Raw genomic sequence first — 53,755 nt, forward strand, 5'->3', positions numbered from 1 at the left:
CCACGCTCGGGGGCCAGCTCCGACCCCCCGGCCGCGCCACCGGGCGCGGCCGGTGCGACACGGCGTATTCGCGCAGGTCAGCGGTCGAGGACCAGGCCGACCTTCTGGAACTCCTTGAGGTCGCGGTAGCCACACTTGGCCATCGCCCGGCGCAGCCCGCCGAAGAGGTTCAGCTGGCCGTCGGGCTCGTCGGCCGGGCCGAAGAGAACCTGCTCCAGCGAGCCGATCGGCTCACTGGCCACCTCGAACGCGCCGCGCGGCAGCGACGGGTGGCTGGCGGCCGAGTGCCACCAGGCCCCACCGGCCGGCGCCTCCTCGCTGCGGGAGAGCGGCTCGCCGAGCATCACCGCGTCCGCGCCGCAGCCGAGGGCCTTGGCGATGTCGCCGGAGCTCTGCATGTCCCCGTCGGCGATCAGGTGCACGTACCGGCCGCCGGTCTCGTCCAGGTAGTCCCGGCGGGCCGCGGCCGCGTCGGCGATCGCGGTGGCCATCGGCACCCGGATGCCGAGCACCGACTCGGTGGTCGACCAGTCGTCCCCGCCGATGCCGACGATGACACCGGCCGCGCCGGTACGCATCAGGTGCAGCGCGGTCTTGTAGTCGGTGCAGCCGCCCACGATCACCGGCAGGTCGAGGTCCGCGATGAACTCCTTGAGGTTCAGCGGCTCGTCGGTGGTCGAGACGTGCTCGGCGGAGACGATCGTGCCCTGGATGACCAGGATGTCCACGCCGGCGTCCAGGATCACCGGGGCCAGCGCCAGGGTGTGCTGCGGGGACACCCGCACCGCCACCGTGCCGCCCCCGGCACGCAGCTCGCGTACCCGCTCCGCGATGAGGTCGGGTCGGATCGGTTCGGCGTACACCTCCTGCAGCCGCTTGGTCGCCCGTGCGTCCTCGTCCAGCCCGGCCAGTTCCTCGAGCACCTTCGTCGGGTTCTCGTAGCGGGTCCAGAGCCCTTCGACGTTGAGCACACCGAGGCCGCCGAGCTCGCCGAGGCGGACGGCGGAGCTCGGGCTCATCGTGGCGTCGGAGGGGTGCCCGACGCAGGGGATGCCGAACTGGTAGGCGTCGAGCTGCCAGGCGGTGGAGACGTCGTCGACGTCCCGCGTCCGGCGGCTCGGGACGATGGCGATGTCGTCCAGGTGGTAACCGCGTTGCGCGGTCTTGCCCAACCCGATCTCGACCACGTCACGCATGGCTCACTCCAGTTGTTGTCGGGGGTGGTGGTGGGGGTCAGCGGGTGTGGTAGTTGGGCGCCTCGGTGGTCATCTGGATGTCGTGCGGGTGGCTCTCCTTGAGCCCCGCCGCGGTGATCCGGATCAGCTGGCCGCGCGCGTGGAGCTCGGGGATGCTCTCCGCGCCGGCGTAGCCCATCGCCAGCCGCAGCCCGCCGACCAGCTGGTGGGCGACCCGCGAGAGCGGCCCGCGGTACGGCACCTGACCCTCGACGCCCTCCGGGACCAGCTTCTCGTCGTTGGTCACGTCCTGCTGAAAGTAACGGTCCTTGGAGTACGACTTGGCCTGCCCACGGGACTGCATCGCGCCGAGCGAGCCCATCCCCCGGTACGCCTTGAACTGCTTGCCGTTGACGAAGATCAGCTCACCGGGGCTCTCCTCGCAGCCGGCGAGCAGGCTGCCGAGCATCACCGTGTCGGCACCGGCGACCAGCGCCTTGGCGATGTCGCCGGAGTACTGGATACCGCCGTCGCCGATCACCGGGACGCCCGCCGGACGGGCCGCCCGGGTGGCCTCCATGATCGCGGTGATCTGCGGCACGCCGACTCCCGCCACGATCCGGGTGGTGCAGATCGCGCCCGGGCCGACACCGACCTTGACGCCGTCGGCGCCAGCCTCGACCAGGGCCCGGGCGCCGGCGTAGGTGGCGATGTTGCCGCCCACGATGTCGATCGTGACGTCCTTCTTGAGCCGGCGGACCATGTCCAGGACGGCCCGCTGGTGGCCGTGCGCGGTGTCCACGATCAGCACGTCGACGCCCGCGTCGACCAGGGCCCGAGCCCGCTTGTAGGAGTCCTCCCCGACCCCGATGGCGGCGGCCACGCGCAGCCGGCCCGCCTCGTCCTTGGTGGCGTCCGGGTACTGCTCGCTCTTGGTGAAGTCCTTCACGGTGATCAGCCCGCGCAGCCGGCCCGAGCCGTCCACGATCGGTAGCTTCTCCACCTTGTGCTGGCGCAGCAGGGCCAGCGCCTCGTCCTTGCTCACGCCGACCGGCGCGGTGATCAGCGGGGCCCGGGTCATGATCTCGCGGACCGGCGTGTCGGGTTCGGAGACGAAACGCATGTCACGGTTGGTCACGATGCCGACGAGCTGCCCGTCGCCGTCGACGACGGGCACCCCGGAGATCCGGTAGCGGCCGCAGAGCGCGTCGACGTCGCGCAGGGTGTCGTCGGGGCTGGCGGTGACCGGGTTGGTGATCATGCCGGACTCGGAGCGCTTGACCAGGTCCACCTGGAGCGCCTGGTCCTCCACCGAGAGGTTGCGGTGCAGCACGCCGATGCCGCCCTGACGGGCCATGGCGATCGCCATGCGCGCCTCGGTCACGGTGTCCATCGCGCTGGAGAGCAGCGGCACGGAGAGCGTGACGTTGCGGGTCAGCCGGGTGACGGTGTTCACGCGGCTCGGCACCACGTCCGACTCGCCCGGCTGGAGCAGTACGTCGTCGAAGGTCAGGCCGAGAGGTACCACCCGGGCGGAGCCTGCCGGCAGCTCCGGCAGGTGGCCGCCCAGCTCGCCGTGGTCGGCGCCGGCCGGAAGATCGGTGCTGGGCGAAATTTCCACGATTGCTCCCCTGAGCTGGTCGAACGGGCTTCAGCGAGGTGGCGCGGCGGGCACCGGAAGAGCGCCGCACGCGGCGCGTCGCTCCATCGTACCCATGCGGCTGAGCTGGCCGTCCTCGCGCCGGGCCGGTCGGCGCGCGTCCGGGGGCGGGCGTCGCTGCGGCGTTGGGTCTACGGTGAGGGGGTGCACGACGAGCCCATCGACCCGTTCAACGGCGACCCGGCCGATCCGGCCTCCGGCCTGCACGACTCGGGCGACGACGCACCGCTGGACGCGCTGACCGACGTCGAGCGGCAGGACGTGCTGGAGGATCTCGCCGACCTGGAGATCTATCAGGCCCTGCTGGCCCCGGTCGGGGTTCGCGGCCTGGTGATCGAGTGTGAGGACTGCCGCGAGCCGCACTACTTCGACTGGGACCTGCTCCGGGGCAACCTGCGCCATCTGCTCAGCTCGGGCCGGCCCCGCGTGCACGAGCCGGCCTACGACCCCGACCCGGACCACTACGTCACCTGGGAGTACGCCCGGGGCTACGCCGACGGCGTGCACGACACGCTCACCGACGGCAACGACGACGCGCCCGGACACGAGGAGCCCGGCCGCGAGGAGCCTGGCCGCGAGGAGCCCGACCGCCGCTGAACAGGACGGGGCTGGCGCGGCCCCACCGGGCCGCCGGGCCCACCGGGCCCACCGGGCCCACCGGGCCCACCGGGCCCACCGGGCCCACCGGGCCTCACGAGTGTCTTTGGCGCGAACGGGTGCGAGCGCGGAAGGCAGGCGGCACCACCGGGCGAGGCATCCCCTCGGGCACGCTTTGGAGCTGAATCGCCTGCGACATCACCGGCAGTGCTCCCGCCCAATTACCGACGCTCGCGCCGCGATTCATTGGGCGATCACCGACGGTGCCACCAGCAATCCGCAGGCGGGAGCTGCCGGCTCAGCACCGCCGGCCACCGTCTGGCAGAGCATCCAGCGCGGCCGCCGGCGAGTCGTCTACGACATCAGCTCTAAAGCGTCCCCGCAGTGGTCACCCTTGGCCTCCCGGACCTCAGGGCGCCCTCAAGCTTCGAGGTTGCTCGACCGATCCTCAGGCGACCAGCCCGGCGCGGAAGCCCGCGGCCACGGCGTGCGCCCGGTCCCGGGCGCCCAGCTTGCGGAAGAGCCGCCGCGCGTGCGTCTTGACGGTGTCCTCCGAGACGAACAGCTCCCGCCCGATCTCGGCGTTGCTCTTGCCCTCCGCCATTCCGAGCAGCACCTGGAGTTCGCGCTCGGTCAGCCCGACGGAGGCGCGCGCGGCCCGGGCGTTCGGCGCCGGCCGTTTGCCGTCCGGTGGCGTGCCCTCGGGCTCACCACCGTTACCTTCCGGCCCGTCGTCGCCGCGTTGCACCGGCACCACGGTCGGTCCGCCGTTCGGCCCCTCCGCCGGCCCGGCCGACCAGCCGGGGCCCGGGTCACCGCCGGGTCGACCGGCGGGCGTGGAGCGGCTCTTCCCGCCGACCGCCGCGGTGTCCCGTACCGGGTCGGTGACCCGGTGACGGGCGGCCCGGCCGGGCGCGGAGAGCAGCAGCAGCGCTTTGGCCACCGCGCTGGTGAGATCGTGGTCGGCGCCTTGGATCAGCCCACGGGCACCGGCGTTGATGGTCGCCGCGGCGGCCTCGGACTCCTCGGCGCCGAAGAGCAGCACGGCGGCCTGCGGGGCACGGGCCAGCACCCGGCGGACGAAGCCGGCGCTGTCGGGCCGGGTGAGCGCCGTGTCGGCGAGTACCACGTCCGGTTGCCGTTCGGTGAGCCGAAGCATCACCTCAGGGTCGGAGACGGCGGTACGAACGACCGCTGACAGCCCGAGGCGGGCCGCCGCGGAAGTGAGATGTTGCGCCGCAAGTGGTGTCCGGACGCACACAAGAACCGTACGCACTGTGGGGTCTCCTCTCCGCCAACGAGCAGACCACGAGCGGGTCGGTCCGGGAGGGGGTTCCCGGCAATCCTCCGAACTTTTCCGACAGATGGGTCATATGCGACAAAGTGCCGGACGTTTTGGATCACACGCGTGTGAATCGTGGGGCTGTCGGGTAACGGGAGACCCAGGCCGGGATCGGTGCGCCTGTGCGGCCCGCCGCCCGGAGGCCCGGCCATGATGATCTCGCGGTGCCGCGCGGGAGGAGGGGTGCTGATGTCGAACGTACGTAGACTGCCCGGACCCATCGTCGATCTCTGGGACTGGCAGCGGCTCGGCGCCTGCCGGGGACGGGACAGCGCCCAGTTCTTCCACCCGGACGGTGAACGGGGCTCGTCCCGGCTGCGCCGGGAGTCCGGCGCGAAGGCGGTCTGCCGTACCTGCCCGGTGCGGGCCGAATGCGCCGCGCACGCCCTGTCCGTACGCGAGCCGTACGGCGTCTGGGGTGGCTTCAGCGAGTCCGAACGCCTGCGGCTGCTCGCCACCGGTTGGGAGGACCTGGCCGACCGTCGGCGCACCCGAGTCGACCTCGCCCGGCTGGAGGCCCGGCTGGGCCGACCGCACAACTCGACCGAACACGTCGCCGCCAACCCCACCCCCAGCGCCGGCACCCCCACCGAACGCAAGGTCGCCTGATCCCGCCCCCAACCCCTCCCCGCCAACCTCGTGATCGACGCGGGGGGGTGGGGCGGGGTCAGCGGACGGTGACGCGGATGGTGTGCCAGCCGGTGGCGCCGTCGGGGACGACGTCCTGCCTGCGGTCGGTCTGCGTCTCACCGGTGGCATCCGTGGCCCGCACCTGGAGGCGGTGCGTCCCCGGTGTGGCCTCCCAACGCCACGACCACTGCACCCAGGTGTCCACGGAGACCGTGGGGGCCAGCTCCGCCTCCTGCCAGGGCCCGTCGTCGACGCGTACCTCGACGCGGCGGATCCCCCGGTGCTGAGCCCAGGCCACCCCGGCGACCATGACCGGGCCGGCGGTCAGCCGATTGCGCGGCCGAGGCGTGTCGATCCGCGACTGGGTCTTGATCGGACCCTGCGGCGACCAGCCCCGCGGCACCCAGTACGCGTCGAAGTCCGTGAAGCTGGTCAGCTCCAGCTCGGTCACCCACTTGCAGGCCGACACGTAGCCGTACAGGCCCGGCACGACCATCCGGACCGGGAACCCGTGCTCGACGGGCAGCGGCTCACCGTTCATCCCCACCGCCAGCAGCGCGTCCCGCCCGTCGCGCAGTGCCGCCGTCGGGGTGCCGCAGGTCCAGCCGTCGACCGAACGCCCGACCACCTGGTCGGCGCCCTCCTCCGGCTCGACCTCGTCCAGCAGGTCCCGGATCGGTACGCCGAGCCAGCGGGCGTTGCCGATCAGCTCCCCGCCGACCTCGTTCGAGACGCAGGCGAGGGTGACGTACCGCTCCACCATCGGCCGGGCGAGCAGATCCGCGAAGCTGAGCGTGATCGGGTTGCGTACCCGGCCGTGGATACGCAACTGCCAGGACTCCGGGTCGACCTGGGGCACCACCAGCGCGCTGTCGATCCGGTAGAAGCCGAAGTTCGAGCTGACGTACGGGGCGAGCTGGGGTAGCGACAGGTCGGCCCCGGCGGGCACCGCGGGGGCCGGGGAGGCCGGAGCGGGTAGCACCACGGCCTCGCGGGCCGCCGACACCCCGCGCCGGCCGGCCAGCCAGCGCCCGCCGAAGCCGGCCACGGCGGCGGTGCCGAGCAACACCCCGGCGCCGGTCAGGAACCGACGCCGGGACTCCGGGTCGGTCCTCTCAAGGGGCGCCGGCGCGGCTCCGGCCGACGGCTCGCCGGGAGGGGTGCGCGACGCGCCACCGGGACCGCCCGGGGTCGTGGACGGGAGGTGACCGCTGGGCGGGCTCCACGGCCACGGATCGAGTTCCAGCGGACCGGCGATGAAGGCCCAGAGCACCAGCGCGCCGAACCCGGCGCCGACCAGTGACGGCAGTGCGTCGCCGGCGTCCGCGCCGGCCCTGGTCAGGGCGGCGGCCACACCGAGCGCCCCGAAGGCCGCGACGCCCGTGAGGCCGACCGCGAGCCGGCGTACGGAGAGGACGCCGAGCAACGCGGCGATGGCGGCCAGCAGCACCGCCGTCCCGATCAGCAGGGCGATCTTGTCGTACGTGCCGAAGACGTCGATGGCGAACTGTTTGAGCGGTTCCGGCACCGTGTCGACGACCACTCCGCCGACCGCGACCAGCGGCGCCGACCGGGGGCCGGTCAGCACGGCCATCGCTTCGGCCACGCCGATCGCCACGGCGGCGGAGGTGATCCCGGCCAGTGCCCCGAACCGGGGGGTGGTGGTGCTCATCGGCCCAGTGTTTCCGATCAACCGGGCCGGCCGGTAGTGACGTCAGCGTCTCGTAAGAGCCACCACGAACGCGTCGGGGCACACCGCCGGATGACGGTGTGCCCCGACCGGGCGTACGACGTGGGTCAGAAGCCCGGGCCGTGCTGGTGGCCGTGGCCGTGCGAGTGACCGTGCCCACCGGCGGCGGCCGGCTCCGGCTCGGCCGGCTTCTCCACCACGAGGCTCTCCGTGGTGAGCAGCAGGCCGGCGATGGAGGCGGCGTTGGTGACCGCGTTGCGGGTGACCTTGACCGGGTCCAGGATGCCGGACTTGACCAGGTCGACGTACTCGCCGGTGGCGGCGTTCAGGCCGTTGCCCCACTCGGCGGCGGCGACCTTCTGCGCCACCACGTAGCCGTCGTGGCCGGCGTTCTCGGCGATCCAGCGCAGCGGCTCGACGAGCGCCTTGCGGACGATCGAGACACCGACCTTCTCGTCACCGGTGTAGCCGAGGTCGTCGGCGAGCGCCGGCAGGACCTGCGCCAGGGCGGCGCCACCGCCGGGCACCGTACCCTCCTCGACCGCGGCCTTGGTCGCCGCGATGGCGTCCTCGATGCGGTGCTTGCGCTCCTTCATCTCGACCTCGGTCGCGCCGCCGGCCTTGATGACCGCGATGCCGCCCGACAGCTTCGCCAGCCGCTCGGCGAGCTTCTCCCGGTCCCACTCGGAGTCCGAGGCCTCGATCTCCTTGCGGATCTGAGCCACCCGGTCGGCGACGTCGGCAGCCTGGCCGCCACCGTCCACGATCGTGGTGTTGTCCTTGTCGACCACGACGCGCCGGGCGGAACCCAGCACCTCCAGGCCGACCTGGTCGAGCTTGTAGCCCAGCTCCGGGGCGACCAGCTCGGCGCCGGTCAGGATCGCCATGTCCTGGAGCATCGCCTTGCGGCGGTCACCGAAGCCGGGCGCCTTGACCGCGCAGACCTTCAGGGTCTTGCGGATGGAGTTGACGACCAGGGTCGAGAGCGCCTGGCCCTCGACGTCCTCGGCGATGATCAGCAGCGGCTTGCTGTTCTGGAGGACCTTCTCCAGCAACGGCAGCAGCTCCTCGATCGCCGAGATCTTCTGCGTGGTGATCAGGACGTACGCGTCCTCGAGGACCGCCTCCTGCGACTCCGCGTCGGTGACGAAGTGCGGGGAGACGAAACCCTTGTCGAACTGGAGACCCTCGGTCACCTCCAGCTCGGTGGCGAGGGTCGAGCCCTCCTCGACGGTGATGACACCGTCACGGCCGACCCGCTCCATCGCCTCGGCGATCATGTCGCCGATCGTGGAGTCCTGCGCGGAGACCGTCGCGACGTGCGCGATCGCCTCCTTGCCGGACACCTCGACGGCCCGGGCCAGCAGGGCCTCGGAGACCTTGGCGCTGGCCGCGTCGACGCCACGCTTCAGGCCGGTCGGGCTGGCCCCGGCCGCCACGTTGCGCAGGCCCTCGCGCACCATCGCCTGGGCCAGCACGGTCGCGGTGGTGGTCCCGTCGCCGGCGACGTCGTTGGTCTTGGTCGCCACCTCCTTGACCAGCTGCGCGCCGAGGTTCTCGTACGGGTTGGTGAGCTCGATCTCCTTGGCGATGGTCACACCATCGTTGGTGATCGTGGGCGCACCAAACTTCTTGTCCAGGACGACGTTGCGCCCGCGCGGGCCGAGGGTGACCTTGACCGCGTCCGCGAGGGCGTTGACACCGTGCTCCAGCAGGTGTCGGGCGTCGTCCGAGAAGCTCAGGATCTTCGCCATGAATGTCCCTTCAAGCGGCGTTGCCCCGGCCCGGCGAACCGGACCGGGGCAACGACACTGATCGGTTGCTTACTTCTCGATGACCGCGAGGACGTCGCGGGCGGAGAGCACCAGGTACTCCTCGCCGGCGTACTTGACCTCGGTGCCGCCGTACTTCGAGTAGAGGACGGTGTCGCCGACCTTGACGTCGATCGGCACACGGTTGCCCTTGTCGTCGATCCGGCCGGGACCCACAGCGAGGACGGTGCCCTCCTGCGGCTTCTCCTTGGCGGTGTCGGGGATCACGATGCCCGACGCCGTGGTGGTCTCAGCCTCGTTCGCCTGGACCACGATGCGGTCCTCAAGCGGCTTGATCGCAACCTTGGTCGCGGTAGTCACGGGCATACCCTCCTGGGGTACTGGTTTCTGTGCTGGTCAGCAGGGCCGACCAGCGTCAATCTGCCACATGCCACCGGGCGGGGCCGTCGTCGCGGGTGCCGGTCCGCCTGGCGTTCAGCACTCGGGTCGGAGTGACCCGGGAGCTGGCACCCTCAGGTTGAGAGTGCTAATCGCAGGTTATTCCGTGGCTAGCACTCCGTCAAGGAGAGTGCCAACCCGCCGGGCGGCGCGTCGAGGTCGGCCACCACAATGACCGGGTGGATCTCGATCAGCTGGCCGCCCTGCGTACCGCCGAGGGTGCCGCCGCGCTGGACGCGGCGGCCCGGGTGACCGGCGGCGACCCGCTGGCCGCCGCATCCGCCCTCCGCGCGGCCGGGGTGCCGGCCGGGCTCGCGGCGGCCGCGCTGACCCAGGCCGAGTTGCGGCGGCGGGCGACTGCCAAGTTCGGGCCGACCGCCGCCGGGATGTTCCTCACCCGCGCCGGCCTCGAGCAGGCCACCCGGGGCGTGGTCGCGGCGCGCCGCGCCGCGCGGCTGCGGGCCGCCGGGGTACGCACGCTGGCCGACCTCGGTTGCGGACTGGGCGCGGACGCGCTCGCCGCCGCCCGGGCCGGCATCCGGGTGTACGGGGTGGAGGCCGACCCGCTGACCGCCGCGATGGCCGCCGCCAACGCCGAGGCCGCCGGGCTGGCCGACCTCTTCACCGTGGAGTGCGGCGACGCGACGGCGTTCGACGTGAGCCGGGTCGAGGCGGTCTTCTGCGATCCGGCCCGGCGCGCCGGCGGCACCGGCCGGCGGATCTTCGACCCGAACGCGTACTCGCCTCCCTGGGACTTCGTGACGCGGCTCGCCGAGCGGACGCCGCGGACCGTGGTGAAGGTCGCTCCCGGGATCGACCACGGGCTGATCCCGGCCGGCGCCGAGGCGGAATGGGTCAGCGTCGACGGCGACCTGGTCGAGGCGGCGCTCTGGTGCGGCGAACTCGCCGAGGTCCCCCGCCGCGCCACGCTGCTGAGCGAGAAGGAGGCGACCCCGGTCGACGCTTCCGGCCGTGGCCGGGGCGCCGCCGGGCAGCTGACGGGCGCCGGTGACCGGGAGGCGGACGTCGGCCCGGTACGCCGGTTCCTGCACGACCCCGACCCGGCGGTCGTTCGGGCGCACCTGGTCGCCGAGCTGTCCGACGAGCTGGACGCCAGCCTCGCCGACCCGGCCATCGCCTACCTGTACGCGGACACCCCGACGCTGGGCCCGTACGCCCGCTGCCTGGAGATCACCGACGTGCTGCCGTTCTCGTTGAAACGGCTGCGTGCGTTCCTGCGGGAGCGGCGTGTGGGCCGGGTGGAGATCCTCAAGCGCGGCTCGGCGCTGACCCCGGAGCAGCTCCGGCGGGACCTGCGGCTGGCCGGCGACGCGGCGGCGAGCCTCGTGCTCACCCGGATCGCCGGCGCGCCGACCGTGCTGGTCTGCCGGCCGGTGCAGGACTAGATTCCCGATCGTGGCGGGACAGGGCACACCGGCGACGGCGCTGCTGACGAAGCGGAAGGTCGCGCACAGCACCCACCCGTACGACGTGAGCCCGGACGCGCCCAACTACGGCGCGCTGGTCGCGGCGGCGCTGGGCGTACCTCCGGAGCGGGTGTTCAAGACCCTGGTCACCGTGATCGACGGCGCGCTCGCCGTGGCGGTGGTGCCGGTCACCGGGGAGCTGGACCTGAAGGCCCTCGCTGCGGCGGTCGGCGGCAAGCGGGCCACGCTCGCCGACCGGGCGGCCGCCGAGCGGGCCACCGGCTACGTCCGGGGCGGCATCAGTCCGCTCGGCCAACGCAAGCGGCTGCCCACCGTGCTCGACTCCTCCGCGCTGGGCTTCCCCACGATCTACGTCTCGGCGGGCCGTCGCGGGCTTCAGCTCCAGCTCACCCCGGCCGATCTGGTGGCACTGACCGAGGCACGCACCGCGCCGCTCGCCGCCGGTTGACCGATCGCGCGCCGGAACGGGTCCGCCGCGTCCACGGCACCGGTGGACCGGCTCCTCGCACCCCCGAGCGGTTGAAGCGCTCCCAACCCTGGTGACCGCGGGCGGGCCTGCGTTGCCGAATTGTTACTGCCCGCAACAAAATCAGTCCATCGACACCCTTGTGTCGGGCCTCACATGCGCCATACGTTGCCGGGCACAACAAAACAACACCCCCCCACCCCGAAAGGACCCTGCACATGCGTAAAGGGCTCCTCACCTTCGCCACCGTGGGTCTGCTGGCGACGGGTAGCTTGGCCGCCTGCGGCGACAACTCCGGCGGGGACGACCAGGCCGGCTCCGGCCAGACCCCGAAGATCGGCGTGATCCTGCCCGACAGCAAGTCCTCCGCCCGCTGGGAGGGCGCCGACCGCAAGTTCCTGGAGGAGGCCTTCAAGGCCGCCAACGTCGAGTACGACATCCAGAACGCCCAGGGCGACAAGACCCAGTTCCAGACCATCGCCGACCAGATGATCACCAGTGGCGTGACCGTGCTGATGATCGTCAACCTCGACTCCGGCACCGGCAAGGCAGTGCTCGACAAGGCGAAGTCCCAGGGTGTGGCCACCATCGACTACGACCGGCTCACCCTCGGCGGCTCGGCCGAGTACTACGTCAGCTTCGACAATGTCGCAGTGGGCAAGCTCCAGGGCGAGGGCCTGGTCAAGTGCCTCACCGACAAGGGCGTCAAGAACCCCGCGGTCGCCTACCTCAACGGCTCGCCGACCGACAACAACGCGACGCTGTTCAAGAGCGGGTACGACTCGGTGCTCAAGCCGAAGTTCGACTCGAAGGAGTACACGAAGGCCGCCGACGACGCCGTGCCGGACTGGGACAACGCCCAGGCCACCACGATCTTCGAGCAGCAGCTCACCAAGACCGGCGGCAAGATCGACGGAGTGCTCGCCGCGAACGACGGGCTGGGCAACGCGGCCATCTCCATCCTGAAGAAGAACGGGCTCAACGGACGGGTACCGGTCACCGGCCAGGACGCCACCCCGGAGGGTCTGCAGAACATCCTCGCCGGCGACCAGTGCATGACCGTCTACAAGGCGGTGAAGGAGGAGGCGAACGCCGCCTCCGACCTGGCCATCGGGCTCGCCAAGGGTGAGCGCAAGGAGACCGGCCAGACGGTGAAGGACCCGGAGGGTGGCCGGGACGTCCCGTCCGTGCTGCTGAACCCGAAGGCGATCTACAAGGAGAACGTCAAGGACGTCATCGACGACGGCTACGTCACCAAGGACGAGGTCTGCACCGAGGCGTACGCCAAGTTCTGCACCGACGCCGGCATCAGCTGACCTGACGCCGTACCCGCCGAGGCGCAACCGCCGCCCGGCACGGGAGTCGCCTCCCGTGCCGGGCGGCATCCGCCGGACGGGCTGAGGAGATCCTGCTGCCGTCCATCCAAAGGAGACACCCCGTGCCCGCAACTCCCCTGCTGGAGCTACGTGGGATCGACAAGAGTTTCGGTCCCGTCCAGGTTCTGCACGACGTCGCCTTCGCCGCCCACGCCGGCGAGGTGACCGCGCTCGTCGGTGACAACGGCGCCGGCAAGTCGACCCTGGTCAAGTGCATCAGCGGCATCCACCCGACCGACGCCGGCGAGTTCCTCTTCGACGGCCGGCCGGCGGCGATCCACAGCCCCCGGGACGCCGCCGCCCTCGGCATCGAGGTCGTCTACCAGGACCTTGCGCTCTGCGACAACCTCGACATCGTGCAGAACATGTTCCTCGGCCGGGAGAAGCTCAACGGCATCGTCCTCGACGAGCCGACCATGGAGCAGATGGCGGCCGAGACGCTGGCCGGTCTCTCCGTACGCACGGTGAAGTCGTTGCGGCAGCACGTCTCCAGCCTCTCCGGCGGGCAGCGCCAGACGGTGGCGATCGCCAAGGCGGTGCTCTGGAACAGCCGTCTCGTCGTCCTGGACGAGCCGACCGCCGCGCTCGGCGTGGCGCAGACCGCGCAGGTGCTCGAACTGGTCCGCCGGCTCGCCGACAACGGTCTGGCGGTCGTGCTCATCTCGCACAACATGAACGACGTCTTCGCCGTCTCCGACCGGATCGCAGCCCTCTACCTCGGTCAGATGGTCGCCCAGGTGAAGACCACCGACATCACCCACGCCCAGGTGGTCGAGCTGATCACCGCCGGCCGCTCCGGCGGGCTCGGTCTCACCGCCGAGCCGGGCCAGGGCCGCAACGGCACCGACGGACGGCCGGCCGGCAAGACCGCAGGAGGCGACCGATGACCACCACAGCCGTAGAGCAGCAGGGTCCGGCGGCCGTCACGCCGGCGCCGACCGTCGCGGGTCACGCGCGCAACTACTGGAGCCGGGTACGCGGCGGCGACATCGGTGGGCTGCCCGCGGTCCTCGGGCTGATCGTGCTCTGCACGATCTTCTCGATCGCCCGCCCGTCGTTCCTCACCGCCGGCAACTTCGCCAACCTACTCACCCAGGGCGCGGCGACCACGCTGATCGCGATGGGGCTGATCTTCGTCCTGCTGCTGGGCGAGATCGACCTCTCCGCCGGCTTCGCCAGCGGCGTCTGCGCGGCCGTACTGGCCAACGTGGTGACGGTGCTCGGCTACCCGTGGTACGTCGCGGTGCTCGCCGCGGTCGTCACCGGCGTGGTCATCGGTACCGTGCTCGGTTTCCTGGTCGCCAAGATCGGCATTCCGTCCTTCGTGGTCACCCTCGCCGGGTTCCTGGCATTCCAGGGCATCGCGTTGATGCTCATGGAGGAGGGCAAGAACATCGCCGTCCGGGACGAGGTGCTGGTGGCCATCGCCAACCGCAACCTGACCCCGCCGCTCGGCTGGCTGCTCGCGCTCGTGGCGGTCATCGGGTACGGGGTCACGCAGCTGTTGCGGCAGCGCAGCCGGGCCGCCCGCGGGCTGGTCACCGACCCGATCGCGGTGGTCCTCGCCCGGATCGGCGGCCTGGCGCTGATCCTCGGCGTGGCGGTCTTCATCCTCAACCTGGAGCGCAGCCGCAACGTGCTGATCACCTCGCTCAAGGGCGTGCCGATCGTGGTGCCGATCGTCGCGGTGCTACTGGTGCTCTGGACCTTCGTGCTCCAGCGCACCCGCTACGGCCGGCACATCTACGCCGTGGGCGGCAACCGGGAGGCCGCCCGGCGGGCCGGCATCGACGTCGACCGGATCCGCATCTCGGTCTTCGTGATCTGCTCCTCGATGGCGGCCGTCGGCGGCATCGTGGCGGCCAGCCGGGCGAACTCGGTGGATCCGAACACCGGTGGCAGCAGCGTCCTGCTCTACGCGGTGGGGGCGGCGGTGATCGGCGGCACCAGCCTCTTCGGTGGCAAGGGCCGGGTGCTCGACGCGGTGCTCGGCGGCGCGGTGATCGCTGTCATCGACAACGGCATGGGCCTCATGGGGTACAGCTCGGGCGTCAAGTACGCGCTCACCGGCGTGGTGCTGCTGCTCGCCGCGACCGTGGACGCATTCTCCCGCCGCCGCTCCGCCACGACCGGCACCCGCTGACCCCGCACCACCGGAGCGCCACATGCCCCCAGGACCGAGCCAGGACGAGATCCGTCGGCAGAACCTCGGTGCCCTGCTGCGTCACGTCCACGTCCACGGGGCGACCTCGCGTGCCGAGCTGACCACCGCGCTCGGGCTGAACCGCAGCACCATCGGCGCGCTGACCGCCGACCTCGCCGCAGCGGGGCTGGTCAGCGAGGGCGCGCCGAAGGAGACCGGCCGGGCCGGGCGACCGTCGCCGGTCGTCCGGCCCGAGTCGAACCGGATCCACGCGTACGCGTACAGCATCGAGGTGGACCGGCTGCGGGCCGCCCGCGTCGGTCTCGGTGGCGTGGTGCTCGACCGCCGGGAGCTGGACCGGCCCCGTGGCCTGCTCGCCGCGGAGGCCGCGCCGCTGCTCGCCGGCGCGGTCAAGGAGATGCAGCAGCACGTGCGGGCCGATGCGGTCTGCGTCGGTACCGGCCTGGCGGTCTGCGGCATGGTCCGTCGCGACGACGGCCTGGTCCGGCTCGCCCCCACCACGGGCTGGGTGGACGAACCGATCGGCGCGGCGCTCAGCGCCGAACTGGGCATCGACGCGCCGATCACGGTCGGCAACGTGGCCGACGTGGCCGCCTCCGCGGAGCACGCGCGGGGCGTCGCCGCCGGCTGCGACAACGTCGTCTACCTCTACGGTGACGTCGGCGTGGGCGCCGGCATCATCGCCGGCGGCCGGCGGGTGACCGGACACGGCGGGTACGGCGGCGAGGTCGGGCACATGAAGGTGGTCCGCGACGGCGCGCGCTGCGAGTGCGGCTCGCGGGGCTGCTGGGAGACCCTGGTCGGCGAGCACGGGCTGCTGCGCAACGCCGGCCGCTCCGACGCGCAGGGGCGGGAGGCGCTGCTGGCCGTCTTCGACGCGGCCGACCGCGGCGACGCCCGGGCCGGTGCGGCGGTGCGTCAGGCCGGCGACTGGCTCGGCTTCGGCGTGGCGAACCTGGTGAACATCTTCAACCCGGAGATGGTCATCTTCGGCGGGACCCTGCGGGACCTCTACCTCGCGGCGGCCGCCCAGACCCGCAGCCGCCTCAACGCCAACGCGCTGACGGCCTGCCTGGAGCACGTGCGGCTGCGTACCCCGAAACTGGGCGACGACGCCGCCCTCGTCGGCGCCGCCGAGCTGGCCTTCGAACGGCTGCTCGCCGACCCGCTCGACATCGGCTGACGCCTGCGGGAGGGAGGCTAGGGGGTGCCGTGCCAGGAGTGCCAGAGGGCGGCGTACGAGCCGTCGGCGGCGACCAGTTCGTCGTGCGAGCCGAGCTCGGTGATCCGCCCGTTTTCGACCACGGCTACCCGGTCCGCGTCGTGCGCGGAGAAGAGCCGGTGCGCGATGGCGATCACCGTCCGTCCCGCCAGCACGGCGGCCAGAGACCGCTCCAACTCGCGGGCGGCACGCGGATCGATCAACGAGGTCGCCTCGTCCAGCACCAGCGTGTGCGGGTCGGCGAGCACGAGCCGGGCCAGCGCCAGCTGCTGCGCCTGCGCCGGGGAGAGCGGATGCCCGCCCGAGCCGACCGGCGTGTCCAGCCCCTCCGGCAGCGCCTGCGCCCAGTCCAGCGCGGCCACCGCCGACAACGCCGCCCGTACGTCCGCGTCGGTGGCCGCCGGCCGCACCATCGCCACGTTCTCGCGGAGCGTACCGATGAAGACGTGATGCTCCTGGGTGACCAGCGCGACGTGCGAGCGCAGCTCACTGAGCGGCAGCGTGTCCAGCGGGCGGCCGGCCACGGTGACCGTGCCGCCGTGCGGGGTGTGCACCCCGGCCAGCAGCCGGCCGAGGGTCGACTTGCCGGCACCGGACGGGCCCACGACGGCCAGCTTCTCCCCCGGTTCGGGCACCAGGGTCACGCCGTGCAGCACGTCCCGCCCCGCGCGGTACGCGTACCGCACGTTCCGGGCGATCAGCCGCCGGTTTCCGCCGACGCTCTCCTCCGGGCCGCCGGCTGTCGCGGCGCCCGACCCGGCGCGAGCCCCGGTCGGGGCGGCAGTGCCGGACCCGTGCCCGGCGGCCGGCTCGGCCACGCCCAGCAGCCGGGCCATCGAGGCGCCACCCACCTGCAACTCGTCGAGCCAGGACAGCAACCGGTCCACCGGATCGACCAACTGTTGCACGTAGAGCGTGGCGGCGGTGACCTGCCCGAGGCTCACCCAGCCCTTCAGGTAGAACCAGCCACCGATGACTAGGGTCGCCACCACCGGCACCACGTAACCGATCTCGGCCACCGGAAAGAAGACGGTCCGCAGGAACAGGGTGTAGCGCTCGGCGGTGTACGACCGGGCGATGTCAGCGTTGGTGCGGGCCCGGCGGCGGGCCTGCTGGCGCAACGCCTCAGTGGTCCGCGAGCCCTCGACCGTCTCGCTGATGCCGTCGGTGATGTCCGAGTAGGCGGCGTTCTCTCGCAGGTAGCCGGCCGGCGCCCGGCGCAGGTACCACCGGGTGCCCGCCCAGAGCACCGGGACCGCGATCAGGCAGGGCAGCGCGAGCAGCGGGCTGACCAGCAGCAACGCGCCGATGATGAAGACGGCCGTGACGACCGCGATGAGCGTCTCGGGCACCGCGAGACGGACCGTCCGGGACAGCGCGGAGACGTCCCGGGAGGTACGGGTCAGCAGGTCACCGGTACCGGCCCGTTCCACGGTGGACAGCGGCAGCGCAAGTACCCGGTCGACGAACTCCTCACGAAGCCGGGCCAGCACCTGCTCGCCGAGCCGCGCCGACGCCAGGTGGGCGAAGCGGACCAGCACCGCCTGCACCACGACGAAACCGGCGATCAACAGGGCGATCCGGTCCACCGTCAGCTGGGACGTGCCACGGGAGATGCCCTCGACGAGGTCGCCGAGCAACCTGGGGGCGACCAGACCGGCCGCGGCGGCGACCGCGTGCAGGCCGAGCGCCGTGGCGAGCGCCCGCGGATGCCGGCGGACCAACGTACGTGCGTAACGGCGTACCTGCGTCGCGTCGGCGACGGGCAGCGCGGCGGACATCAGCTCTCCCCCCGGCTGACCGTGGCCCGGTAGCGCGGCTCGCTGTCGTACAGGTGGGCGTGGCTGCCCTCGGCGACGACCTTGCCGTCCTCGACGAAGATCACGTTGTCGGCGTGCCCGAGCAGCAACGGGCTGGTGGTGCAGACCAGGGTGGTCCGGCCGGCCCGGGCGGCGCCGAGCGCGGCGGCGATCCGCGCCTCGGTGTGCGCGTCGACGGCGCTGGTCGGTTCGACCAGCAGCAGGGTCTCCGGGGCGGCGACCAGCGCGCGGGCGAGCCGCAGCCGCTGCTGCTGCCCGCCGGAGAACTCCCGGCCCCGCTCGGCGACCCGGCTGTCCAGCCCGTCGGGCAGCGCCTCGACGATGTCGGTGGCGCTCGCCGCCCGCAGCGCCGCGTCGAACGCCGCCCGGTCGCCCCGGTCGTGCGGGTCGAGTTCCGCCCGGAGCGGGCCGGTGAACAGCTGCGCGTCGTTGTCGGCCACCAGGATCCGCTCCCGCACGGTCGCCAACGGCAGATCCCGCAGCGGTACCCCGTGCACTGTGGCGTCCGAGTCGACGTACCGGCCGAGCCGGTCGACGATCGCGACCGCGTCCTCGGGCACGGTGGCCGCGATCGCGGTGAACCGGCCCGGCGGCAGGCGCACCCCGGACTCGACGTCGAACAGTTCCCCCGGGCCGTCGGGCACCGTCGCGGGTCGGGCCGGTTCGACCAGTTCCGGCGTGAGCCGGAGCAGCCGGACCACCCGGCGGGCCGCCACGTGCCCGCGGGTCAGCTTGTCCACGGCCTCGGTGAGCTGCCGCAGCGGGCTGACCAGGAACGCCGTGTAGCCGTAGAACGCGACGAGCTGGCCGGGACTGATCCGGCCGTCCAGCGCGAACCGCGCCGCGAGCCAGGTCACCAGCACCAGGAAGGCACCGGGGAGCAGCACCTGCGCCGCCTCCAGCAGCGACTCGACCCGGGCCACCCGTACGCCGTGCGCCCGGAGCGCCTGCGACTGGGCCTGGTAGCGGGCCGAGAGCACGGGTTCGCCGCCGACGCCGCGCAGCACCCGAAGCCCGGAGACGATGTCGCCGGCCCGGGTGGTCAACTTCCCCTCGGCGTCCCGGTACGCGTGCTGCTGCCGGTGCAGCGGCCGGATCAGCAGGCCGACCACCGCCATCAGCACCGGCACGCCGAGCACCACGACCAGCCCGAGCGGCACCGACGCGTCGAGCAGGATCACCGCCACGGTCACGATCGCCACCAGGGCACCGGTCCCCCGCGCCGTGATGTCGACGGCGTGCCCGATCTGGTTGATGTCGGAGGTGCCGATGCTCACCACCTCGCCGGTGGCTACCCGGCGGGGCAGGGCCGCACCGAGCCGGTTCGCAGTCGTCACGGTCAGCTGCACCGTCCGGTAGGCGGCGGCCAGCCAGTTGCGTACCGCGCACTGGTGCCGCAGCACGCCGGCGACGGCCTGGAGCACGCCGAGCCCGAGCAGCACCAGAGCCCAGGTCAGCAGCGCGCCGTCGTCCCGGCGGCTCAACCCGTCGACGGCCCGGCCCACGGCGGCCGGCATCAGGGCCTGGGCGACCATCCAGACCACGCCGAGCAGGATGCCCGCGCCGAACATCAACTTCCGCTGGCCGGCCAACCAGATCAGGTAGCGGGTCGCCGACCGGTCATCGGGTACGCCGGGATCACCGGCCGGTGAGAAACGCATGGCCCGTCGACGCTAGGCGTCCGGCGGTTGCCCACGCGAACCAATTACCAGCAGTCGGACGAGGTCTTCGTCACCTCGCCGATCAGCGATCGACCTGCGTGAAGTCCCAGGAGTGCGGCGGCCGGGCGACCAGCATCGGCGGCGGGTCGGGCAGCGCCCTCGGGTCGCTGCGCCACTTAGAGATCACCACCACCCGGTGATCGGTGGAGGAGAAGACCTCACTGGAGAGGTAGCGCGGGTCGTGCTCGAACTCCGGCAGGGCCGTGTCGCAGACCCAGGTGATCAGGTCGGCGAGGCCGTACGACTCCGCACGTGCCTCCCACATCCGGACGATCACGCCGCGCCCCCGGGAACGCTGACGACGGTCAGCGGCATGGCCGAGTCGGCCGGCAGGTCGAGCCGGCTGGGCGCCACCCCGGAGGCGACCAGGTGTGAGCCGAGCGCGGCGACCATCGCGCCGTTGTCCGTGCAGAGCCGGGGCCGGGGCACCCGGACCCGGATGCCGTACTTCTCGGCCCGGTGCTCGGCCATCGCCCGCAGCCGCGAGTTCGCCGCGACTCCCCCGCCGATCACCAGCGTGTCGATGCCGTTGGCGCGGCAGGCGTCCAGCGCCTTCGTCGTGAGCACGTCGCAGACCGCCTCCTGGAACGAGGCGGCCACGTCGGGCACCGGCACCGGCTCGCCCGCCCGCTGGCGGGCCTCCACCCAGCGCGCCACCGCGGTCTTCAGGCCCGAGAAGGAGAAGTCGTAACGGTGCGCGGCGAGGTCCTTCGCGGCGGTCAGACCGCGTGGGAAACCGATGGACTCCGGGTCGCCGGCCCGGGCCTCCCGGTCGATCGGCGGTCCACCGGGGAACGGCAGCCCGAGCAGCCGCGCCACCTTGTCGAACGCCTCGCCGGCCGCGTCGTCGATGGTCGCGCCGAGCGGAGTGACACCGCGAGCCAGATCATCGACGAGCAGCAGCGAGGAGTGCCCGCCGGAGACCAGCAGCGCGACCGCCGGCTCGGGCAGCGGCCCGTGCTCCAGGGTGTCGACGGCGACGTGTGCGGCGAGGTGGTTCACCCCGTAGACCGGCTTCTCGGCGGCGAGCGCGTACCCCTTGGCGGCGGCCACGCCGACCAGCAGCGCGCCGGCCAGCCCGGGGCCGGAGGTGACGGCGATCGCGTCGATGTCCGCGATGGTCACGCCCGCCTCGGTCAGCGCCCGGTCCATGGTCGGCACGATCGCCTCCAGGTGGGCGCGGCTGGCCACCTCGGGCACCACGCCACCGAAGCGGGCGTGCTCCTCGACGCTGGAGGCGAGCGCGTCCGCGAGCAGGGTGTGCCCGCGAACGATGCCGACCCCGGTCTCGTCGCAGGAGGTCTCGATACCGAGGATGAGGGGTTCGTCAGCCATGGATCAGTCCTCGTTCCGCTGCATGACCAGCGCATCCGTGTTGCTCGGTTGGTAGTAGCCGCGTCGGATGCCGACCGGCTCGAAGCCGTACGTCGCGTAGAGCCGCTGGGCCGGCGCGTTGTCCGCCGCGACCTCGAGCAGGGTGCGTCGGGCGCCGAGCCGGGCCGCCTCGGTGAGCAGGTCCTCGAGGAGAAGCCGGCCGATCCCCCGGCGCTGGGCGTCCCGCCGTACCGCGATGTTCTGCACCCACGCCTCATCGGGTGGCGCCACGGTGAGCCCGGCGTAGCCGAGCAGCTCGCCGCCGTCGTCGGTGGCGATGCGGTAGTAGTGCCCGTTGGCGAGTTCGTTCCAGAACATCGCCGCCGACCATTGCTCGACGCCGAACAGGTCCGCCTCGATGGGGAGTACCTCGTCGATGTGCCACCAGCGGAACCGGCCGAGCCGGACCGCGCTCACGGCGCCACCTCGGATCGCGACCGCGGGGCTCGCAAGACCGGCTCACTCCTAGCGCTCACGGTAGGACCGGCTTGCGGGCGATCGACGCCACGGCGTCCGGGCGGCGCAGGTAGAGCGGGGTGAGCCGTTCGCCGGGCGCGGCGGCACGGATCCGTTCGCCGGCCAGCCGGGCCAGGGCGACCGGATCCGGGTAGCGGGGCTCGGCGCGGACGGGCAGCCCCAGGACGTCGCCGTACCGGTGCGCGCCGTCCCCCACCGCGACGGTGACGGCCAGGTCGCGGGCCCGCTCGGCGGCCACCGCCGGAGCGGCCACCTCCGGCCCGGCGATCCGCTGGCCCGCGCCGTCGTAGATCGCCCAGTAGACCTCCTTGCGGCGCGCGTCGCTCACCGCCAGGACCGGCTCGCCGGCGGCCGCCGGTTGGCCGATGCCGTCCAGCGAGCAGACGCCGTACGTGGGGACGCCGAGCACCTGCCCCATGGTGGCGGCGGTGACCAGACCCACCCGCAGTCCGGTGAACGGCCCCGGGCCGAGCCCGGCGACGATCGCCGTGAGGTCGGCAGGGCGGGCGTCCGCCTCGGCGAGGACGGCGTCCACCTCAGGGGCGAGCAGTTCACCGTGCGCCCGGGCGTCGACCGTGCACCGGTGCGCCCGCAACGCGACGCCGTCCGCCGAGACCTCGACGAGCGCCGCGGTCACCGCAGGGGTCGAGCTGTCCACCACGAGTACGAGCACGGTATGCCAGCCTAGCCGCCCGTCTCGTCACGCCGGGTGACGCCCCGCCCCGCCGGGCGCTGCCGGACGCCCGCCGTCGTCGACGCCTCTCGACCCGATGCCGCCCCCGCCCAGCCCCACACCTGCCCACTGCCACACCCACCCACTGCCACGCCCACCCGGTGCCGCTGCGTTCGGCGCCGCGCCACGCGTGTCGCTTCCCGCTACCGCGCTGACCGTCCCCACCGTCACACCGTCCTGCTGACCGTGCCACCGTCCGCACCCAGCTGTCCTGGCCGCCGTCAGCTCGCCACCGAGTCGCGGACGTCGAGGGGCGCTACTCACGAGCCTGATAGCTCAGAAGCTCTGATACCTCAGGGGCATATTTATGCCTCTGAGGTATCAGGCTCACTACCAACACACATTGCTGAACGGGTGCGGCGGGCACTCGGCTCAGGCTGCGATCGGCTACGGCCGGGAAAGCCGGTCGAGTCGGGAGAGCCAGTCGAGTCGGGTAGCTGCCTGTGCGGTACCGGCTGCGGCAGCGTCATGCTCCACGATTCCCGCCATGTCGAGCCGCCTGGTGAGGAGATCGACCGCCTGAAGCTGGACCGACTGCTCGACCGGCTGGGCGACCTGCCGAACGTCATCACCGGGGCGGCCGCCGCGCTCCTGCAGGGGGCACCGCTACCGATCGACGCCCCGGAGCTGGCGATCCGCTGGCGCGACTCCGCCCACTTGACCCGCTGGCTGGAGACTGCTCACGCCCAGCGGTGGAACGCCCGGTGGAGCGAGTTCGACGAGCTGCCGGCCACCGTCGAGGTCCGGCACGGCGGACGGAGCTACCAAGTGGTGCCGCTGGTCGAGCTGGACGTGACCGATCCGCGCACGGCAACGCTGCTGCGCCGCTACCGCGAAGGGCACCTCCGCCGGACGTGACGACCGCCACCGGCGGCACCGTCCACCTCTGCCGACGAGTCGTCAGCCGGCGGACCGCTCCCAGTCGATGGTCGGGCGGCCGGCATCGGCGAGGGCCTTGTTGGCCGCGCTGAACGGCCGGCTGCCGAGGAACCCGCGCGGGTTCATCGGACTGGGGTGGCCGGCCTCCAGCACCACGTGCTGAGGGTTGCCGACCAGCGCCGCCTTCTTGCGGGCGTAGCCGCCCCAGAGCAGGAAGACCACCCGCTCGGGAAGCGCGTCGAGCGCCCGGATGGTGGCGTCGGTGAACTCCTCCCACCCCTGGTTGGCGTGCGAGCCGGGGGTGGCCTGCCGGACGGTCAGCACGCTGTTGAGCAGCAGCACACCCTGAGCCGCCCAACCGGCGAGATTGCCGCTGCGCGGCTTCGGCACCCCGAGGTCCTCACCGAGCTCCTTGAAGACGTTGCGCAGCGACGGCGGGACGGTCACTCCCTCGCGGACGCTGAAGCTGAGCCCGTGGGCCTGTCCGGGCCGGTGGTAGGGGTCCTGCCCGAGGATCAGCACCCGACACGCGTCCGGCGGGCAGAGCCGGTAGGTGGAGAAGAGATCCTCCAGCGGCGGGAACACCGGCCCGGCCGCGTATTCGCGGGCGACGAACTCGCCCAGCGCCGCCGTGCGGGCCGGGTCGAGATGCGGGGTGAGCAGGGCACGCCACTCCTCCGGCAGGAGCGCCGGCAGGTCCAGGGCGGGAACGTCGGGCATCGGCAACCTTTCGCAGTCTGTCGGCCCTCTTCCTACCAGCCGCCCCTGACACGGCCACACCCCTCCCGCGGCGCAACCGGCCACCGCGGGGTAGACCGGGGAGGTCAGGCGAGGGTGTCGAGGCGGTGCGGCCAGTCGCCACCCACCGGCTCGAGCTCGACGATCCGGGTGTCGTCCTCGCGGCGGTCGATGCGTACGCGCAGGTGGGCGTCGGTGAGCTGCTCGACCAGGCCCTCGCCCCACTCGACCACGGTCACCGACTCGTCCACCGAGGCGTCCAGGTCCAGGTCGTCGATCTCGGCCCGCGGGTCGGCAGCGTCCCCCAGCCGGTACGCGTCGGCGTGCACCAGCGCCACCCGCCCGCCCCGGGCCGGATCCGGCCGGTGCACCCGGGCGATAACGAACGTCGGCGAGGTGATCTCGCCCTGCACCCCGAGCCCGGCGCCGATGCCCTGGGTCAGGGCGGTCTTACCCGCACCCAGCGGACCGGTCAACAGAACCAGGTCACCGGCGCGCAGCACCTCGGCCAGCCGACGGCCGAACTCGTGCGTGTCGGCCACGGTGGGCAGCTTCACGACGACCTTGTTCAACATCCCTCCAGGAACCTCGCCAACGCGGCGTTGACCTCGTCCGCGTGCTCCAGCATCACCACGTGCCCACTGTCGGGGATCTTGACGAACTCGGCGTGCGGGAGCCGGCGCACGATCTCCTCCGAATGGGTCACCGGCGTGATCATGTCCTTGTCACCGACGACCACCAGCACCGGCGTGTCGGCCAGCGCGGCCAACGCCGGGTACCGGGAGTGCGTGGCCAGCGTACGCAGATACCGGGTGACCGTGTCCGCCGAGGTACGCGAGTTCATCGTCTCCACGTACGACACGAGGGCCGGGCTGGGGTTGCGGCCACCGAAGCCGTACTTGCGGGTGAGCAGCCACGCCACGTTCGAGGTCGACCTGCGGGCCTTGTCGATGACCGTGCCGCCGTAGCGGGTGGCGTTGCTCATCATGTACAGCACCGGCCCGCCGACCCGGCCGAGCAGCGCCGACGCCACCAGTTTGGTCTCCGCGAGCAGGCCGCCCGACGTGGCCATCAGCACGGTGCCCACGACCCGGTCACCGAACATCTCTGGGAACAGCTCGGCGAAGGCCATGATGGTCATCCCGCCCATCGAGTGACCGACCAGCACCAGCGGCCCCTCCGGGACGGTCCTGTCGATCACCCGGCGGAGGGTGCGGCCGAGCACGGCGAGGTCGTACTCGCCGGTCTCCAGCCTGCCGGAGCGGCCATGTCCGGGCTGGTCGTACGCGACCACCCGGTGCTCGCCCCGCTCGGTGAGCATCTTGCGCTGGAAGTAGAACGTCCCCATGTCCAGGCAGAAGCCGTGCACCAGGATCACCGTCGGGCGGCCCGACGCCGGCCGGTCCGGCTCGACCACCTCGACGTGGATGTCGGTGCCGTCCGGCAGCTCCAACTGGAACGTCTCGTCGTACGGCTGCTGACCGAACGGCTCGCCCGCGTACCGGTCGGTCGAGCGGGACTTGAGCCGGCGGACCAGGACGCGTTCGGTGGCGACGCCGGCGGCAAGGCCGGCGGCGGCGACCCCCACCGCGGCACCGACCGCCCCGGCGACCCGCCCCGCCGCGCTGCGCGGCCGGGGGATGCGGTACGGACTCACGCCGCCACCCCGGCCGGACACCTCACGGCTTCACCTCGGTTCGTGACTGCGGGGCTCGCAAGACCGGCTCACTCCTCGCGCTCACGGCACCACTCTTGCTCGCGACTGCGGGGCTCGCAAGACCGGCTCACTCCTCGCGCTCACGGCTGCTCGCCGTCGTAGACGCGGGGCACCCGGCTGCCACCGAACCGGGTGACGATCTCGTAGTTGATGGTGTCCACGGCCTCGGCCCAGTCGTCGGCGGTCGGTTCACCGTCGGCGCCGCTGCCGAAGAGGGTCACCACGTCGCCGGCCGCCACCTCGTCGTCGCCACAGTCGAGCACGAACTGGTCCATGCAGACCCGGCCCGAGATGGTCCGTCGCGTCCCGGAGAGGTGCACCGGGCCGCAGTTGGAGGCGTGCCGGGGCACCCCGTCGGCGTAGCCGAGCGGCACCACGGCCAGGTTCGTCTCCCGGTCCGTGGTGTAGGTGTGCCCGTACGAGACGCCGGTGCCGGCGGGAACCCGCTTGGCGAGTACCACCCGGGCGCGGGCGGTCATCGCCGGGCGCAGGCCGAAGGTCTCCCCCGCCACCGGGGAGAGACCGTAGACGGCCAGCCCGGGCCGGACCAGGTCGAAGTGGGTGTCGGGCCGGGTCAGCGCGGCCGCCGAGTTGGCCAGGTGCCGGTAGCGGGGCCGCAGTCCCGCCTGCTCGGCCATGGCCAGCCCCTCGTGGAAGACGGCCAGCTGCCGGTCGGTGGTCGGGTGGCCGGGCATGTCGGCGTAGACGAAGTGGCTCCACACCCCGACCACCTCGACCAACCCGTCGCTCTGCGCCTTCGCGGCGGCCTCGAGCAGGGCCGGCCAGTCCGCGACTGTCGCCCCGCCCCGGGACAGCCCGGTGTCGATCTTCAGGTGCAGCTGGGCCGGGTGGTCGGCGCGTCGACTCGCCTCGATCATCTCGTCGAGCTGTGGCAGGCTCGCGACGGCCAGGTCGACCCCGGCACTGATCCCCTCCTCCAGCGGCAGCCCCGGGGCCAGCAGCCAGGCCAGCACGGGCGCGGTGATCCCGGCCCGCCGCAGCGCGAGCGCTTCGTCGAGCGTGCAGACGCCGAGCCAGGAGGCTCCGCCGTCGAGCGACGCTCGGGCGGCCGGAACCATGCCGTGCCCGTATCCGTCGGCCTTCACCACCGCCATCACCTCGGCGGTGGTGCCCGACCGGAGCCGGCTCACGTTCTCACGGATCGCGTCAAGATCGACACGTACCTCGGCCTGCCACATGCGCCCAGCGTACTTTCCGCAGTGATCACGGCGCGGGCCGACGCACACCTGCGTGACCAGCAACGTGTCGGCTGGTCAGGGGTCCGCGCAGACGGCGGGCCGAGCCGGACGAGGCCACCCACCGGGGACGATCAGCCCAGCCGGGCGATCACCGGGCGGAGCGCGGCGGCCACGTCCGGTGCGGTCACCGGGCCGCCCCGGGCCGCCTCCCGGCCGGCCAGCCCGTGCAGGTACGCCGCCGCGGCCGCCGCCCGCTCCGCCGGCAGGCCACCGGCGAGCAGTGAGCCGAGCAGCCCCGCCAGCACGTCACCGGTGCCACCGGTGGACAGCACCGGCGTTCCGGTCGGGTTGACGTACGCCCGGCCGTCGGGGGTGCCGATCACCGTCCGGTCCCCCTTGAGCAGCACCACGGCGTTCATCCAGGCGGCGAGCCGCAGCGTGGCGCCGACCCGGTCGGCGCCAGGCGCCTCGCCGCAGAGCCGGGCGAACTCCCGGTCGTGCGGGGTGACCACGATCGGGGCCTCCCGTTTGCGCAGGCTCTCGGCGAGCGAACCGTCGACGAGCAGGGTGAGCGCATCCGCGTCGAGCACCACCGGCACCGGCGCGGCGAGCACGGCGCGCAACTCGGCGACGGCGTCCTCGCCGGTGCCCAGCCCGGAGCCGCAGACCCACGCCTGCACCCGGCCGGCGTCGGCGACCCGCCCGGTGGCGATCACGGAAGGGTGCTGGTGCAGCACTTCGGCGCGGGCGCCGCCGGCGTAACGCACCATGCCGGTCGGCCCGGCCAGCGCCCCGCCGACGGAGAGCACCGCCGCCCCCGGGTACGTCGACGAGCCGGTGGCCACCCCGACCACGCCCCGCGTGTACTTCTCCGAGGCCGGGCCGAGCGTCGGCCACCACCGCACCATGTCCGACCATTCGGTCACCCGCAACTGCGGTGTACCACGCAGCCAGGGCGCGAGCCCGATGTCGACCAACTCGACCTGACCGGCGAGCGGAGCGGCCGGGCCCACCACCAGTGCGGCCTTCAACGCCCCGAAGGTCACCGTCACGTCGGCGCGGACCGCGTTCGGCCGACCGGAGGCGGACAACGGCACGTCACCCGTGTCGACGGCGACCCCGCTGGGCACGTCGACGGCCACCACGGTGGCTCGTACGCCGTCGCGCCCGCAGCAGTCGGCCAGGCTGGCGGCCAACTGCTCGGCGGTCTCCCGCAGGCCGCCGGTGCCACCGATACCGACGATGCCGTCAAGTACCAGGTCGAGCACGGCCGGCGGCCGGTCGACCACCCGCCCACCCGCGGCGCGCAGCGCGGCGAGCCCTTCGGGGTGCACCCGGCCAGGGGTGAGCAGCAGGGCCGACACGGCCGCGCCGCGCCGGGCCAGGTGGGCGCCGGCGAGGAGCGCGTCACCGCCGTTGTCTCCCGACCCGACCAGCAACAGCACGCGGGCGCCGTAGACACCGCCCCGGTCGGTGAGGATCAGCGCGCACCGGCGGGCCAGCCCGGCGGCCGCGCGCTGCATGAGCGTCCCGGGCGGGAGCGTGGCCAGCAGGCCGGCCTCCGCCGCGCGTACGTCCGCCACCCGCCACACCGGTCTCATGGCACCGCTCCCGTCCCACGTCCCGGGCACGCCAACCGGCGGCCCGACCGATCTCAGCGTTCCGCGACCACCATCGCCGACGCGATCCCGCCGTCGTGGGACAGCGAGAGGTGCCAGCGACTGATTCCGCGCTCGACCGCCGCCGCGGCCACCGTGCCGGAGACGATCAGCCAGGGTCGGCCGTCCGGATCCGGCACGATCTCGCAGTCGTGCCAGCTCAGGCCGGCCGGCGCGCCGAGCGCCTTGGCCACCGCCTCCTTCGCCGCGAACCGCGCGGCGAGGGACTCGGGCAGGCGCGGGCCACCCGAGCGGGTGTACCGCTCGGCCTCGGTGAAGAGCCGCTCGGCGAGCGGCGGCGTCCGCTCCAGCGCCCGGGCGAACCGGTCGACCAGCACGACGTCGATGCCGACAGCGACGATCACCAGTTCACCCTACCGGCGCGAGGGGCGCGCACATTAGCCGCTGACAACCCGCCGGGGCAACGCCTGTGGACGACCCAGGCGTACGCCCACCGCACGCCGTCCACAGGCCACCCGGAGCACGCTTCCGGCCGCCTAGCGTCGTGCTGTCGATGTCGATCCATGCAGGGGGTGCGGGGATGGCCGAGGAGCCGTTCACGGTCCGGCCGGAGGCACTGCGCGAGACGGCCCGCGCGTTGGGGGACGACGCGTACCGGCTGGCGCACGGGGTGGCCGGCACGCCGGGGCTGACCGTGACCGCGCCGGGCTGGTCGGCGGCCGCCGCGCTGGGCGCGCTGGAGGCGGCGGTGCACGGCTGGTTCGGCCGGCTCGGCGGCCGGGTGGCCGAGACGGCCGGATCCGTCCGGGCGTCGGTCGACGCCTACCACGCCGTCGACGACCGGGCCGCCCACCGGCTCGCCACGGTGCCTCGATGACCACCGTCGGGTACGCCCAGCTGTGGGGAGCCGACCCGGGCGCGTGGCGTACCGCAGGCGCGGGGTGGGCCGGGCTGACGGCGCTGGTCGATCGCCGTGCGGCGGAGCTGGGTGCGCGGGGCACGGCGTTGGCCGCCGGGTGGTCCGGCGCGGCGGCGACGGCAGCCAACGCCCGGATGAGCGCGCTCGGCACCGACCTGACCTCGGTGCGGCCCGCACTGATCGAGGCCGACCAGGTGCTCGCCGAGTTCGCGGCACGGATCTCGGCGGCGAAGGGGCAGTTGGCCGCCGCGGTGGCCCTGGCGGACGCCGGCGGGCTGGCCATCGATCGGGACGGGCGGGTGGGCGCGGATCCGGCCCGGTCCCGGCCGAGCGAGCGGGACGGCCCGGCCGCGGCCCGGGTCGCCGCGGCGCTGCGGGCGGCGCTCGACGTGGCCGGAGCCGCCGACCGGGCGACCGCGGCGAAGCTGGCCGAACTCGCGACGGCCGCCTCGGCGGGCTGGCAGGAGCCACCCCCACCCGAGCGGCCCGGGCCGTCCTCCGACCCGGCACTCGTACGCGCCTGGTGGGCGGGGCTGACGCCGGCCCAACGGCGCTGGCTGGTGGCGCATGAGGCGGCGCTGGTCGGCCGGCTGGACGGCGTGCCGGTGGCCGCCCGTGACCAGGCCAACCGGTTACTCCTGGGCGTCCGACGCGAGGAGCTGCTGGCGCAGCGGGAGCAGCTGCTGGCCCGGATGCCACCGGCCCCGGTCGAGGCGGTCCGGCTGCACTGGCTCGCCGGTCGGCTGGCCGGCCTGGATTCGCTCACCGACCGGCTGACCGGGGCGGCGGGGCCGCGCGCCTACCTGCTCGGGCTGGATCCGGCAGGTGAGGGGCGGGTGGTCGTCGCGCTCGGCGACCCGGACCATTCCGACCGGGTGCTGACGTACGTTCCGGGGATGACCGCCGGCCTCGACGACGCACCCGGCGAGCTCGGCCGCGCGGGGCGGGTGCTGGGCCGGTGCGCCGAGTTGGCTCCGGGCGAGCGGAGCGCCGCTGTCCTCTGGTTGGACTACGATGCCCCGGATTTCCTGCACGAGGCGGTCACGGCCGGCCAGGCCCGGGACGCGGGCCCGGCGCTGCACCGGTTCCAGGAAGGGTTGCGGAGCACCCACGAGGGCCCGCCGGCCCGGCAGACCGTGCTCGGGCACAGCTATGGGTCCCTCGTGGTGGGCACGGCCGCCCGGGAGCACGGTCTGGCCGCCGACGCCCTCGTCTTCGTCGGCTCACCGGGGGTGGGCGCGGAGCATGCCGCCGAGCTGCGGGTGCCGCCCGACGAGGTCTGGGCGAGCAGCGCCTCGGACGACGTGATCCGGCTGGCCCGCTCACCGGACGACCTGGCCCGCCGCACCCTGTTCAACGCGTCGCCGTTGGCCGCGGCGCTCGGCTGGCCGGGGCAGAGCGGGCACGAGTTGTGGTTCGGCCGGGACCCGGCCACGCCAGGCTTCGGTGGGCGGGTCTTCCCCAGCGGCCGGCACGGCCACACCGGCTACTGGGACGCGGACAATCCGGCGTTGGACGGCATGGCCCGCATCATGCTCGGCCGCTGACGCCCCGGCTGCGGGGCCGGACGGGCAGAGAACGCCCGGGGCGGGGATGCCGGGGCGCCGGGGCTCCACGAGCCGGAGAACAGCCGAGCCCCGGTCGCCAGTCGTGGCGGCCGGGGCCGGACGGGTCGTCGGGGCTACTCGACGGTGACCGACTTCGCGAGGTTGCGCGGCTGGTCGACGTCGTGTCCACGGGCGGCGGCGATCTCGGCCGCGAGCACCTGCAGTGGCACCGTGGTGACCAGCGGAGAGAGCAGAGTGGGCGTACGCGGCACGTAGATCAGGTGATCCGCGTAGCGGACGACCGCCTCGTCCCCCTCCTCCGCGATCACGATGGTCCGGGCGCCCCGGGCGCGTACCTCCTGGATGTTGGAGACGACCTTGTCGTGCAGCACGCCCCGACCGGCCGGTGACGGCACCACGCAGACCACCGGGGTGCCCTTGTCGATGAGCGCGATCGGCCCGTGCTTCAGCTCGCCGGCGGCGAAGCCCTCGGCGTGCATGTACGCCAGCTCCTTGAGCTTGAGCGCGCCCTCCAGGGCGACCGGGTAGCCGACGTGCCGGCCGATGAAGAGAATGGTCGGCTCGGACTTCAGCTCGCGGGCCAGTTCGCGCACCGGCTCGATGCGTTCGAGCAGCTCACGCAGCTTGGCCGGGACTTCCTGGAGCTGGGCGACCACCGCGGCGACCTCGTCGGCGAACTTGATGCCGCGCACCTGGGCCAGGTGCAGGCCGATCAGGTAGCAGGCGACGAGCTGGGTGAGAAACGCCTTGGTGGAGGCGACAGCGATCTCCGGCCCGCCGTGGGTGTACAGGACCGCGTCAGACTCACGGGGGATGGTGGAGCCGTTGGTGTTGCAGATGGCGAGCACCCGCGCCTTCTGCTCCTTGGCGTGCCGGAGCGCCATCAGCGTGTCCATCGTCTCGCCGGACTGCGAGATGACCACGATCAGGGTGGATCGGTCGAGCACCGGGTCGCGGTAGCGGAACTCGCTGGCCAGCTCCACCTCGCAGGGGATCCGGGTCCAGTGCTCGATGGCGTACTTGGCGACGAGACCGGAGTGGTACGCGGTGCCGCAGGCCACGATGAAGATCTTGTCGACGTCCCGCAGATCCTGGTCGCTGAGGCGGACCTCGTCCAGCGCGATCTCGCCGGACTCGGCGAGCCGGCCGAGCAGGGTGTCGGCGACCGCCTGGGGCTGCTCCTCGATCTCCTTGAGCATGAACCAGTCGTAGCCACCCTTCTCGGCGGCCGACGAGTCCCAGTCGATGTGGAAGTCCTTGCCGGTGGCGGGCTGGCCGTCGAAGTCGGTGATCTCGATCGTGTCGCCGGTGATCAGGACGATCTGGTCCTGACCCAGCTCCACCGCGTCCCGGGTGTGCTCGATGAAGGCGGCGACGTCGGAGGCGAGGTAGTTCTCCCCCTGGCCCCGGCCCACCACCAGCGGGGAGTTGCGCCGCGCGCCGACCACGGCGCCGGGCACGCCCGAGTCGACGGCGAGCAGGGTGAAAGCGCCCTCCAACCGCTGGCAGACCACCCGCATGGCGGCGGCGAGCAGCTGCGGACCGTCCGCGTGACCGGCAGCGCGGAGATCGGCCAGGGCGGCGGCGAGCAGGTGGGCCGCGCACTCGGTGTCGGTGTCGCTGATGAACTGGACGCCGTCGGCCTCCAGCTCGGCGCGGAGCTTCGCGAAGTTCTCGATGATGCCGTTGTGGATCACGGCGACCCGGCCGTCCGGGGCTACGTGCGGGTGCGCGTTGCGGTCGGTGGGGCCGCCGTGGGTGGCCCAGCGGGTGTGCCCGATGGCGGTGGTGCCGTCACCGATGCCGATGGGACTGGCCGCGCAGGACGTGGGGTCTTCGGCGGCGCGCTCGGAGAGCACCTTCTCCAGGTTGGCCAGCTTGCCGGCCTTCTTCTCCGTCAGCAGCTCCCCGTCGCACACGACGGCGACGCCTGCCGAGTCGTAGCCGCGGTACTCCAGCCGCCGCAGCCCGTCGAGCACGATGCCGAGCGCCGGCCGCGCGCCGGCGTAACCCACGATTCCACACATGGTCCGCAGCCTAACCCAGTTTCGCTCATCGCGCGTGCGCGAAAGCCCGGTTAACGAACACTGAACTTGAGCGAACGGTCGAGCCGAGGCGACGACCGGGCTGAATGGCTGCCCGGACGTGCCGCGACACGGACGTTCACCGCCCCCCGCCTACCCGTACATTGAGGGCCGCAACCGGCGGACGGGCGACTAGCTGACCGGGCGACGGTCCTTCGCCCGAGGCTCGTGCCCTGTGCGTTCCCGTGCCGAACCAGATGTCCGAACCGTCCCGAGGAACGGGCCAGCGGCAGGTGGTCGATCACCGCAGCGGCCGGTTGATCGACACGACGTCCTTGAGGCCGGGGTGTCCGGGGCACACGGATGCCCCGACTTCAAGGAAACCGAGTTGATGTTGCACCGTTGACGCCCCGCCGCCGGCCAGGCCGGGAACGTCCCCTGTCCACCCGCACCGCACGGTCGGGCGATCCGCAGGCTGTGCTCCGATGGAGCGGGTGGTTGAGCCGGCGGCGGCGGGTCGTAGGCTGGCGGGCGTGACGACGACCGCCGATGTCGATCCGCTGGTGGCCCGGATGCGGCCGTTCGGCACCACCATCTTCGCCGAGATGTCCGCACTCGCCGTTCGTACCGGCGCGGTCAACCTGGGCCAGGGTTTCCCGGACACCGACGGCCCGCCCGAGATGTTGGCGGCCGCCGCCGAGGCGCTGCGTTCCGGGCAGAACCAGTACCCGCCCGGTCCGGGCATCCCCGCCCTGCGCGCGGCGGTTGCGGCGCACCAGCGCCGGTTCTGGGGGCTGGAGTACGACCCGGACGGCGAGGTCGTGGTGACCGCGGGCGCCACCGAGGCGGTGGCCGCCGCGATCCTCGCCCTCTGCGAGCCGGGTGACGAGGTGCTCTGCTTCGAGCCGTACTACGACTCGTACGCCGCCTCCATCGCGCTGGCGGGCGCGGTCCGCCGCCCGGTCACGTTGCGTCCGGCCACCGGTGGCCGGTACGCCTTCGACCCGGACGCGCTGCGCGCGACGTTCGGGCCGCGTACCCGCCTGGCGCTGCTGAACTCGCCGCACAACCCGACCGGGAAGGTCTTCACCCCGGCCGAGTTGACCCTCATCGCCGAGCTGTGCCAGGAGCACGACGCGTACGCGGTGACCGACGAGGTGTACGAGCACCTGGTCTTCACCGACGCGTCCGCCCCGCACCTGCCCCTCGCCACGCTGCCAGGCATGCGCGAACGCACCCTGCGCATCTCCTCAGCCGGCAAGACGTTCTCCTGTACCGGCTGGAAGGTCGGTTGGGCGAGCGGGCCGGCGCGGCTGGTGTCCGCGTTGCTCCGGGTGAAGCAGTTCCTCACCTTCGTCAACGCGGCGCCGCTCCAACCGGCGGCGGCGGTGGCGCTCGGCCTGCCCGACGAGTACTTCGCCGGCTTGCGGGCCGGGATGCAGGCTCGGCGGGACCAACTGGTCGAGGGCCTGAACGACGCCGGTTTCGACGTGCTCGCCCCGGAGGGCACGTACTTCGTCACCGCCGACGTCACGCCCCTCGGCGGCCGCGACGGCGTGGCGTTCTGCCGTTCGCTGCCGCAGCGCTGCGGCGTGGTCGCGGTGCCGACCCAGGTCTTCTACGACGACGCCGAGGCCGGGCGGCGACTGGTCCGCTTCGCCTTCTGCAAGCGGCCCGAGGTGCTGACCGAGGCGGTCACCCGCCTGCGTCGACTCGCCGTGGGCTGACCGGCATCGGCGTTAGTTGCCTGGCGGCGCTCCTGCCGGCGGCGTTGCTGCGTCGACTTCCACCGCACGGCTGCTCGCCGAGCAGTGACGAGCAGCCGGTACGCCGATCCGGTCCGTGCCGGACCGGTCAGGAGGCCACCGGGCTGGCGGTGCGGACCTGGTCGGCGATCCGCTCGGCGACCGACCGGGCGGTCGCCTCGGTGGCGGCCTCGACCATCACCCGGACCAGCGGCTCGGTGCCGGAGGGGCGCAGGAGCACCCGCCCGGTGCCGCCCAGCTCGTTCTCGGCCCGCTCGACCTCGGCACGCACGGCCGGCGCGGCGGCGCCGACGGTACGGTCGCCGACCGGCACGTTGATCAGTACCTGCGGGAGTTTGGTCACCACGGCGGCCAACTCGGCCAGCGAACGCCCGGTGGCCGCCATCCGCGACATCAGGTGCAGGCCCGTCAGCACGCCGTCGCCGGTGGTCGCGTACGCGGGCATGACGATGTGTCCGCTCTGCTCACCGCCGAGGGCCAGCCCGGACGCGCGCAGCTCCTCCAGCACGTACCGGTCGCCGACCTTGGTCTCGACCAGCCGGATGCCCTCGGCGGACATCGCCAGCCGCAGCCCGAGGTTGCTCATCACGGTGGCGACGAGCGTGTCGTCGGTGAGCGTCCCGGCCTCCCGCATGGCGAGCGCGAGGATCGCCATGACCTGGTCGCCGTCGACCTCGTCGCCGTCGGCGGTCACCGCCACGCAACGGTCGGCGTCGCCGTCGTGTGCGATACCCAGGTGCGCGCCGTGCTCGACCACCGCGGCGCGCAACGCCTCGATGTGGTTGGAGCCGCACTCGTCGTTGATGTTGAGCCCGTTCGGCTCGGCGTGGATGGCGATCACCTCGGCGCCGGCCTCCCGGTAGGCGACCGGGGCGACCTCGGCGGCCGCGCCGTTCGCGCAGTCGACCACGACCTTGATCCCGTCGAGGCGGTGCGGCACCGTCCCGACCAGGTGCTGGACGTAGTGGTCGGCGCCGTCGAGCAGGTCGTGCACCCGCCCGACGCCGGCGCCCACCGGGCGGTCCCAGGCCGAGGTGGCGTTCGCCTCGATCGCGGCCTCGATCTTCATCTCGATCTCGTCGGGGAGCTTGTGCCCGCCGGCCGCGAACAGCTTGATCCCGTTGTCCGGCATCGGGTTGTGCGACGCGGAGAGCATCACGCCCAGGTCGGCCTTGGCCTCGGCGGTCAGGAACGCCACCGCCGGGGTGGGCAGCACACCGACGCGGATCACCGTGGCACCGGCGCTGGTCAGGCCCGCGACGACAGCGGCCTCCAGCATCTCGCCGCTCGCCCGGGTGTCCCGGCCGACCACCGCGACCGGCGGATGGCTCCGGTCGGTCTCGGCGAGAGTGTGCGCGGCGGCGACGGCCACTGCGAGCGCCAGCTCGGGTGTGAGATCCACGTTCGCCCGCCCGCGGACGCCGTCCGTACCGAACAACCGACCCATACCCGCCAAACCTCCGATGACGCGGTCGACAGAGAAGAAGCGAAACGGCCGGCCCACCTCCCGTCGAAAAGGAGGCGGACCGGCCGTCCGTCAGGCGTACAACGCGCGACTGCTGGTCAGCGCTTCGAGTACTGGGGAGCCTTGCGGGCCTTCTTGAGGCCGTACTTCTTGCTTTCCTTGACCCGGGCGTCCCGGGTCAGGAAGCCGGCCTTCTTCAGGGCCGGGCGGTCGTCCGGCTCGTTGACGATCAGCGCCCGGGCGATGGCCAGCCGGAGCGCACCGGCCTGGCCGGTGATGCCGCCACCACGCAGGTTGGCGATGACGTCGAACGCCTCCGGCTTCTCGGCGGTCACCAGCGGATCCTTGATCAGCTGCTGGTGCACCTTGCTCGGGAAGTAGGCCTCGAGGTCGCGGCCGTTGCAGGTGATCTTGCCAGTGCCCGGCACGATGCGGACCCGGACGATGGCCTCCTTGCGACGGCCCACGGTCTGGATCGGGCGGTCTCCACGAGGCGCGCGGGCGACGGGCGCCGGCGCCTCGGTGGCCTCGGGGGCGACCTCGGTGGCGGTGATGTCGGTCATGCTGATTCCTTCGCCCGCGCTCACTGCGCGATCTGCTTGATCTCGAACGGCACCGGCTGCTGGGCGCCGTGCGGGTGCTCGGCACCGGCGTAGACCTTCAGCTTCTTGATGAGCTTACGGCCGAGCTTGTTGTGCGGCAGCATCCCCTTGACAGCCAGCTCGATGGCCCGCTCCGGACGCTTGGTCAGCAGCTCGTCGTAGCCGACCTGCTTCAGACCACCCGGGTAACCGGAGTGGCGGTAAGCGATCTTCTGCTGACGCTTGTTGCCGGTCAGCGCAACCTTGCCCGCGTTCACGATGACGACGAAGTCGCCCGTGTCGACGTGCGGCGCGAAGGTCGGCTTGTGCTTGCCACGCAGCAACGTGGCGGCGTGGGTGGCCAGGCGGCCCAGCACGACATCAGAAGCGTCGATGACGTGCCACTGACGCTCGATCTCACCCGGCTTCGGGCTGTACGTACGCACAGGTCTACCTTGTCTCGTCGTCGGTCTGGGGTCCGCGCGCCGGGTCACCAGGCGCGCACGAACGACCAAGCGTACCTGATGCGGCACGCCTCTGGATGTCGTACAACAGCAGGCAACGATACCCGGCACCCGGTGGGCTGGTCAAAGCGGGGTCCCGCCGACCCGCCCCGCGGGAGTCACGGCCCGACCGAAGTCATGGCCGGGGACACACCCGCGGCCGGTTCGCACAGCAGCCTACCCCGGCCGTCCGGGGGTGGGCTCAGAGCTGTTGCAGGATGCGGAGCGCCCGGCCGACCCGGCGCATCGTGTCGATGTCGGCAACGTCCACGCACTCGGTGAACCACTTCTTCATGGGCGAGGAGAGGCGGTCGGGCATCACCACGTAGCCGCCCATGGACACGGCGAGCGGCGAGTCGCGCAGCAGCGCCTGCTCGACCACCTCGGCCACGATCACGATGGGCACCTCGGTGGAGTTGTAGACATCCGAACTGATCACCAGTCCGAGCCGTTCCCGGGCGCCCTCGATGCGCCAGACCTCTCCCCTACGCAGCACGCGGTCGCCCGCGGAAAAGCAGGTCGTCGACCATGCCCACCTCGCGCGCGTCGGCGAGGGCGGCCGACTCGAGATCCATCCCGGCACGGCCGACGGCCGCGGCGTGCTCGGTGAAGACCTCCCGCAGCGCCTTCTCCCGGGCGGCCTGGTCGATCCACGCGGAGAGCGACATGCCCTCACGCTTGGCGAACCGGCGCGCCTCCTCGATCGTCTCGTCGGAGAACGACAGCGTCACCTTGGCGGTCATGCCGCTGAGACTACCCATCGGTATGACCATCAGTCATCCCCGCTGGCACCGGTCGGCGAACCGGGCACCGCCACCCGCGCGGCGATCCGGGGAACGGACCGGTCGAACCGGGCGCAGGCGCGGGCCCACCCCACGACCCGAGCCCGGCCCGACGCGGCAGCGCCGAGCCGGGCGGTCGTACGCGGGCGGCTCTGCGCCGGCTCACCCGACCGGCGTGGGGAAGCCCCGGCCCTGCTCGGCCTGGAGCCGCAGCATGGCGTGCTCGGTGACGGTGACCAGCACGTGCTTCACCGAGTCACGCCGCCGGGCATCCGTCATGATCAGCGGCACCTGGGGCGAGATCGCCAGCGCCTCGCGAACCTCCTCCAACTCGTACCGGGGCGCATCGTCGAAGCAGTTGAGCGCGACCACGTACGGCAGGTTGCGGTTCTCGAAGTAGTCCAGCGGGGCGAAGGCGTCGGTGATCCGGCGGGTGTCGACCAGCACAGCGGCACCCACCGCACCCCGGATGATCTCGTCCCACATGAACCAGAAGCGGGTCTGACCCGGCGTACCGAAGAGGTACAGGATCAGATCCTGGGCCATGGTGATCCGGCCGAAGTCCATGGCGACCGTGGTGGTCTCCTTGCCCGGCACCTTGGACGGATCGTCGATCCCGACGCCGGCCGCGGTCATCACCGCCTCGGTCCGCAGCGGGGTGATCTCCGAGATCGAGCCGACCAGTGTGGTCTTGCCTACCCCGAACCCGCCCGCGATGACGATCTTGGCGGAGACGATCCCGCGGCTCTGCTGACCCCCGGCGGGGTCATAGCCTGCGAAGTCCACTTAGCACCCTTCCAAGCAGTTCCATCCGCTCCTCGAATCCCTCGACGGGAGCAGCAGTGTTTAGCGTCAGCAGGCCCTCGGCCACCATGTCGGCGACGAGCACCCGGGCGACGCCGAGCGGCATCCGGGTGTACGCAGCGATCTCCGCCATCGACTGCGCCCGGCCCTCGCAGACGGTGGCGATGCGGTGCTTGTCATGGCCGGCGAACCGGGACTCGGCCGCCTGGGTGGGCGTGGCCATCAGGACCGCCTCCAGGGCGATCTCCTGCCGGGGCTCCGTACGGCCGCGGGTGACCGCGTACGGTCGCACCAGCGCACCGCGCGGGTCACGCCGGGGTTCCATCCGCGATCACCTCCTCTCCGTACCGGCGCCTGGCGGCCCCGGTCCCTTTCCTGTCACGTCGTCTGCGCGCGGCCGTCGCGCCCCAGGGTTGTGAACACACCGCGCCTGCGGCTACGAGCGCACCGCGTCACGCGGCAGCGGCACCAGCGCGGCTCCGACCCGCTCGACCAGCAGAGCCATCTCGTAGCCGACCTGGCCCACGTCGCAGCTGCGGGCGGCCAGGACCGCCATCGACGACCCGTCGCTGATCGACATCAGGAACAGGTAGCCGCTGTCCATCTCGATGACGGTCTGCAGCACGCCTCCGGCGCTGAACATCCGGGCGGCGCCCTCGGTCAGACTCACCACGCCAGAGGTGATCGCGGCGAGCTGGTCCGCCCGGTCCCCGGGCAGGTCGCGGCTGGAGGCGAGCAGCAACCCGTCGGCGGACACAGCCACCACGTGGGCGATACCCGCCACGCTGTCGGCGAAGTTGGTGAGCAACCAACCCATGTCCTGAATGGCCGCTGGCCTGTTCATCGGGTCTCCTTGTCGGAAGTGTGGTTCTGGTCCGTGCCGGCCGACCGGCCGCGCTGTACACCGCGGTGGTAGGCCGACAACAGTCCACGTACATCGTCCGGGCTGCGCCGGGTGCGCTCCCGGCCGCCGCGGGAGGGTTCGATGCCACCCGGCACGAGCTGTGCCTGCGGCACCCGCTTGGGCAACCCGGAACGGGTGGTCCCGCCGTCCGTCGGCTCGGCCGCCCGGCTGGCCCGCGACCAGCCCTCGTCGGCCGCCGTCCGCCAGGCGTCAGCGGCGGACGCCGCTTGCGCGGCCGGTGCGGCCGGTGCCGGTGCCGGTGCCGGTGCCGGTGCCGGTGCCGGTGCCGGTGCCGGTGGCGTGTACGAGGGAGGTGGCGACTGCGACGGGCCGGCCGTGTTGGTGACGCCCGGGGTACGGGTGGGCAGCGGCGCGGTCGGGGTGGTCACCGCGGATGCCGTCTCGGCCGACGCCCGGGCACCGGACGCGGCGGCCGGGGGTTCGTCGAACTTCGGGCGGGTGAAGATGGCCGTGGTGTCGTTGCCGTGTGACCGGAACCAGACCGCCTCCATCTCCCGGAAGATCGGCGCCTCCGCCGTCGGCTCGGCGGGAGCCGCGATCGGGGCCGGTGCGGCCGCCGGCGGCATGGCGGGTGGCGCCGGCGGGGCGGCCGGCGCGGCGAACGACCCGATCGGCGCCTGCGGGGCGGGCAAGTCGGTGGCCTCGGCTCCCGGCGCACGTCGCGGCAACGGCGCGAGCGTCGGGTGGGCAGCGGTCGGGTTGTCGGCGCCGAGACCGCCCCCGGTGTACGCCGGCCGGGCCGGTGGCGTGGTCAGGCCACCGGCGTTGACGACCGGCGCGCTCTCCCTGGCATCCATCGGCGACTGCCACGGCGCCGGGGCGGCCGTGCTGGTGCGCCACTGATCGGGCAGCGTGGCCGCCGAGGTGAGGGCCGCGGGCGGCTCGGCGAGCGCGACCGGCGCGTGCGGTGCGCGCTCGACCGCCATCGGCTGACGCGGGCGCGGCGGGGTGAACGCCTGATCCCTGCCACGCAGGCTGGGCAGCACGACGGTGGAGTTCGGCAGGGTCACCTGCGCGACGGTGCCGCCCTCGACATTGCGCCGCAACTCGACACGGATGCCGTAGCGCGACGCCAGGCGGCTGACCACCGCCAGGCCCATCAGCCGGAACGCCGCGACGTCGACGGTCGGCGGTGCGGCGAGCCGGCGGTTCAGCGAGTCCAGCTGCTCGTCGGTCAGCCCGAGCCCGCGGTCCTCGATCTGGATCAGCACGTAGTCGCGGATCCGGCGGCCGTCGGCGACCACGATGGTGGTCGGCGGCGAGAACCGGGTGGCGTTGTCGAGCAGCTCGGCGACCAGGCGGACGACGTCGTTGACGGCGTGCGCGGCGACCGAGATGTCGGTGTCGACCGTGCCGAACTCGATGCGGTTGTAGAGCTCGACCTCGGACTGGGCGGCGCGAAGCACGTCCACCAGCAGCGCGTCGTCCCGACGCGGCACGGCCGAGTCGGCGCCGGCCAGGACCAGCAGGTTCTCGTCGTTGCGGCGCATCCGGGTGGCCAGGTGGTCCAGCTCGAAGAGCTGCGCCAACCGCTTCGGGTCCTCCTCGCCGCGCTCGATCGCGTCCAGCTCGCCGATCATGCGGTCGACCAGGTTCTGACTGCGGCGGGCCAGGTTGAGGAACATGGCCGAGACGCTGGTACGCAGCGCGGCCTGCTCGGCGGCGACACGCACCGCTTCCCGGTGCACCACGTTGAAGGCGGACGCCACCTGCCCGACCTCGTCGCGGTTGGACAGGTTGATGGGGTCCCGGACCTGCTGGACGATCTCGTCGACACCGCCCTCGCCGACGCTGCCCATGTTCTGCAGACGCGCGACGGCGTCGGGCAGGTCGTGGTTGGCCACCGAGAGGGCGCCCTCGCGGAGCCTGCGCAGCGATCCGTTGAGCGACCGGGCCAGCACCACGGCGAGCGTGATCGCGACGACCAGGGTCAGCAGGACCAGCACCGATTCGAGCACGGCCTGCTGGATGACGTCCGAGCGCAGCTGCTCGGTCTGGGCGACGAGGGAGTTCTCCAACTGCATCTCGGCCCAGCGCATCAGGTCGTTGACCGCACCGATGGCGGCGGTGGCGTCCTGCGCGGTGACCAGCGGACGCTGGCCCACCGAGCGGGTGATGTCGGCCGCCACCCGGTCGGCGAGACCGACCGCGTCACCGGAGACGGTGCTGTTCACCAGCGCCCGCTTCTCGGGGTCGGCGGCCAGCGAGAAGGCGATCAGCGCCTCCTGCTGGCTGGTCAGGGTGGCGACGAACGAGGAGAACTGCTCCTCGTCGAGCTGTCCGGCGCTGAGCGCCGAGAAGGCGACCGCCTCCTCCTCGGCCACCGAAGACTTCGCGCGGGCGAACGCGGCGACGGCGCGGCGGCTGTCGGAGATGCGCTCGCCGCCGGGCAGCTGGGCGAGCCCGTCCCCGTACGCGACCAGGTCGTCGAGGATCACTCCGTAGCGGAGCATCGCCTCGGCGACCGCCATCTGTCGGCGGTCCGCGACCTCCTGGCGGGTGCTGTCCAGCGTTTCCAGGTGGGCGTCGATGGCGACCAGCCGGTCCCGTACCGCCGCCGGCACGTCGCCGATCCGCTTGCGCTCCGCGCGGTACGTCTCGACCCGCTGCTGCGTCTGGCGTACCCGCAGGTTGTACGCGTCGGCCTGCCGCTGCGGGGCGGCCAGGTAGGCCGCCGCGGCCATCCGTTCGAGGTGCAGGTCCTGGGTGAGGGCGGAGACGTCGACACCGAGCCGGGTCAGCTCCCGGGCCTGGGTGGCCTCGTACGCGCCCTGGCCGACCGAGACGAGCCGGACGGCGGCCAGCGCGACCACCGCGGCGACAGGCACCACCAGGATCAGCGCGAGCTTCGACCGGATCCGGACGTCACGCAGTCGGGGCATTCGACGACGGGCCGGCCGAGCTTTCGCACGGTTTCCGGGCAGGGTCGTCGGTCCGGTGCTCACGACATCGCCTCCGTCGTTTTTTCCACGCCTGAAAGCCCGAACCGTGCCGGGCGCGATGCGCTGCGGCACGCGCGGCACGGCCGCGATTTCATCAGAGACGCTCCTGTTTGGGAAGCCGCAGGCGGGCAGATATGGGTCGCACCGCGCGGAACCCGTGTTCCGGTCAACTGATACCTTCAATTCCGCAAGCCCGTGAACTGGGCATGTAACTCCAGTGTGGTCACACGTGTATGGAACGTGACCGTTTCCAAACGTCGCTTGGCCCCACGATGTGGGATGGCCGTCCCGAAAACGGCGGCCGGCGCCCGCGCTTGACCACAGCGCTCGCCGTTGGCAAGGTTTTGCAGGCTTCGTGCACACCGTACGGCACACTCTTCCCGTTTCTCCACTGAGGACGGACTAGCTGCGGCGACCGGGCAACGCCCGCGCCCGCACCTGGAGGACGACTTGAGCCCCATCCGCTCCACGACCATTGCGGCTCTCGCATCCGTCGTACTGGCCGGCACACTCACGGGTTGCCAGTTCGGCACAGCGGACGCGACGGCGAGTCCGATCGTGATCGCAGCCGACCTCGAGCTCTCCGGCGCTGCCGCTCCCATCGGAAAGGCGTACCAACGCGCCCTGAAACTGAAGGTCGATCAGCTGAACTCCTCGGGCGCCCTGAACGGCCGGCGAATTGAGCTGGACGTGAAGGACAACCGCTCCGACGCGAGCGAATCGCTACGCAACATCGGCGACTTCAGCAGCGATTCCCAGGTCAGCGCGATCATCATGGGTGGCTGCAACGAATGCGCGATCGGCGCGGTGCGGACCATCAACGAGAAGAAGATCCCCACCATCGCCCTCGCCACGTCCAGCTCCGTGGCCAACCCGGTGGCAGACCGCCGGTACGTGTTCAAGCTCGGCCCAAACGCCGCCGACAGCGCCTCCGCCCTCGCCGCTGAGCTGCGCCGCAAGAACGTCCGCAAGGTCGCGTTGCTGTACAGCGCGGACGACTACGGCCGCGAGGGGCTCGCCGCCCTGCAACGGGAGCTGGACAAGGCGTCGATCAAGTTGCCGAACAAGGCGGCGGTCAAGGTCACCGACACCGATGTGAGCCAGCAGGTCCAGTCGCTCGCCTCCCGCAAGTCCGACGCGCTGGTCATCTGGACCCCACCGGAGCAGGCCGCGCTCGCCGCCACGGCGGCGAAGCAGGCCCACTTCACCGGCTCGCTCTACTTCGACGCCGGCGCCGCCGGAGACCTCTTCCTCGGCGAGTCCGCCCAGGCCACCGAGCGGGCGACCCTGATCTTCACCCAGACCATGGCGATCGACGACGTGATCGCCACGACGCCGGCCAAGGCGTCCCGCCGCCAGTGGTTCCAGGACTACACCGCCCGGTTCGGTGGCTACAACGGCGCCTCGTCGTTCGCGGCGGACGCGGTGCAGCTCATCGTGGACGCGCAGACGCGCGCCGGAGGCCCGGCCGACAAGGTGAACCGGGACGGCATCCGGGACGTGCTGGAAACCTCCCAGCTGGACGGCCTCTCCGGCCCGATCCGGATGACTCCGGACAACCACTCGGGGCTCATGCCGCAGGCGCTCACCACGCTGGTGGCGCGCAACGGGCGGTGGCGCCTCGCCGGGTGAGGCGGTGCGGTGTGGTCCGCCATACCCGGCTCGGGCGGTCGGGCTCGAACCCTCCGCCGGGCACGGCGGACCACACCGTGGGTCAGATCCAGGTGGTCAACGGTCGACGTAGCGGTCAGCGGCTGCTCGTGGTCTCACGGACCCAGGGAAGAGCGACGCGCTCGATCACCACGAGAGCGCTGTAGAGCAGGATGCTGGCCAGCGCGACCAGCATGATCGCCGCCCACGCGGTGGCGGTGTCCCCGACGCCGGCGTACTGCTGGATGGCGTAGCCCAGGCCACCCTCGCCCGCCTGGAACTCGCCGATCACCGCGCCGATCGCGGCCAGCGGCATGCCGACCTTGAGACCGACGAAGATCTGCGGCAGCGCGGCGGGGAACCGCACCTTGCGGAACGCCTGCCAGCGCGAGGCGTTCCAGGAACGGACCAACTCGGCGAGGTCGGCCGGCGTGGTGGTCAGGCCGGTCGCGGTGGAGAGCACGATCGGGAAGAAGCAGAGCAGGAACACCATCGTGAGGATGGGCTTCTGCCCCCAACCGAGGGCGACCACCAGCAGCGGCCCGAGTGTGATCTTGGGCACCGCGTTCACCGCGACGAGCAGCGGAGTGAACATCCGCTCCACCAGCCGGGACGAGGCGAGCGCCAGCCCGAGCAGGACGCCGGCCGCCACGGAGAGCGCGAACCCGATCAGGATCTCCAGCGTGGTGTCGCCGGTGTACTCCAACATCTCGGCCGGCTTGTCGACGAACGCGGTCAGTACGTCCCCCGGAGGCGGCAACGCCGCCGGGTGGACCAGCTCCAGCCGGGCGGCGATCCACCACACGGCGAGAGCGATCAGCAGACCGACCGTGGGCAGCAGTGCCGCCCCCGCCCCCGCGGCCCGTACCCCGGCCGTCACGCGTCGACCGGCGATCGGTGCGGTCTCCGCGGTCTTGGGTTCGGTCACCGGCTCGGCCGACCGGACCTCGGTCATGGTCTCCTCCTTCGGGTCGTCCGGCACCGGGCCGGAACGCGAGTCGGGGTGCGCCCCGCCAGAGTCCGGCGAGACGCACCCCAGGCCGCCGCTTTGATCAGGCCTTCGGCGTCAGGCTGAAGTCGATGATCTGCTCGGGCGTGATGTTCTGCTTGAGAGTGCCGGCGCCCTGGAGGATCGCGATGCTCTTGGCCACCCGGCCGCTGTCCAGCGTGCCCAGCGCGGTGCCGGAGTTGCTCGACCGCACGTAGCCGGCCATCAACTGCAGCTCGGCGGCGGCCGAGTCGACGTTGGTGGCGGGCACGTTCTTCTGCAGGATCTTCGCCGCCTCCTGCGGGTTGGCCAGGCTGTACTCCAGGCCCTTCATCAACGCGGCGGTGAACTTCTTGACCATCTCCGGCTTCTCCTTGGCGATCTTCGCCGAGGTGATCAGCACGTTGCCGTAGAGGTCCTGCATCACGTTGCTGTACGGCAGCAGGACGGCCTTCTTCTTCGCCACGCCCTCGATCGTGGGCTGACCGACGACGAACTGGCCGATGCCGTCGACCTGGCCGGTCGCGAGCGTCTGGATCAGGGTCTGCGCGTCACCGTTGACCCACTGCACCTTGGCCGGGTCCACACCGGCCATCTTCGCGTACGTCGGGAAGAGGTTGCGGACGACGGAGCCGGGGGTGTCCGCGAGCTTCTTGCCCTCCAGGTCCTTCGGAGAGGCGATGGCCTTGCCGTCGAGCGTGGCGATGGCGGCCATGGTGCGCTGCTGGATCGCGGCGACCGCGACGAAGTCCTTGGCCTGGCCGTTGCCGAGCTGCAGCAGGCCACCGGTCAGGTCGATCGGGCCGAAATCGGCCTGGCCGCCGACGATGGTCTGGATCACCGCGCCGGTGCCCTGACCGGGCTTGATGTCGACGTCGAAGCCGGCCTCGGAGAAGAAGCCCTTCTCCTTCGCGACCCAGGCGTAGGCGTCACGGCCGAAGTTGCCGAAGGAGGTTAGGTAGGTCACCTTCTCCCGTGATCCGCCGCTGCCGCCCTTGGCGTCCTCGGACGAGTCCGAACCGCCAGAGCAGCCGGCGAGCAGGGCGAGGGTGGTGGCCAGCGCGGCCGCGGCGACCGTACGGGTCAGCCTTCTCATCAGTGCACCATGTCCTTTCCGACCGGGGCCGGCCGGCCGCCGGAGGGGTTGTCGCGGGACGCCGACGAACGGGGGCAGGCCGGCATCACCGTCTAGAGGGGACTCTTTCGCGGGCACAGCGTACGAGAACCCCACCTTTGCCCCGCCAGGCGTGCCGCATTGCGGTACGGGAACAAACTCATGTCCACCCCGGACGGTGTGAACGCCGCGATGACCAGCTAGCCTGTGGCAGATTTCTGACCGTCCACTCAGGGAGGCGTGCGGGAGATGATCCGACTGTCCGGGGTGTCCCGCACCTTCGACGGCCGCTCCGGGCGGGTCGAGGCGCTGCGCGGCATCGACCTGGAAGTGGCCGAGGGCGAGTTCGTGGCGATTCTCGGCCGCTCCGGCTGCGGCAAGTCCACCATGCTGCGGCTGATCGCCGGCCTGCTGCCGGTCAGCGCCGGCGAGATCACCGTCGCGGACACGCCGGTCAGCAAGCCGCGGCAGGACATCGCGATGCTGTTCCAGAAGCCGGCCCTCCTGCCCTGGCGTACGGTGCTCGACAACGTGCTGCTGCCGGTCGAGATCTTCGGCTGGAGCCGGGCGAAGTACCGGGAACGTGCCCGGCAGTTGCTCGACCTGGCCGGACTCGCCGGCTTCGAGAAGCGCCTGCCGCACGAACTCTCCGGCGGCATGCAGCAGCGGGTCTCGCTCTGCCGGTCGCTGATCGGCGACCCCCGCGTGATGCTCATGGACGAGCCGTTCTCCGCCTTGGACGCGCTGACCCGCGAGGAACTCTCCGGCGAACTCCAGCGCGTGCACATGGAGAACGCCGCGACGATCGTCTTCGTCACCCACTCGATCGACGAGGCGGTGCTGCTCGCCGACCGGGTCGTGGTGCTGAGTCCCCGCCCCGGCCGGATCCGCAAGGTCGTCGACGTGGACATCCCCCGGCCGCGCACCCTGGGCCGCAACGCGCACCTCGCCGACGTCGCCCGAGTCAGCGCGGACCTGCACGAACTGTTGATGGAGCGGGAACATTCGATGACCGCTGACACGAGCGGACGATGACCATGCGGGTGACCGTTTTCACCGAGCCCCACCGGGGCGCCAGCTACGACGACCAGCTCCGCTTCGCCCAGACCGTCGAGGCCTGCGGGTTCGAGGGCTACTTCCGCGCCGACCACTACCAGTCCATGGGCACCGACCCGGGGCTGCCCGGCCCGACCGACGCCTGGCTGACCCTGGCCGCCCTCGCCCGGGAGACCAGCCGGATCCGGTTGGGCACGCTGGTCACCTCGGCCACCTTCCGGTTGCCCGGGCCGCTCGCGGTGATGGTCGCCCAGGTCGACCAGATGAGCGGCGGCCGGGTCGAGCTGGGCATCGGCGCCGGTTGGTACGAGCGGGAGCACATCTCGTACGGCATCCCGTTCCCGCCCGTCGGCGAGCGCTTCGACCGGCTGGCCGAGCAGCTCGAGGTGATCACCGGGCTCTGGCGGACCCCGGTCGGCGACTCGTACAGCTTCACCGGCGACCACTACCGCCTGGTCGAGGCTCCGGCCCTGCCCAAGCCGGTGCAGGTGCCCGGGCCCCCGGTCATCCTCGGCGGCCGCGGCCCGAAGCGGACCCCTGAGCTGGCCGCTCGCTACGCCGACGAGTTCAACATGCCGTTCAAGTCCGTCGGGGAGACGGCCCAGGCGTACGACCGGGTGCGCGAAGCCAGCGACCGGGTCGGCCGGACGGAGTCGGGCCGCGCGCCGCTGGTGCTCTCCGCCGGCATCGTGGTGGCGGTCGGCCGCACCGAGGCGGAGGCCGAACGGCGCGCCGCGCCGCTGCACGTGGCGAGCGCGCTGCCGCCGGAGGACGCGCTGATCGGCTCGCCCGCCCAGCTGGTCGACCGGATCGGCGAGTTCGCCGCCATCGGGGCCACCCGGGTACACCTGCGACTGATCGGCCTCGCCGACCTCGACCATCTGGAGCTGATCGCGAGCGACGTGCTCCCACAGCTGAACGGAGTGGGCGAATGAGCGAGGGAATCGAGCTGGGCCCGGTCGGCCAGGAGATCGTGTACGAGAACGACCGGGTCCGGGTCTGGCACATCCGGCTCGAACCGGGTGAGTCGCAGCCGCTGCACCGGCACGACCACCCGTACCTGGTGGTGGCCGTCCAGGGCGCGAAGAACGTGGTGCAGACGATCGACGGCATCCGGATCGACGCGGACGAGCCGACCGGCGGGGTGGTCTACCGGGACCCGGGCGCGGTGCACATGCTGACCAACGTCGGGAACACGACTTATCTGGCTCGGCTGGTCGAACTCAAGTAGACGCGCCGGTTCGCCGCCGTCACGCTGCGCGGCGTGCCGGTAGCGATCCGGCGCACCAGGTGCGTAACGTGCCCGATATGGCCTTTCGGACCTGGGGCAAACTGCTGCTCACGGCGCTCGGGGTGAGCGTGCTGGCCGGGGCGGGCCAGCTGGGCCTCGCGTACGGCCTCGGCATCGTCCGGCTCACCGGCTCCTTCACCGGCTCGACCGTCAACCAGTGGCCGGCCCAGCTCACCTGGGTCGGCTGGTTCGCCGCGAACGCCACGGTGGCCGGCGCGGTGCTGACCGAGCGCCTCGCCCGCCGCGACACCGAACCGGCCACGACCGGCCGCGTCCTGGCCGTCGGTACCGCCGCCGCGCTCGGCGCCTTCGTCGTGGCACCACTGTGCATGCAGCCCGCCCGGGCGGCGGAACTCGTCTCCGTCGACCCGGTCTTCGCGGTCGGCATCTGCGCCGTCCTCGGCGCGGTCGTCGGTGCCGGTGCGGCGATCGCCGTACTGCTGAATCCGCCACTGGGCTGGAACATCACGGCGGTCACCGGCACGGTCTGGCTGCTCGCGCTCGTCTCCACGCTGCCGTCGCTCGGCGCGGCCGGGCCGCTGCGCACCGTACGGCTCGGTGTCCTCGAACCGAACTGGCTGAGCGCGGACGAGGCACAGCGGCTTTCGCTGTTCCTGCTGCCGCTCCTCGCCCTGCTCGCCGGAGCGGCGACCGCCGCGCTGGCCCGTTGGCGGGGCCAGGTCCCGCTCGTGAGTGGCGCGACCGGGGTGGCCGGACCGGTGCTGGTGGCCTTCGCCTACCTGACCGCCGGTCCGGGCGACGCGATCGACCGCTACCAGACCGCCCCCTACTACGGTGCGCTGATCGCGGTCGCCGCCGGTGTGCTGGGTGCGGCCGCCGCCGCCCTGCTGCGCCGGCCGGTCAGCGCGCGTACCGCCGGTGCGCACGCCCTGTCGCCGGCCGCCGACCCCCGCTCCCTGCCGGCCGGCCCGACGCCGCTCGCCGACGTGACCGGCACCGCCCGGTCGGCCGGTGCCGCCCTGATCGTCGGCCCGGCCGATGCCGTACCGGCCGCGGATCCGGTCGCCGCACCGCTGACGGTCGCGTCGACGCTCGGCCGCCCGGCCGAACCGAGCGAGGCGCCCGCCGCGACCGAGGACCCCGCCGTCGAACCCGGTGCCGCCGCGGCTGTCCCGACAGAGGCGGCCGTCCCCGCGGAACCCGACCGTCCCGCCGATCCGGGTCCGGTCGACGGTCCCGCGAAGGTGACGCGGCAGCGTACCGGTGCGGAGCCGGCCTCGGAAACGGTGGTCGACGACGGCCCGCCGATGCCCGCCGAGGCGGAACCCGCCGCGACCGAACCCGCCGGTCAACAGGCCACCCCCGCACCCGCACCCGCACCCGCAGAGCCGAAGTCCGCCGGCGAACCGGCCGTTCCGGTACCCGCCGGGTCGACGCGAGCGCCGAAGCCCCGACGTAACCGCAAGGCCCGGTCGACCTCGGTCGCGGCACCGAACGCGCCGACCGACCAGGGCGGTGACCCGGAATCGGGGGCCACTGCGACGCCGGACGCGGTCCCGGACCTGACCGAGCCGGCCGCGACAGACGTCGACGGGGAGGCCGTCGAGCCGTCGACGGGCGCCGCCGACCCGGCCGGCTCGCCGTCCGGGGACGAGACGGCGGCAGCCACGATCGGCGACGACGACGTCACCAGCAGCACAGCGCCGCCCGGCACAGCGGACCCGGCAGCCGTGGACGACGTCCCGACGGCCACCCTCGGAGAACCGCCGACGGCCGGGACCACGGACCCGGCCCCGCCGGGCGGTGACGGCACGGCACCCACGCCGACGCTCCACGACCAGCCCGTGGCCCCGGCCACGCCGGTCGACGCCGAGCCGGCCGAGCACCCGGACGGGTTGCTCGATGACCACGCGGCCGACCCGGGGACCTCCCCGACCGATCGCCCGTCCGCCGGAGACCAGGCGACCACCGGCGCGACGAGCGCCTCGGCGGGCGAACCGGAGCCGGAGCGGCAGAACCGTTCCCGTGCCTGGCCGGTCGAGGCGGCCTGGCCGTTCCCGCGGCGCACCCGGCCGGACGGCACCGAGGCGGCTCGCCCGCCGGTACCGGCGCAGTCGTCCGACGCGATGCCCCGGGCTCGGCACCGGGCCCCGCTGCCCGATTTCAACCGGGCAGCGAGCTGGGAGGCGCTGGCCGCCGCCCGGCGTGCCGGCCCGGTGTCGACCGACCCGCCCGCCACCACACCGGACCCGGCGTCGGCCGACGCGGAGCCGGCCACCGACGATGCCGTCGCGGCGTCCGACGCGGCCGTCGACCACGCCACCGGAGCACCTGACGTTCCCGAGCAGTCCGCCGGGCGTGCCCGGGGTCGGCTCGGACTGTTCCGGCGCAACCGGCCTCGCGCCGACGCGGAGAGCACCGCCGAGGAGCCGTTGCCGGCGCAGGAAGAGGAGTACGTCGACTGGGTGACCGGCCTGAGCCGACCCGTCCGCGACAACGAGCCCGAGCAGGAGAGCGGACGCCGCTCGCTGCGCTCGTCCGGCCGCCACCACCGGAGCTGAACCCGCTGCCCCCGGTGCGGTCGTCGCCGTGGAGGACGACCGCACCGGGAGAGAACGTACGGCCGGGACGCTGAGGGCGCGCCCCGGGCGGCTCAGGCCAGCGGCAGATACACCCGCCCGCCGGAGGAGACGAACTCCGCCGACTTGTCCTGCATGCCGCGGGCGGCGTACTCCTTGAGGTCCTGGGTGATCTTCATGGAGCAGAACTTCGGACCGCACATCGAGCAGAAGTGCGCGGTCTTCGCCGGCTCGGCCGGCAGCGTCGCATCGTGGTACGACCGCGCGGTCTCCGGGTCCAGCGCCAGGTTGAACTGGTCCTCCCAGCGGAACTCGAACCGCGCCTTGGAGAGCGCGTCGTCCCACGCCTGGGCGCCGGGGTGCCCCTTGGCCAGGTCGGCCGCGTGCGCCGCGATCTTGTACGCGATGACCCCGGCCTTCACGTCGTCCCGGTCGGGCAGCCCCAGGTGCTCCTTCGGGGTGACGTAGCAGAGCATCGCGGTACCGAACATGCCGATCATGGCGGCGCCGATGGCCGAGGTGATGTGGTCGTACGCCGGTGCGATGTCGGTGGTCAGCGGCCCGAGCGTGTAGAACGGCGCCTCGTGGCACCACTCCTGCTGGAGGTCCACGTTCTCCTTGATCTTGTGCATGGGCACGTGCCCCGGGCCCTCGATCATCACCTGGACGTCGTACCGCCACGCGACCTTCGTCAGCTCGCCGAGGGTCTTCAGCTCGGCGAACTGCGCCTCGTCGTTCGCGTCGGCGATCGAGCCGGGGCGCAGACCGTCACCGAGGGAGAAGGTCACGTCGTAGCGCGCGAGGATCTCGCACAGCTCCTCGAAGTTCGTGTAGAGGAAGTTCTCCTCGTGGTGCGCGAGGCACCAGGCCGCCATGATCGAGCCACCGCGCGACACGATGCCGGTCACCCGGTCGACGGCCATCGGCACGTACGGCAGCAGCACTCCGGCGTGCACGGTCATGTAGTCCACGCCCTGCTCGGCCTGCTCGATGACGGTTTCCCGGAACACCTCCCAGCTCAGCTTCACCGGGTCGCCGCCGACCTTCTCCAGCGCCTGGTAGATCGGCACCGTGCCGATCGGCACCGGCGAGTTGCGCACGATCGCCTCGCGGGTCTCGTGGATCCGCCTGCCGGTGGAGAGGTCCATCACCGTGTCCGCGCCCCACCGGGTGGCCCAGGTCAGCTTCTCCACCTCCTCGGCGACCGAGGAGCTGACCGCCGAGGTGCCGATGTTCGCGTTCACCTTGACCAGGAACGCCTTGCCGATGATCGCCGGCTCGCACTCCGGGTGGTTCACGTTGAGCGGCAGCACCGCCCGGCCCGCCGCGATCTCGTCCCGGACGAACTCGGGTGCCACACCCTCCCGGATCGCCACGAACTCCATCTCCGGCGTCACCACACCGGCCCGGGCGTACGCGAGCTGCGTCGGACGACGGCCGTCCACCCCGGCGAGCGGGGTGCCGGCTCCCCGGACCGGGGCGACGTCTCCCCGCTCGGCGATCCACGGACCGCGCAGCGGCTCGAGCCCGACCTCGGGGTCGGATCCCGGCCCGGAGGTGTCGTAGAGACGGACCGGAGGATTGTCCCCGGTCAGCGTCACCTCGGCGAACGGCACCCGGATCTCGGGTCGGGACCCCTCCACGTACACCTTGCGTCGTGCCTGCATGACACCCTCCCTGGTGCTCAAGCGGACCATCCGAAGTGGTCCAGCGGGCCGCGTCCCGCGCCCAACTTCCAGTGCCGCGCGCCGGTCAGCGCGCGGCTCACGTACTCCTTGGCGGCGGCGACCGCGGTCGGCACCGGGTCGCCCAGCGCGAGGCGGACGGCGATGGCCGCCGAGAACGAACAGCCGGTGCCGTGCGTGTGGCGGGTATCGACCCGCGGGCCGCGCAGCAGGGTGGTCACCCCGTTGCCGTGCAGCACGTCGACCGCCTCACCGCCGTCGAGGTCGCCACCGGTGACCACCACGTACGCCGGGCCGCCGGAGGTCAGCGCCGTCGCGGCGGTCACCATCTCCTCGACCGTGGTCACCGGCCGTCCGGTGACGGCCGCGGCCTCCGCGCAGTTCGGCGTCGCCACCTCGGCGTACGGCAGCAGCCGCTCCACCGCGGCGACCACCCCGAGCGTGTGTCCGCTGGTGGCGACCAGCACCGGGTCGACGACGAGGTGCGGCAGCCGGCCGGCCCGAGCCGCTGCGGCGACCGCGTCGGCGACGGCGGGGGTGCCGAGCATGCCGGTCTTGACCGCGCCCACGGTGAAGTCGGTGAGCACGCTCTCGATCTGATCGGTCACGGCGGCCGGCGGCAGCGGCAGGACGGCATCGACGCCCCGGGTGTTCTGCGCGGTCACGGCGGTGAGGACACTCGTGCCGTACGCGCCGAGCGCCGCGAAGACCTTGAGGTCGGCCTGGATGCCCGCTCCCCCGCCGGAGTCGGATCCGGCGATGGTGAGGACCGTTTCGGGCGTCACTGCTTCGTCTCCTTTCCCTGCGCGGAAGTCGTGGTCCGTGTTGAGGGCTGCGGCCGACCGTGCCCACTCCGGGCGGTCAGGCTTGATCCCTCCGTGGGCACGGTCGGCCG

At 72.5% G+C, this 53,755-nt stretch carries 49 protein-coding genes; 17 read left to right on the forward strand and 32 right to left on the reverse strand.

The genetic code is table 11. The annotated features are described in order from the left end of the window. Nucleotides 1–77: 77 nt before the first annotated feature. Both ABZS42_RS25385 and guaB read right to left on the reverse strand, forming a co-directional pair. Nucleotides 78–1,196 carry a GuaB3 family IMP dehydrogenase-related protein gene (locus tag ABZS42_RS25385; protein WP_355149290.1) on the reverse strand — a complete coding sequence of 373 codons (1,119 nt, stop codon included), beginning with the start codon at nt 1,194–1,196 and terminating at the stop codon, nt 78–80. A gap of 37 nt (nt 1,197–1,233) precedes the next feature. Then, on the reverse strand, nt 1,234–2,796 hold the full coding sequence (gene guaB, locus ABZS42_RS25390) for an IMP dehydrogenase (RefSeq protein ID WP_355149292.1): 1,563 nt from the start codon (nt 2,794–2,796) through the stop codon (nt 1,234–1,236). Nucleotides 2,797–2,979: 183 nt separating this feature from the next. Between guaB and ABZS42_RS25395 the strand changes: the two genes are divergently transcribed. Next, nucleotides 2,980–3,432, forward strand: a complete 453-nt coding sequence (locus ABZS42_RS25395; RefSeq protein WP_355149294.1) for a DUF5319 domain-containing protein — start codon at nt 2,980–2,982, stop codon at nt 3,430–3,432. 448 nt (nt 3,433–3,880) lie between these two features. On the opposite strand, the gene ABZS42_RS25400 is transcribed toward ABZS42_RS25395, so the two are convergent. After that, nucleotides 3,881–4,708: a helix-turn-helix transcriptional regulator gene (locus tag ABZS42_RS25400; protein ID WP_355149296.1), complete on the reverse strand. Its 828-nt coding sequence runs from the start codon at nt 4,706–4,708 to the stop codon at nt 3,881–3,883. A gap of 255 nt (nt 4,709–4,963) precedes the next feature. Here ABZS42_RS25400 and ABZS42_RS25405 point away from each other — a divergent pair, with 255 nt between their 5' ends. After that, nucleotides 4,964–5,383: a WhiB family transcriptional regulator gene (locus ABZS42_RS25405; protein WP_355149298.1), complete on the forward strand. Its 420-nt coding sequence runs from the start codon at nt 4,964–4,966 to the stop codon at nt 5,381–5,383. A 58-nt stretch (nt 5,384–5,441) separates the two neighbouring features. Here the strand turns inward: ABZS42_RS25405 and ABZS42_RS25410 are convergent, their stop codons facing one another. The 3 genes from ABZS42_RS25410 to groES all read right to left on the reverse strand — a co-directional run bounded on the left by ABZS42_RS25410 (nt 5,442) and on the right by groES (nt 9,232). Then, on the reverse strand, nt 5,442–7,076 hold the full coding sequence (locus ABZS42_RS25410) for a molybdopterin-dependent oxidoreductase (RefSeq protein WP_355149300.1): 1,635 nt from the start codon (nt 7,074–7,076) through the stop codon (nt 5,442–5,444). Between the two features lie 125 nt (nt 7,077–7,201). After that, nucleotides 7,202–8,848: a chaperonin GroEL gene (gene groL / locus ABZS42_RS25415; RefSeq protein ID WP_355149302.1), complete on the reverse strand. Its 1,647-nt coding sequence runs from the start codon at nt 8,846–8,848 to the stop codon at nt 7,202–7,204. Between the two features lie 69 nt (nt 8,849–8,917). Further along, nucleotides 8,918–9,232: a co-chaperone GroES gene (groES, locus tag ABZS42_RS25420; protein ID WP_018222648.1), complete on the reverse strand. Its 315-nt coding sequence runs from the start codon at nt 9,230–9,232 to the stop codon at nt 8,918–8,920. A 251-nt stretch (nt 9,233–9,483) separates the two neighbouring features. On the opposite strand from groES, the gene ABZS42_RS25425 reads away from it, so the two are divergent. From ABZS42_RS25425 to ABZS42_RS25450, 6 genes are all read left to right on the forward strand, one after another. After that, nucleotides 9,484–10,710 carry a methyltransferase domain-containing protein gene (locus ABZS42_RS25425; RefSeq protein ID WP_355149304.1) on the forward strand — a complete coding sequence of 409 codons (1,227 nt, stop codon included), beginning with the start codon at nt 9,484–9,486 and terminating at the stop codon, nt 10,708–10,710. A 10-nt stretch (nt 10,711–10,720) separates the two neighbouring features. Next, nucleotides 10,721–11,200: a Cys-tRNA(Pro) deacylase gene (gene ybaK, locus ABZS42_RS25430; RefSeq protein WP_355149306.1), complete on the forward strand. Its 480-nt coding sequence runs from the start codon at nt 10,721–10,723 to the stop codon at nt 11,198–11,200. Between the two features lie 236 nt (nt 11,201–11,436). Further along, entirely contained in the window at nt 11,437–12,534 is a 1,098-nt protein-coding gene (locus ABZS42_RS25435; RefSeq protein WP_355149308.1) for a sugar ABC transporter substrate-binding protein, read from the forward strand. Between the two features lie 122 nt (nt 12,535–12,656). Continuing rightward, nucleotides 12,657–13,481, forward strand: a complete 825-nt coding sequence (locus ABZS42_RS25440) for an ATP-binding cassette domain-containing protein (protein ID WP_355149310.1) — start codon at nt 12,657–12,659, stop codon at nt 13,479–13,481. After that, on the forward strand, nt 13,478–14,737 hold the full coding sequence (locus ABZS42_RS25445) for an ABC transporter permease (RefSeq protein WP_355149312.1): 1,260 nt from the start codon (nt 13,478–13,480) through the stop codon (nt 14,735–14,737). The genes ABZS42_RS25440 and ABZS42_RS25445 overlap by 4 nt, the downstream gene beginning before the upstream one ends. 22 nt (nt 14,738–14,759) lie before the next feature. Beyond that, nucleotides 14,760–15,941, forward strand: a complete 1,182-nt coding sequence (locus ABZS42_RS25450) for an ROK family transcriptional regulator (protein ID WP_355149314.1) — start codon at nt 14,760–14,762, stop codon at nt 15,939–15,941. A gap of 17 nt (nt 15,942–15,958) precedes the next feature. Here ABZS42_RS25450 and ABZS42_RS25455 read toward each other — a convergent pair whose 3' ends face one another. From ABZS42_RS25455 to tsaB, 6 genes are all read right to left on the reverse strand, one after another. Beyond that, complete coding sequence (locus tag ABZS42_RS25455) at nt 15,959–17,761, reverse strand: ABC transporter ATP-binding protein (protein ID WP_355149316.1); 1,803 nt, start codon at nt 17,759–17,761, stop codon at nt 15,959–15,961. After that, on the reverse strand, nt 17,761–19,461 hold the full coding sequence (locus ABZS42_RS25460) for an ABC transporter ATP-binding protein (protein ID WP_355149318.1): 1,701 nt from the start codon (nt 19,459–19,461) through the stop codon (nt 17,761–17,763). The genes ABZS42_RS25455 and ABZS42_RS25460 overlap by 1 nt, the downstream gene beginning before the upstream one ends. An 82-nt stretch (nt 19,462–19,543) precedes the next feature. Further along, nucleotides 19,544–19,798 (reverse strand): hypothetical protein, encoded by a 255-nt coding sequence (locus ABZS42_RS25465; RefSeq protein WP_355149320.1) that lies wholly within the window; start codon nt 19,796–19,798, stop codon nt 19,544–19,546. Next, the gene (tsaD, locus tag ABZS42_RS25470; RefSeq protein ID WP_355149322.1) at nt 19,795–20,856 is read right to left on the reverse strand and encodes a tRNA (adenosine(37)-N6)-threonylcarbamoyltransferase complex transferase subunit TsaD; all 1,062 of its coding nucleotides are present in this window, start codon (nt 20,854–20,856) and stop codon (nt 19,795–19,797) included. The genes ABZS42_RS25465 and tsaD overlap by 4 nt, the downstream gene beginning before the upstream one ends. 3 nt (nt 20,857–20,859) lie before the next feature. Further along, nucleotides 20,860–21,312 carry a ribosomal protein S18-alanine N-acetyltransferase gene (gene rimI / locus ABZS42_RS25475; RefSeq protein WP_355149324.1) on the reverse strand — a complete coding sequence of 151 codons (453 nt, stop codon included), beginning with the start codon at nt 21,310–21,312 and terminating at the stop codon, nt 20,860–20,862. A 55-nt stretch (nt 21,313–21,367) separates the two neighbouring features. Further along, nucleotides 21,368–22,045 (reverse strand): tRNA (adenosine(37)-N6)-threonylcarbamoyltransferase complex dimerization subunit type 1 TsaB, encoded by a 678-nt coding sequence (tsaB, locus tag ABZS42_RS25480; protein WP_355149326.1) that lies wholly within the window; start codon nt 22,043–22,045, stop codon nt 21,368–21,370. A 528-nt stretch (nt 22,046–22,573) separates the two neighbouring features. On the opposite strand from tsaB, the gene ABZS42_RS25485 reads away from it, so the two are divergent. Next, nucleotides 22,574–22,963, forward strand: a complete 390-nt coding sequence (locus tag ABZS42_RS25485; protein WP_355149328.1) for a hypothetical protein — start codon at nt 22,574–22,576, stop codon at nt 22,961–22,963. A 42-nt stretch (nt 22,964–23,005) separates the two neighbouring features. On the opposite strand, the gene ung is transcribed toward ABZS42_RS25485, so the two are convergent. From ung to ABZS42_RS25515, 6 genes are all read right to left on the reverse strand, one after another. Further along, complete coding sequence (gene ung, locus ABZS42_RS25490; RefSeq protein ID WP_355149330.1) at nt 23,006–23,704, reverse strand: uracil-DNA glycosylase; 699 nt, start codon at nt 23,702–23,704, stop codon at nt 23,006–23,008. A gap of 104 nt (nt 23,705–23,808) precedes the next feature. Then, entirely contained in the window at nt 23,809–24,297 is a 489-nt protein-coding gene (gene tsaE / locus ABZS42_RS25495; RefSeq protein WP_355149332.1) for a tRNA (adenosine(37)-N6)-threonylcarbamoyltransferase complex ATPase subunit type 1 TsaE, read from the reverse strand. After that, nucleotides 24,291–25,379, reverse strand: coding sequence for an alpha/beta hydrolase (locus ABZS42_RS25500; protein WP_355149334.1), 1,089 nt, complete (start codon nt 25,377–25,379; stop codon nt 24,291–24,293). Before ABZS42_RS25500 ends, tsaE begins: the two co-directional genes overlap by 7 nt. A gap of 140 nt (nt 25,380–25,519) precedes the next feature. After that, entirely contained in the window at nt 25,520–26,638 is a 1,119-nt protein-coding gene (gene alr, locus ABZS42_RS25505) for an alanine racemase (protein WP_355149336.1), read from the reverse strand. A gap of 131 nt (nt 26,639–26,769) precedes the next feature. Next, nucleotides 26,770–28,239 carry an NAD(P)H-hydrate dehydratase gene (locus tag ABZS42_RS25510; protein ID WP_355149338.1) on the reverse strand — a complete coding sequence of 490 codons (1,470 nt, stop codon included), beginning with the start codon at nt 28,237–28,239 and terminating at the stop codon, nt 26,770–26,772. A gap of 53 nt (nt 28,240–28,292) precedes the next feature. Then, complete coding sequence (locus tag ABZS42_RS25515) at nt 28,293–28,661, reverse strand: holo-ACP synthase (protein WP_355149340.1); 369 nt, start codon at nt 28,659–28,661, stop codon at nt 28,293–28,295. 176 nt (nt 28,662–28,837) lie between these two features. Between ABZS42_RS25515 and ABZS42_RS25520 the strand changes: the two genes are divergently transcribed. After that, nucleotides 28,838–29,134 carry a hypothetical protein gene (locus ABZS42_RS25520; protein ID WP_355149342.1) on the forward strand — a complete coding sequence of 99 codons (297 nt, stop codon included), beginning with the start codon at nt 28,838–28,840 and terminating at the stop codon, nt 29,132–29,134. Continuing rightward, nucleotides 29,131–30,723, forward strand: coding sequence for an alpha/beta hydrolase (locus tag ABZS42_RS25525; protein WP_355149344.1), 1,593 nt, complete (start codon nt 29,131–29,133; stop codon nt 30,721–30,723). The genes ABZS42_RS25520 and ABZS42_RS25525 overlap by 4 nt, the downstream gene beginning before the upstream one ends. 134 nt (nt 30,724–30,857) lie before the next feature. On the opposite strand, the gene glmS is transcribed toward ABZS42_RS25525, so the two are convergent. Continuing rightward, a complete protein-coding gene (glmS, locus tag ABZS42_RS25530) occupies nt 30,858–32,771 on the reverse strand; it encodes a glutamine--fructose-6-phosphate transaminase (isomerizing) (protein ID WP_355149346.1) in 1,914 nt (637 codons plus the stop codon). A 530-nt stretch (nt 32,772–33,301) separates the two neighbouring features. Between glmS and ABZS42_RS25535 the strand changes: the two genes are divergently transcribed. Continuing rightward, on the forward strand, nt 33,302–34,495 hold the full coding sequence (locus ABZS42_RS25535; RefSeq protein ID WP_355149348.1) for a pyridoxal phosphate-dependent aminotransferase: 1,194 nt from the start codon (nt 33,302–33,304) through the stop codon (nt 34,493–34,495). A 127-nt stretch (nt 34,496–34,622) separates the two neighbouring features. Here ABZS42_RS25535 and glmM read toward each other — a convergent pair whose 3' ends face one another. The 9 genes from glmM to ABZS42_RS25580 all read right to left on the reverse strand — a co-directional run bounded on the left by glmM (nt 34,623) and on the right by ABZS42_RS25580 (nt 42,539). Continuing rightward, nucleotides 34,623–35,981 (reverse strand): phosphoglucosamine mutase, encoded by a 1,359-nt coding sequence (gene glmM / locus ABZS42_RS25540; RefSeq protein WP_355149350.1) that lies wholly within the window; start codon nt 35,979–35,981, stop codon nt 34,623–34,625. 116 nt (nt 35,982–36,097) lie between these two features. Beyond that, nucleotides 36,098–36,562, reverse strand: a complete 465-nt coding sequence (rpsI, locus tag ABZS42_RS25545) for a 30S ribosomal protein S9 (protein ID WP_076466623.1) — start codon at nt 36,560–36,562, stop codon at nt 36,098–36,100. Nucleotides 36,563–36,582: 20 nt separating this feature from the next. Then, entirely contained in the window at nt 36,583–37,026 is a 444-nt protein-coding gene (gene rplM, locus ABZS42_RS25550) for a 50S ribosomal protein L13 (RefSeq protein WP_018720634.1), read from the reverse strand. Nucleotides 37,027–37,285: 259 nt separating this feature from the next. Next, the gene (locus ABZS42_RS25555; RefSeq protein ID WP_076466624.1) at nt 37,286–37,579 is read right to left on the reverse strand and encodes a hypothetical protein; all 294 of its coding nucleotides are present in this window, start codon (nt 37,577–37,579) and stop codon (nt 37,286–37,288) included. Then, a complete protein-coding gene (locus ABZS42_RS25560; protein WP_355149352.1) occupies nt 37,569–37,856 on the reverse strand; it encodes a DUF6364 family protein in 288 nt (95 codons plus the stop codon). The genes ABZS42_RS25555 and ABZS42_RS25560 overlap by 11 nt, the downstream gene beginning before the upstream one ends. 171 nt (nt 37,857–38,027) lie before the next feature. Further along, nucleotides 38,028–38,651 (reverse strand): ATP/GTP-binding protein, encoded by a 624-nt coding sequence (locus ABZS42_RS25565; RefSeq protein ID WP_355149354.1) that lies wholly within the window; start codon nt 38,649–38,651, stop codon nt 38,028–38,030. Continuing rightward, on the reverse strand, nt 38,632–38,994 hold the full coding sequence (locus ABZS42_RS25570) for a DUF742 domain-containing protein (protein ID WP_355149355.1): 363 nt from the start codon (nt 38,992–38,994) through the stop codon (nt 38,632–38,634). The genes ABZS42_RS25565 and ABZS42_RS25570 overlap by 20 nt, the downstream gene beginning before the upstream one ends. A gap of 111 nt (nt 38,995–39,105) precedes the next feature. Then, nucleotides 39,106–39,513 (reverse strand): roadblock/LC7 domain-containing protein, encoded by a 408-nt coding sequence (locus ABZS42_RS25575; RefSeq protein ID WP_120684473.1) that lies wholly within the window; start codon nt 39,511–39,513, stop codon nt 39,106–39,108. Further along, a complete protein-coding gene (locus ABZS42_RS25580) occupies nt 39,510–42,539 on the reverse strand; it encodes a nitrate- and nitrite sensing domain-containing protein (RefSeq protein ID WP_355149358.1) in 3,030 nt (1,009 codons plus the stop codon). Before ABZS42_RS25580 ends, ABZS42_RS25575 begins: the two co-directional genes overlap by 4 nt. A 447-nt stretch (nt 42,540–42,986) precedes the next feature. Here ABZS42_RS25580 and ABZS42_RS25585 point away from each other — a divergent pair, with 447 nt between their 5' ends. Continuing rightward, nucleotides 42,987–44,168 carry an ABC transporter substrate-binding protein gene (locus ABZS42_RS25585; protein WP_355149360.1) on the forward strand — a complete coding sequence of 394 codons (1,182 nt, stop codon included), beginning with the start codon at nt 42,987–42,989 and terminating at the stop codon, nt 44,166–44,168. Between the two features lie 115 nt (nt 44,169–44,283). Here the strand turns inward: ABZS42_RS25585 and ABZS42_RS25590 are convergent, their stop codons facing one another. Both ABZS42_RS25590 and ABZS42_RS25595 read right to left on the reverse strand, forming a co-directional pair. Next, a complete protein-coding gene (locus ABZS42_RS25590; protein WP_355149362.1) occupies nt 44,284–45,141 on the reverse strand; it encodes an ABC transporter permease in 858 nt (285 codons plus the stop codon). A 97-nt stretch (nt 45,142–45,238) separates the two neighbouring features. Continuing rightward, a complete protein-coding gene (locus ABZS42_RS25595; RefSeq protein ID WP_355149364.1) occupies nt 45,239–46,270 on the reverse strand; it encodes an ABC transporter substrate-binding protein in 1,032 nt (343 codons plus the stop codon). A 267-nt stretch (nt 46,271–46,537) separates the two neighbouring features. Here ABZS42_RS25595 and ABZS42_RS25600 point away from each other — a divergent pair, with 267 nt between their 5' ends. The 4 genes from ABZS42_RS25600 to ABZS42_RS25615 all read left to right on the forward strand — a co-directional run bounded on the left by ABZS42_RS25600 (nt 46,538) and on the right by ABZS42_RS25615 (nt 51,157). Beyond that, nucleotides 46,538–47,323 (forward strand): ABC transporter ATP-binding protein, encoded by a 786-nt coding sequence (locus ABZS42_RS25600; protein ID WP_355149366.1) that lies wholly within the window; start codon nt 46,538–46,540, stop codon nt 47,321–47,323. 2 nt (nt 47,324–47,325) lie between these two features. Next, complete coding sequence (locus ABZS42_RS25605) at nt 47,326–48,279, forward strand: LLM class F420-dependent oxidoreductase (protein ID WP_355149376.1); 954 nt, start codon at nt 47,326–47,328, stop codon at nt 48,277–48,279. Beyond that, nucleotides 48,276–48,575, forward strand: coding sequence for a cupin (locus ABZS42_RS25610; RefSeq protein ID WP_355149368.1), 300 nt, complete (start codon nt 48,276–48,278; stop codon nt 48,573–48,575). The genes ABZS42_RS25605 and ABZS42_RS25610 overlap by 4 nt, the downstream gene beginning before the upstream one ends. A 77-nt stretch (nt 48,576–48,652) precedes the next feature. Then, the gene (locus ABZS42_RS25615; RefSeq protein WP_355149370.1) at nt 48,653–51,157 is read left to right on the forward strand and encodes a hypothetical protein; all 2,505 of its coding nucleotides are present in this window, start codon (nt 48,653–48,655) and stop codon (nt 51,155–51,157) included. A gap of 92 nt (nt 51,158–51,249) precedes the next feature. On the opposite strand, the gene thiC is transcribed toward ABZS42_RS25615, so the two are convergent. Then, complete coding sequence (thiC, locus tag ABZS42_RS25620; protein WP_355149372.1) at nt 51,250–52,842, reverse strand: phosphomethylpyrimidine synthase ThiC; 1,593 nt, start codon at nt 52,840–52,842, stop codon at nt 51,250–51,252. Nucleotides 52,843–52,859: 17 nt separating this feature from the next. Beyond that, nucleotides 52,860–53,645, reverse strand: a complete 786-nt coding sequence (gene thiD / locus ABZS42_RS25625) for a bifunctional hydroxymethylpyrimidine kinase/phosphomethylpyrimidine kinase (RefSeq protein ID WP_355149374.1) — start codon at nt 53,643–53,645, stop codon at nt 52,860–52,862. Between the last annotated feature and the right edge of the window lie 110 nt (nt 53,646–53,755).

Source organism: Micromonospora sp. NPDC005367, assembly GCF_040606825.1.
Taxonomy (GTDB): domain Bacteria; phylum Actinomycetota; class Actinomycetes; order Mycobacteriales; family Micromonosporaceae; genus Micromonospora.

What these genes read in the sequence shown, in the direction of transcription:
- ABZS42_RS25600 (WP_355149366.1), top strand. Translation starts at nt 46,538, where the DNA reads ATGATCCGACTGTCCGGGGTGTCCCGCACCTTCGACGGCCGCTCCGGG.
- ABZS42_RS25570 (WP_355149355.1), bottom strand. Translation starts at nt 38,994, where the DNA reads ATGGAACCCCGGCGTGACCCGCGCGGTGCGCTGGTGCGACCGTACGCG.
- ABZS42_RS25450 (WP_355149314.1), top strand. Translation starts at nt 14,760, where the DNA reads ATGCCCCCAGGACCGAGCCAGGACGAGATCCGTCGGCAGAACCTCGGT.
- ABZS42_RS25455 (WP_355149316.1), bottom strand. Translation starts at nt 17,761, where the DNA reads ATGTCCGCCGCGCTGCCCGTCGCCGACGCGACGCAGGTACGCCGTTAC.
- ABZS42_RS25485 (WP_355149328.1), top strand. Translation starts at nt 22,574, where the DNA reads ATGCTCCACGATTCCCGCCATGTCGAGCCGCCTGGTGAGGAGATCGAC.
- ABZS42_RS25510 (WP_355149338.1), bottom strand. Translation starts at nt 28,239, where the DNA reads ATGAGACCGGTGTGGCGGGTGGCGGACGTACGCGCGGCGGAGGCCGGC.
- rpsI (WP_076466623.1), bottom strand. Translation starts at nt 36,562, where the DNA reads ATGACCGACATCACCGCCACCGAGGTCGCCCCCGAGGCCACCGAGGCG.
- ABZS42_RS25410 (WP_355149300.1), bottom strand. Translation starts at nt 7,076, where the DNA reads ATGAGCACCACCACCCCCCGGTTCGGGGCACTGGCCGGGATCACCTCC.
- ABZS42_RS25385 (WP_355149290.1), bottom strand. Translation starts at nt 1,196, where the DNA reads ATGCGTGACGTGGTCGAGATCGGGTTGGGCAAGACCGCGCAACGCGGT.
- ABZS42_RS25615 (WP_355149370.1), top strand. Translation starts at nt 48,653, where the DNA reads ATGGCCTTTCGGACCTGGGGCAAACTGCTGCTCACGGCGCTCGGGGTG.
- glmM (WP_355149350.1), bottom strand. Translation starts at nt 35,981, where the DNA reads ATGGGTCGGTTGTTCGGTACGGACGGCGTCCGCGGGCGGGCGAACGTG.
- ABZS42_RS25610 (WP_355149368.1), top strand. Translation starts at nt 48,276, where the DNA reads ATGAGCGAGGGAATCGAGCTGGGCCCGGTCGGCCAGGAGATCGTGTAC.
- ABZS42_RS25575 (WP_120684473.1), bottom strand. Translation starts at nt 39,513, where the DNA reads ATGAACAGGCCAGCGGCCATTCAGGACATGGGTTGGTTGCTCACCAAC.
- ABZS42_RS25525 (WP_355149344.1), top strand. Translation starts at nt 29,131, where the DNA reads ATGACCACCGTCGGGTACGCCCAGCTGTGGGGAGCCGACCCGGGCGCG.
- tsaE (WP_355149332.1), bottom strand. Translation starts at nt 24,297, where the DNA reads ATGTTGAACAAGGTCGTCGTGAAGCTGCCCACCGTGGCCGACACGCAC.
- glmS (WP_355149346.1), bottom strand. Translation starts at nt 32,771, where the DNA reads ATGTGTGGAATCGTGGGTTACGCCGGCGCGCGGCCGGCGCTCGGCATC.
- ABZS42_RS25405 (WP_355149298.1), top strand. Translation starts at nt 4,964, where the DNA reads ATGTCGAACGTACGTAGACTGCCCGGACCCATCGTCGATCTCTGGGAC.
- ung (WP_355149330.1), bottom strand. Translation starts at nt 23,704, where the DNA reads ATGCCCGACGTTCCCGCCCTGGACCTGCCGGCGCTCCTGCCGGAGGAG.
- ABZS42_RS25445 (WP_355149312.1), top strand. Translation starts at nt 13,478, where the DNA reads ATGACCACCACAGCCGTAGAGCAGCAGGGTCCGGCGGCCGTCACGCCG.
- ABZS42_RS25435 (WP_355149308.1), top strand. Translation starts at nt 11,437, where the DNA reads ATGCGTAAAGGGCTCCTCACCTTCGCCACCGTGGGTCTGCTGGCGACG.
- thiC (WP_355149372.1), bottom strand. Translation starts at nt 52,842, where the DNA reads ATGCAGGCACGACGCAAGGTGTACGTGGAGGGGTCCCGACCCGAGATC.
- ABZS42_RS25605 (WP_355149376.1), top strand. Translation starts at nt 47,326, where the DNA reads ATGCGGGTGACCGTTTTCACCGAGCCCCACCGGGGCGCCAGCTACGAC.
- alr (WP_355149336.1), bottom strand. Translation starts at nt 26,638, where the DNA reads ATGTGGCAGGCCGAGGTACGTGTCGATCTTGACGCGATCCGTGAGAAC.
- ABZS42_RS25590 (WP_355149362.1), bottom strand. Translation starts at nt 45,141, where the DNA reads ATGACCGAGGTCCGGTCGGCCGAGCCGGTGACCGAACCCAAGACCGCG.
- ABZS42_RS25520 (WP_355149342.1), top strand. Translation starts at nt 28,838, where the DNA reads ATGGCCGAGGAGCCGTTCACGGTCCGGCCGGAGGCACTGCGCGAGACG.
- groES (WP_018222648.1), bottom strand. Translation starts at nt 9,232, where the DNA reads ATGCCCGTGACTACCGCGACCAAGGTTGCGATCAAGCCGCTTGAGGAC.
- tsaD (WP_355149322.1), bottom strand. Translation starts at nt 20,856, where the DNA reads ATGGCTGACGAACCCCTCATCCTCGGTATCGAGACCTCCTGCGACGAG.
- ABZS42_RS25460 (WP_355149318.1), bottom strand. Translation starts at nt 19,461, where the DNA reads ATGCGTTTCTCACCGGCCGGTGATCCCGGCGTACCCGATGACCGGTCG.
- groL (WP_355149302.1), bottom strand. Translation starts at nt 8,848, where the DNA reads ATGGCGAAGATCCTGAGCTTCTCGGACGACGCCCGACACCTGCTGGAG.
- ABZS42_RS25595 (WP_355149364.1), bottom strand. Translation starts at nt 46,270, where the DNA reads ATGAGAAGGCTGACCCGTACGGTCGCCGCGGCCGCGCTGGCCACCACC.
- ABZS42_RS25560 (WP_355149352.1), bottom strand. Translation starts at nt 37,856, where the DNA reads ATGGTCATACCGATGGGTAGTCTCAGCGGCATGACCGCCAAGGTGACG.